The following is a 57,671-nucleotide window of genomic DNA, read 5'->3' as shown; positions in this document are numbered from 1 at the left end:
CAGTCGGCCAGCCACTGCGTCGCGGTCCGCTGCCCATCGACGACGTACTGGTCGTAGCCCTGATGCACTCCCGACCCGAAAAACGAAGCGGCGCTGAACCCTTCCGATGCCAGCTGCGCCAACGCATCCGCACCCTGCACGAGCTGCGTGTCCGTCAGCGACCGGGCCACCCCCGACAAGTCCTGCCCACCAGTCGCGAAGTCGCTCGACTTCGGTGCGCCCGTCAGAGTGTCGACCGCGATGGTGGCAAATCCCAACAGTGTCGGTATGAACGCTGTTGCGCGAGTAGCGATATCGACTGGATTCGCGCCTGCGGCAATGGCTTCGACGATCTGCCACAGGTTCTCCTGCAGATGCCCGATCTGCGCGGCTAGCGCCGCTACATCCAGGTTGGCCAGTAGCCCTACCAGCACGGAGATGATCTGCGCGGCCCCGCTGCTGTCCGGGATCAAACCGATCAACCCGGACACGGTGTGCAAGTCGACTCCCGCTGCCAACCGCACCATGGGCTCGAACGCGGTATTCACCTTCCCGAACAGCTCGTGCAAGCCGCGCACCTTCGTTGCCAGGTCCATCGCTGGGTCACCGATCAGGCCCACGATCCGGTTCAGCACCTCGAGCAGGCCGGGAAGGTTTCCGGCGAACCGCAGCCCGTTCACCGCCACGTTGGTGACCTGGTCCACCAGGACCGATGGCTTCAGCACCGACAACACCCGTGACGCGTCACTGAGCATGTCGGCTGGGGAGGTCGCCACCGATTCGGTCAGCGGCACCGTCGCAGACGCCACCCGATCAGCCGCAGCCGCCAGCTCTCCGTTGTCGGCGTGCCCCGCCCCGAGGGACGCGATCTGAGACCCGATGGATGCCAGCGCATCCAGCGCGCCAGTCAGATCCGATTGCGACGTAGCGCCCAAGATCTGCCCCGCGACGCGATCCGGTGAGCCCTCGGCGGCATCCGCCAGCCGCGCCTGAGCCCCGGGATTTCCTGCCGCCCACGCCGCGAGGTCCCCGAGCGGCCGTAGCGTCGCCGTCAGGGTCTCCACGCTGCGAGAGATCTGCCCCGGATCCGGATGCCCGGAACTCACCTGCGCCACCAGCGCCTCGATCGCCGACAGAACCTGGTCCAGATGCACCTCGCCGAAGTTCGACACCAGCGACCGCGTCAAATCCGTCAACGCCCCGTCGGTGCCGACCCCCTCCGCGCTCTGCCCACTCTGGCCGGCCGGTCCCGTCGGCTGCGACAGCACACGCCCCAGTCCCGACAGAATCGGATGCTGTGCGGCATCGGTGGAGCAATACAGGTCCTGGTCGGCACAGATCTCCGCAGTGACCCCCGACAACTGGCAAAAGCCTGACCGCGCACCGGCAATTCCCTGACCATCGACCTGCGGGCCGACCAGCCTGTCCCCCGCCGCACCACGACGCGGGTCCGCGATCAACCCGACCGCCAGCACACGATCAGCAGATACCGGCTCCCCCGAGCATCCGATCGACGTAACCACGTCGCCCACCGCGTCGGCGCCCTGGCTGTACCCAGCAACCACGAACTTCGTTGCCGGACAACGATTACCGAAGTCCGACACCACACGGCGCACCGCGGCCACGCCAGTGGCCTTGCTGTCACCGTAGGGTATCCGATCGAACGCCGCGGCAGCATAAGCCGGGAACCGGTAGGCGAACCGGTCACCGAACCGCTGCGCCAGCTCCGTCGCCACCGGCGCCAGCAGACCCACGGGTGCGCGCTCGTCTGCCTGCGCGCTCGTCTCCCATGTGCCCGGCACAAACACACCGGCCACTACAGGGCACTCCCGGTTCGGGTAATCGCTACCACTCTGAGCTTTCGCGACGCCTGGTACGACGCCGGCCACTACCGTCGCCCCGGTGATCGCACCGATCAGAAGGCACCGGAGGCGATAGGGCTTGGTTCCAGCCGATGGGTCCCCGCCCAAGACAATGTCTTTCACAGGCCGCTCCGGCGATCCGCGTTGCGCCGAGACGCAACCCAGGCGTCCACCTTCGACTGCTCCAGCCGCAGCGGTGCATTCGGCGCATCCCCACTCTTCCACGCCTTCGAATACAGCTCGTGTCCCACCACACGCAAATGACGAATCCGATCCGGGGAATCCCCAGTCCGGGCACTGATTTCGTGAATATTCAGAATGCGATCAGTTCCATCACGGGCACCGCATCGATCACACATGCCAGCCGTCACCGCGCACCTCCAATCACCCGCCTTCGCCAACGGGCGTAGGGGAGCCAGCCTCTGCCCTATTGCCTGGCGGCCTGACTGACGCACCAGCACATCCGGTACACCCACCAGTAAAAGATCGCGGAGAACCTAGCTCGCTCTTCGGACGGGTTCGTACAAACCAATCGAATGAATTTATGTCGCAACAGAATCCCGAGTAGCGACAACCAGAAAACTCTCTACGCCGAGCACTCGCGTGGGCGATGCTGACGCAAGCCAACATCACGCCACTCACGCATCGGCTGATCTCGCGTGCGGCGCTGCTGGCGCACCAACCTCCGCCGACGCAGGATCCCGTCGATCTCTTCGTCGTACAGCCGCTCGAGCCGTTCGCTCAGCGTTTCATCACACAGCACGCTGGTCCGTCTGCAACCTGGCGTTCGGAGATCGCTCCGGTTCGCTTGGTCGCCGAACATCTCATCATTGCTGCTGTGCAGAGACGGTGCACGCATCGTTACCTCCTCGAGCCAACCCACGATCCGCGAAAGCACTATCGTGCAGAGATTTTTCTTGGGATCGTGGCGACTGCACCGGCCGACGCCCGCGACACTGCAGCCACATGGCACGCAATGACATGCAGAGCGGGAAAAGAAAGGATGCCGGTCGGCCTTCATCCGGTTCCGCTTCTGCGGTTGCCGGGAGCCCCCGAAAGCCAGGGAGGAACACCAATGTAACTCACATCACACTCGGCCGCAACCTATGGGCAACCGACCATATGTCCCAGGCAGCTCTGGAGCGCAACATCCTCAATCCAGGTAGTCCTTCGGTCGGTGTCACGTACCCCTGGAAAGGATTACGGGCAGGGATTCAAGCCTGCGGAAGAAGATGCTGCGCCGCCATCGAAGCGATTCAGCGGGGATGGCGAGGCTGATGTGCGGATAACGCTCGACCAAGCGGGTAATTGCTGCAGTCGCCTCGACACGAGCCAGACGCGCACCGAGGCAGTGGTGGATTCCGGCGCCGAAGGACATGTGCTGAACAGAGCGACCGGCATCAAATGTGTCTGGGTCGCTGATAATTGCCGGGTCGTGGTTCGCCGCCAGCAGCGACACCATCAGTAGTTCCCCTCGGCTGACGTGAACTCCGGCGAGGTCGAGGTCCGTATGCGCCTGACGCAGTGTCGCGACCGGCAACGGGGGATCGGTGCGCAGGGTTTCATCGATGACAGCACCGAGCCGGACCGGGTCCGAGCGCACCCGGTCGAACTCTTCCGGGTCCCGCAACAGCGCAAGCATGGTCCCGAGGATCAGGTTCGATGTGGTTTCGTGCCCGGCGATCAACAGCAGCGCGACCGTCGACAAGGCTTCCTTCAGATTCAGCTCACCAGCACCCATATGGCGAGTCAGCGAGGTGATCAGGTCGTCGCGCGGACGCAGTCGACGGGACGCGAAGTACGGCAAGATCAAACGGGCGAAATCGATGCTGGCACGGCGTAATTCACCAGCGTCGGCAACGGTGACGTCGGACAGGACAGCCGAAGATCGTTCGATGCGGTGCCGGTGCCGGTCGGAGATGCCGGTGATTCGGCAGATCACGGCGACCGGCAGTGGGCACGCCAATGCCGACACCAAGTCCACCGGCCCCGGGAAGTCCATAGCGTCGACAAAGTCAGTGGCAAGAGCGTCGATACGTGGTGTCAACGCGGTGACAGCGCGAGGGCTGAAGTGGTCGGATACTGCTTTTCGTAACCGCGTGTGGTCGGGAGGATCGGCGCCGAGCATGTGCGTAACGACCCATTCGGTGGCGTATCGCAACAGCCGTTGCCGCATTCCGACGCGAGTCCCGTCGGCAGCCGAGACACCGAGCATGGTGTCACGGCCCTTGCCGATCCGCGGGTCCGTGAGCACGGTGCGTGCCAGAGGTTCAGCGGTTACCAGCCACCCGTGGACCCCGGACGGAGTGGTGAACCGGTGGATCGGCCCGCGCTGGTGCACCTGACGGTAGAACAGGTGTGGGTCACGGAAATAGGTGTCACCGAAGATCACAGTTTCTGTTGGCATCATTCCCCATTTTCGTGACCCTAGGACAGGAAAAGCGCATCATGACGGCATGGCCGACAAAATCCTACGACAGGAAGAACACTCACGGTCACCGCAGTGGCTGCTCATTGAAACGTTCGGTGAACTGGACGGTAACTACACCATCGTCGACTGGGGTGGCCGCCCGAAGGAATTCCTCCCACTAGAAAAGGCGGTGAAGGGAGCGGCAGCCAAGATCAAGCAGGCCATCGCTACGGTTGCCCACACCCACGAACCCCTGTCGGCAACCGGGGCCGGCCACCGAGTCGAGGCACATCCGCACTTCGTCGGCACACGGTTGCACGGCGTACAGGTGTGGTCGGGCACCGAGAACCAATCTCCACCGGAACGGCCGAAAGCCGGGTCGTGGGACATCAACCTCACAACCTTGACTGCCCTCGGCAGCCCGGAATGGGCCGAACTCGCCGACATCCCTGAGGACGAACGCGGCCAGGAACGGTCAGTGGCGAACATGTTCGCCCAGGTCAAGACCGATGCGAGGGAACTGCAGGCGATGAAGCGCATCATCGCAGCCGTCCCTGGCAGCACCCACCAGGGCATTTGGACGGTCTACCGTCGCGACGGCTCACGCTGCCGAGCGCATTTCTCCTGCCGCATCTACGAACAGCTCGTCAACGGTGAGATCCATCGTGTCGCGCGTGGCATCAGCCAAGAAGTCACCACAGGCTCCGACGGGCAGCCAGAACCCTTGGTGCTGCTCGAACACCGGCTACTCGAAGCCGACGTGCCCGTCGGCGAGTATCGCGCGCTGATTAACCTGCGCAATCTCCGCTTGATCCGATGGGTGCACGGCTCCCCGATCCCCGATCAGATCGCATGGCGCAATGTCAAAGGCGAGCCCACACCGGAAGTCCACCCCGACGACCGCCGCACCATGATCGACATGGCCAAGGGTCTCGCCAAGTCCAGCACCAGCGGCCACCTACGCGTCCGCGGCACCGACGGCAGTTGGATCCCCATTACCGCCAACGCCAGCCTCGTCGCCATCGACCAGGAAACCACTGCTGGTCTTGTGAAATTCACTATCGATCGCTGAGGATTTGCGAGTTACAATCGGACATTGCGCTCCCGCTGTCAGCGGGAATCCGGCTGTGGTCGGTTCCTCGTGGACCACGCCAGGCAGCGTTCGGCGGGACCCCCAAACCGCCGAAAGCGACTGACGCTTGCCTGGAAAGGAGCCGGACAAATGACCAATTCATATGCTCGGGACGCACTCACGCCTCACCACGCAACCGGACTTTCGGCAAGCCACGTGTGCGCAGGTGCACCGGACGGAGGCGTATCAACGCCAGAAACCCTGATGCACACGGGTCAGACCGAATTCCCCTCCGAGAACGGGGCCGGCTCGGACGTCCCCCATCCGGATCCACCATCCCCGGCCAACATGCCAAGACGGATCACTTCCTTCGCACACTGCCGCCAGCCGCGACGCTCACCTGACCGCTGGGTAGTGGTCGAAACACTCAGTGCAATACACACTCCGTCAGTGATCGTCGACGGTAGTTTCCGCCGCCGATTCGCCAACCTCAATCGAGTTAGCATCGCTACTAGCGCCGCAATCGCCCGACGCCTCGGTCCCCTCGTCGGACGCTGTCTGACTACCCGGCGAACCGAGTTCGACGAAACTCGCCTCCCATCCGGACCAATGCTACGCATCGTAGCTGTGCCAGTCTTCGGACCCACTGATCATGTTTTCGGTGTCGCCCTCTGGGCCGGTGCGCCCTCCGAACGCACTCCACCTCCTCCTCCGAGCGGAACCATCGAATGGAATGCCGACACCGGAACCTGTGTGGCATCAGCCGCACTCCGACGACTACTCGAGCTACCAGCAGGCGGAACACGCACTCACACAACGCTTTCCGTCCTGATGTCATGCTTCGACCGCTGGGACGATCGAGCCGGATTTCTCGCATTATTCGACCCGAACGAACCAGACCATTCCTGGGTCGGAACAGCCACAACCCGCTCACCTGAAGGCACCCGCCGAATCCTCCATATCGCCGCCAGGACCTCCCCGGCTGCCGATGCTATCCGCGCGATCGTCTGCGACATGTCCACTGTCGAAAGCGCACCCCCACCTGACTGTGCGGCGGCGGCCCTACGCCACATACCCCTCACTCCCGGACACGCAGTTGGCATTATCGATCTCAACACTCGCCTTATCCACGAATGGATCACCGCCGACCACGACCCCCTCGCCTGCTGGCGCCATCACCCCCCTCAAATCCACTCGGACGACGCGCGAGCAATCGAGGATGCTTGCGTACGCCTTCTGGCCGGAACTCCCAGGGCCACCGCGGTGTTCAGAGTCAGTCTCAACAACGACTGGATCACCGTACGAGCTCACTGGAGCCTCATCTGTCATGGCACCCAACCGCAAGCCCTAATCGAGGTCACCATATTGCCCGAATAGAACGATCGCGGACAGCCTTGGGGCGAACCGGTCTCGGATTCAGTGACGGTATGCCCGGTTGATGCGAGCATCGGGATGTCATGGGCTCTTCGTCAGAAGATTGCCGCCGGGTAGATTTCGGAGATACCCTGGTTTCATTTGTCAGCCGTGCGACGGCAATCAACCCGGCAACCGACAGACGGAGCCGGATGAAGATAATTGGCAGGCCCGCGCAGCAAGAGCAGAATGGGCAGGTACTCCTGCAGATTTCTCGTTGAACCGAGCGATAGGCCGGTCTGCCAGACCTTCCCACGGCGGGAGGTGCTCCTATGGTTGAGTTCGATGGCAACGATAATCCCGCACACAAGTCGGTGCGGGGAGAAAAGCCGAAGTCCCTGGAAAATCACATATCGTTCGGGTATCTCTTCAACACCACAGCACGAGAGTCGCGATTTCCCCCTATCGAGTTCGAGCGGCCTCCAGCAATGAGTGACTCGCGCATTGAACGATTCCGCTGCGCGACAACGCCGATCGACGCGCGCGGCCGTGCCGCGGACCGCTCCGTCATCAGGGAACTCGGGTGGCAACCCGGCCAGCCGATATCGATCAGCCTCGAGGGTCCCGAGGTCGTTGTCCGAGCCATGCTGACGTCCAAGCAGCGAATCAGCCCGTCCGGCTATCTCTACTTGCCTGCAGCAGCACGCCACGCCTGGGGCATTCGTGCAGGTGACCGGGTGCTCCTGGCAGGAGGATCGGACCGCGGAGTCCTGGTTGTCTATTCGATGGCCGCGGTCGCAGCGGCGTTGTCGAGGTTGTCGCCCGGCACCTGGCCCCCGTCATGAGTTCCGCCGATATCGAAACCGCCCTCCACCTCATCGGCCGTCTCGGCCTCCGACTCGAAGACCTCACAACCGCTCACGCCGGCACCAAGGCGCTACCCACCTTCCGGGAGTACCTCCAGCGACTACGAGTATCCGTTCCTGCCAGCACCCTCGAGGTTTATGGAAGCTACTGGCGGATTATCGAAATGCACTGGGGTGAGAGAACTCTCGACGAGCCGGACGCCCTCGAGATTGAACAGCTGGTCAACGAACACCGAACGCGGGCCGCTGTCAGGTGCAATTCACGCGGCGGCTATGCGGCTGCCCTCAACTTCATCTCGGCGTTCCGCTGTCTGTATCGACATGCCGAGCAGGATCGCTTGATCCACCCCTATGACAACCCCGCGAGCCACGTCGCCAAGCCGGCCCAACGTCCCAGCGCCCGCCACGCATTGAGTCGCGAGCAAGTATTGGAGCTCGCGCACGTCGCGTCAACGACCGGGAATGACTGCGAACTGGACTCATTACTGGTCCGCCTGCATATCGAAACCGCCTGCAGACGAAGCGGTGCACTCAACCTGCGTGTGAATGGACTCGACGCGGACGACTGTTTGGTGCAACTGGTCGAAAAGGGCGGGACGAGTCGCTGGCAACCAGTCTCACCGACACTAATGAGCCATCTGCAGTCACACATCCAACGACGCGGAGGCATTGCCACCACCGACCATGTCCTGCGATATCGCCGTGGTCGCGCGATGGGGCCGCGCCGCTACGACACGCTGACAGCTCGACTTCGCCAGCACCTCAGCTGGGCCGCATCACTCGGTGTCACTCCCCACTGGATCCGTCACACGACCCTCACCTTCGTAGAACGGGAGTGCGGCTACGCGGTCGCACGCGCATTCGCCGGCCACACCACTGCCAGCAATTGGATGGGGGCCACGCACACCTACGTTCGGGCCACGATTCACGAAGTCGCCGAGGCGGTGGAGCTGCTAACCGGCGAACCGCATCCCCTTGCCAGCGGCCGCCACGCCGACGTGCTACCAATCGAGTGCGACTTCAACGGACGAAAGTAGTACTGTGTAGGATATTAACCCGCATTTCTCGCGAATTCGCGTCGGGAAAGTGTTCATGTCGTAGTAGAAAAACTTTCCTTAGCGGATCGGCAGGCCGTCGGTGCCGCGGAGGACCTGTGTCCACCGGATGGTGGACGCGAGGTTCCATCGGTCGAGCCTGTCGATGGCACAGTCGTCGCGACGAGCATTCACGCTATGCGAAATCGTGGGATAGGTTTGGCGCGCTGGAGCATTCGGCACCCCTGGCGGGCGATCGGCGGGTGGTTGCTGTTTGTGCTGTTGTGCATCGGTGTGGGGGTGGGGATCGGTGGGAAGGATGCCGCCACCGAGGATTTCTGGATCGGAGAGGCGGGCCGTGGCGAGGCGATGGCCACGCAGGGCGGGCTGCAGCAGCGGCCGCTGGAACGGGTGCTGATCACCGCCCGGCCGGGCGATCGACTGGATCCGGCGGACGCGGCGGCCGCCGCACAGGAGATCACCGAACGGATGCGGGCGCTGCCGGAAGTGGAATCGGTTGCCGCACCTGTGTATTCGGATGATTCGTCGGCGTTGCGGGTCGATGTCACGATGCGCGGGCCGGAACTCGAGGGCGACGAGAAGGTGGGGGCGTTGCGTGCGCAGACCGCGCAGGTGCAGGACGCGCATCCCGGTCTTCGAGTCGAGGAGACCGGTGGGCCCTCCATCGGCAGCGGGGTCGACGAGTTACGCGGCCGGGATCTGGCTCGTACCGAGATGATCGCGGTGCCGATCACTCTGATCACCCTGTTGATGGTCTTCCGGTCGGTGGTGATGGCGTTGGTGCCGCTGCTGCTGGCGATCTCATCGATCGTCGCGGCCATCGGTCTGTCGCTGCCGGTGTCACATCTGGTGCCCGACAACGGCATCGGGACCAATATCATCCTGCTGATCGGGATGGCGGTCGGCGTCGACTACACGTTGTTCTATCTGAAACGAGAGCGAGAGGAGCGCGCGCGGGCAGCCGGTCGGCTCGACGCGCCGGCGGTGGTGAGTCTGGCGGCGGCTACGTCGGGCCGGGCGGTGGTGGTGTCGGGGCTGGCCGTCGCGGTGTCGAGCGCCACCATGTATCTCGCCGACGACGTCATATTCGCCTCGATCGGCACCTCGGCAATTCTGGTCACCTCGGTCGCCGTGCTCAGCTCGCTGACCGTGCTCCCCGCCCTGTTGACCGTCCTGGGGGCCCGGGCCGACCGCCGTAACGCACGCACACCGGCACACAGCAGTCGACCGAAGTCCGCGCCCGGGCGGATCTCCGCCGCGATACTGCGCCCCGCCGCCCGATACCCGAGGGCCACATTGCTTGTCGCGGTGCCGATGATGCTCGCCGCCGCGGCACCCCTGCTCGGCCTCGAGTTGACCGATATGGGCCAGGAGACCCATCCGCGCAGCATCCCGGCCATGCAGGCCTACGACCGGCTCAATCAGGCCTTCCCGCACCTGAAGTCGAGGCATCAGGTGGTGGTGGTCGCCGATCCCGCTCGCGCGGACGAGGTGACCGGCGCCCTGCAGGAGCTGGCCCGGCGCGCACAAGCTGATCCGGCGCTCGCGGGCGCGGCCGAGCTGCGCCGCTCGCCGAACGGGGTCGCGCTGCTCGAGCTGGCGGTGCCGCACTACGTGAGCGACAACGCGGCACGGGCGTCGCTGGAGCGGCTGCGCGGCGAGTACGTGCCGGAAACCGTCGGCGCGCTGCCCGATGTGGAATCGGCCGTGACCGGCGATGTCGCCCGCTACGCCGATTACCCCGCGCACCAGAGACAGCAGCTGCCCCTGATCATCGGTGCCCTGCTGCTGGTGACCTTCCTGCTGACGGTGTGGGCGTTCCGGTCGGTCGTCCTCGGCCTGGTCGGTGTCGTGCTCAACCTGCTCTCCGCCGCGGCCGCGCTCGGTCTGCTGACCCTGGTGTTCCAGTACACCTGGGCCGAGGGTCTGCTCGACTTCCATTCGACCGGCACCATCGGCTCCCGGGTTCCGTTGCTGCTGTTGGTGATCCTGTTCGGACTGTCGATGGATTACCAGGTATTCGTGCTCAGCCGGATCCGGGAGGCGGCGCGCAGCGGCGTGCCGACTCGCCGCGCGATACTCGACGGCGTCGGCGGTTCGGCGAGCGTGGTCACCAGCGCCGCGGTCGTCATGCTGACCGTGTTCGCCAGCTTCATCCCGCTGCACATCATCGAGATGAAACAGATGGGGTTCGCCCTCGCGGTGGCCGTGCTGCTCGACGCCTTCGTCATCAGGATCCTGATCCTGCCCGCGCTGCTGCTGGTGCTCGGTGACCGATGCTGGTGGCCGGTGCGCCCGCAGGCCGAGACAGCCGAATCGGCAGGTCGAGCCCCGGTGTACGTAGGCTGAGTGAAATGGATCAACTGCCGCAGCTCGCGGTGCGCGCGCTGCACCGCTGGTACCTCGCCATCTGGGTGCTGTTCGGGCTGATCCCGCCGATGATCGCGGTCCTGGATCGCAGCAGCACAACGAAGTTCGTGACGGTGACGTCGATGGCCGCGCTCGCCGCCGCCTACGTCACCGTGGTGCGGCGGCCCCGGCTGCTGCGTCCGAGTGCGTTCCTCGGCCTGCTCGTCGTGCTGCTCGGCGTCATGTCCTACGTGCTCGAGGGTGGGGCCGCATTCTTCATCGTGTCGCTCCCGATGTTCTGGATCCACACCTCGAGCCCGGGGCGGGCGGCCGCCTGGACCGGCATCGGCGCGGTGGCGAGCCTGGCCGGGGCCGTCATCCGGCGTGATTTCTTCACCGGCAACGTCGCTTTCACGTTGCTCGGTTGCGCGGGCGGCATCCTGATCGGGCTGTGGATGTACCGGGTCGTACGGCACAGCGACGAACGCGCCGGACGGTTGCGCGCCGAACTCGAACAGGCGCAGGCCCGGCTGGCCGAGGCGCATCAACGGCAGGGCGCCACCGAGGAGCGGGAACGGATCGCACGCGAGATCCACGACACCCTGGCCCAGGGTTTCGCCTCCATCGTCGTACTCTCCCAGGCCGCACGCGCCGCCCTGGACACCGCACCGGAGCGGGCGGCCGAGCAGTTGCTGTCGATCGAACGCACCGCACGCGACAACCTCGCCGAGGCACGCATTCTCGTCGGTGCGGACCCGCACGGCCGCGTCGCGTCGACGACGCTCGCGGACCTGTTGCGCCGCACGGTGGATCGATTCCGCGAGGACACCGGGCTCACCGTCACCGCCGATCTCCCGGACCTGGACTGCGACCAGCCGACCCGCGTCGCCCTGCTGCGCTGTACCCAGGAATCACTGGCGAATGTCCGCAAGCACGCCGCCGCGGGCACGGTCGGTGTCGTCCTCACCCGGTATTCGCACCGCATCGAGCTGGAAATCACCGACGACGGCCGCGGTTTCACCCCCGCCGAGGCCAGGGGCTTCGGCCTGCACGGCATGCGCAAGCGGCTGGCCGAACTCGGCGGCGCACTGACCGTCACCAGCTCACCCGGCGATGGCACCCGCGTGCTCGCCACCATTCCCGCGAACGGACAGCTCTGATATGACCGAAAAACCAACCCGGATAGTGATTGCCGACGACCATACGGTGATGCGCGCCGGTGTCGTCGCCCTGCTCGCCGGCGAGCCGAGCATCGACATCGTCGGCGAGGCCGACGACGGCCGCGGCGCCCTCGAACTCGTCGAACGCCTCGAACCCGATGTCGCACTGCTGGATCTGCGCATGCCGGTCCTCGACGGCGTCACAGCCACCGCCGAAATCACCGGACGCACCACAACGCACGTGCTGATCCTGACCACCTTCGACACCGACGCCGAGATCGAGCGGGCGGTCGAGGCGGGCGCCATCGGCTACCTGCTCAAAGACACCTCACGCGAGCAGTTGGTCGACGCGATCCACGCCGCCGCCCGCGGCGAAACCGTGCTCGCACCGCGCGTCGCCGAACGCCTGATGGCCCGCATGCGCCGACCTACCCTGCCCTCCCTCACCGCCCGCGAAATGGACGTGCTCAACGCGGTGGCCGATGGGCTGTCCAACGTCGAGATAGGCCGCAAACTCGTCATCGCGGAGGCCACCGTCAAAACCCACCTGCTCCGCGTCTTCGCCAAACTCGACGTCAGCGACCGCACCCACGCCGTCGTCACCGCCCTCGAACGCGGCCTACTGACACGCCCGAAGCCGAACTGACGAAAACCGTGCGGCGAGACCGATGTGCCCACCAGCCGCGCGGCTGACCAGGCGCATGCTGGCGGGCACGAGCAGATGCGAACCCCTCGCACTCGCACCTGCAGCGGTGCCGTCAAGGTTTCTCCCGAATGAGTGCATACAGCTGAAATTCGGCTGGAATGCCTGGTCATCGGCGGCTGAGTCCTTCCGGCGTGAACTGCTGCCCCTGGGATGAGGCGGCGGTGGAGGTCGGCGACGTGGTTAGACTCGGAGCTGGTAGACGGCGCGATCCTGGGGAGGGATTGCCGTGGGGCAGATACGGTACGGCGTTCTCGGCTCGATGACGGCGCGCCGGGACGGGCGAGACCTCGATCTGGGGCCGGCGAGGCAGCAGGCCGTGCTGGTTGTCCTCCTGTTGGAGATGAACCGGCCGGTGCCCATCGGCAGAATCATCGCTGCCGTATGGGGTGAGCACCCGCCGGACGAGGCGCGGAATACCGTGCAGAGCTACGTCAGCCGTCTGCGCAAATCGCTCGGCCTCGGCGCCATGTCGGAGGATTCGGACACGATCCCCGCGCTGGTGTGGTCGAAGGCCGGCTACACGTTGCGAGGCGATCCCGCAGAGCTGGACCTCGTAGCGTTCGAACGGCACTTGACCGACGCTGACGAGCGTTATCGGCGAGGCTGGCTCGACGAGGCCGTGGAGCACATCGATTCGGCGTTGGCGTTGTGGCGCGGTGAACCCTTCAGCGGGCTGGAGGGTTCGGTGATCGCCGCCCAGCGGCGACGGTTGCAGGAACGGCGCCTTGCCGCTCTGGAGCAACGGGCGGCGATCATGATGGATCGTGGCCTGACCGATGACGCAGTCACCGAGCTCGTTCATTTGGTGACCGCGCATCCGCTGCGGGAGCGGCTGCGCTCGGTGTTGATGCTCGCGCTCTACCGCTGTGGTCGGCGGGCAGAGGCGCTGTCGGTATTCCAGGATGCCCGGCGGCTCCTGAAAGATGAGCTGGGTATAGACCCCGGCCCAGAGTTGTGTCGGGTGCACGAACAGATTCTGCGCGACGACACCGCTCTCAATAGCGGCCCCTGGGCCGGTGCGCAGCGCAGCCGGAACACCCTTCCGGCCGATATCGCCGATTTCACCGGCCGTGACGAGGAGATGCGACGACTGCTCGCCGCGATCCCGGCAGACGACCGGTCCTCCGACCGGCCTCTCTTCACCATCGCGATCGACGGGATGGCTGGCGTCGGGAAGACCGCTTTTGCATTGCATGCCGCGCACCAGCTCGAAGAGCGATATCCCGACTTCCAGATCTTCATAGACCTGCACGGCTACGCGACCGATCGAGAAGCGCTGGAGCCAGGCGCGGCGCTGGATACGCTGCTGAGGTCGGTGGGCGTTCCGGGCGAGCAGATCCCCAACAGCGTCGACGCTCGGGCCGCGTTGTGGCGGGCACAGCTCGCGGGTCGTAAGGCTTTGGTCGTGTTGGACAACGCTGTCGACGCCGAGCAAGTGCGGCTGTTGCTTCCCGGTGCGTCCGGGTGCCTTGTGTTGATCACCAGCCGACGCCGGCTGGTGGCCCTGGACGGGTCCTTACCGCTGGCGCTGGACACCCTCGACCCCGCAAACGCTGCCGAGCTGTTCAGTCGTGTGGCACACCGCCTTCCGAGCGGCAGCGACACCGCCGCGGTGAGAACCATGCCACCGCAAGCGATCTCGCCGCCCCGCAATAAGAGAACTCAGCTGCAGCCGATCACCATCGGGCGGTTGTGCCACCGCATCGTTCGTGAACATGTGTACAACGGCTGGTCAGGTGCCCCAGCGGCCGGAGCGGGCCCAGCGTTCCAGGTACGTGGTGTACGGCGGCTGGGTGCGTTCGCGCAGCAGTTCGGCGGCCGGTGTGCCGGGCGGGGCCTTGTCCGGACGCGTGCGTGCTTGGTCGACGATGGTGTCGACGATGGTGGTGACCGCCGCATGCCGCGGGTATGCCCGGTGAATGATCGCGGCCTGCGCATCGGTGATGTAGTCGGCCGCGCGTCTGCCCACGTCGATCCCGATGCCGGATGCGGTGAGACGGCACAGCACATTGCGATGCTGGGGGATGTGCGGCGAGGTGTGCAGGGCGATGGCCTCCCAGACGGCGTCGACACCGGCCGCCGGAAGTCCCTGTGCGGTCAGGAATTCCGCGGCCGCGTTCGCGCCGTCGACCTCGAAACGCAGGTCGCCGTTGGCGAATTCGGACAGGCCGATGTCGTGCAGGACGCAGGCCAGGAACAGCAATTCGTCGTCGTAGTCGACTCCCGCCTTCGCCTGCAGATGGTCGGCGAACATCCGGGCGAACAGGTAGCTGCGGACACTGTGGTTGGCCACCGCGCTGGACTCCTCACGTTCCACGAGTTCGAGGCTCGTGCGGGCCACGGCGGTGCCGGGCAGGGCGAGCAGCGCCGATGCGTCCGGTGTCAATGCGGTCACCTCACTTCGCGATCGGGTCGGTGGTCTCGGGGGTGATCAGGCGCGGGTGAAGTATCGACGGGGGGTGTCGACCAGCATCCCGCTGATATCGGTGTCGCGCACTCCGGCTGCGCGCAGCGCGGGCAGGACCGTGTCGGAGAGGAACTCGTAATGGCAGTCCGGCCGGAGCCGGGCACTCACGGCCAGCGCATCGGGGCCGAACAAATCGTTGAAGCAGTCTGCGTCGTGGCTGAGTACCATGCGGTCGGCGTAGCCGCGCTCACACAGGGCCGCAATGGTGTGCACCTGAGCGTCCAGCCCGGCGGTATCGGGATCGGCGCCGAAGCGGTCCATGCCGAGTATCGCTCCGCTGTCGGCGATTTCGGTGAGGTAGTCCAGGTCACCGGTGCCGGTGCAATGGCCGATGACGACCTTGGTGAGATCGACTCCCTCGGCGCGGTACAGCTCGATCGCCGCCCGTCCCGACCGAGCTCGGGCGTTGGTGTGGGTGGTGATCGGCGCGCCGGTCTCCCGGTGCGCGCGGGCCACGGCTCGGCACACGCGCTCGACGCCGGGCGACATGGCTTCCTGCACTGCGCATTTCAGAAACGCGGCTTTGACACCGGTCTCGGCGATGCCCTCGGTGAGATCGCGCACGAAGTCGGTCACCATCGGATCGGTACCGTCCGGATCGACCTCCAGACCCGGCCCCCGGTAGTGGTACACCAGCGGCACATCGTGAAAGGTGTAGATCCCCGTCGCGACCACGATGTTCAGCTCGGGCACCCCGGCGGCGACCCGCTGGATGCGCGGAACGTCGCGGCCCAGACCCAGCACCGTCGGATCCACGATCGTCCGGATACCCTTGCCGACCAGCGACCGCAGCTTGTCGATCGCATCGGCGACCCGCTCGTCCTCGTCCCACGCGCCACGCCCGTAGTTCTGCATGTACTCCGGATGCAGGATGAAGATGTGGTCGTGCATCAGCGTAGGCCCGAGCCGGTCGACGTCGATCGCCCCCCTGACGGTCTCCACGGTCGCCACGAGGACCCCTTTCACGATCGGCGGACAGCGATCGGAACGCCACTCTCCCCACGATGTTAGCTGACCGATAACTGCCGCTACGTAGTACGACGAAACGGTGGGCGAGGGAAGGTCGCCTACTGCTGCCGCAACGGCAGCGGCTCGAACGTGACGCCCTCCCAGATGCGATCGGAATCCCGTTCCGGATAGCGGGCGGTCCGGGACCGGACATCGAAGATGCGGGTCTGCCGGGTCTGCGGAGTGTAGGTGGGCCAGCCGGGATCACCGGTCCGGATGAACGACAGCCACGCCGACCGCATTTGCTCACCGAGCGCCACCGCCGTGTCCGGCGGTGGACTGCCGTAGATCCACCTGCCGAAGTCCGAGTCGAAAGTGTCGAAGATCAACGGCATCTCGATGCAGTGCCCGGCACCCGCACGGGTTTCGTCGTAGCAGAGCTCGAACAGGTGAGTGGTCCCGCCACCGCCGGTGTGTGCCCGGGCGAGCCGCACGGTGGGTATGCGGATCATGGCGTCGGAGCACACGGCCGAGAACAGCTGTGCGTCACTGGCGCCGGGGTTGGCGCTGCGATAGACCCGCGGTCCGTCGGGGGCCGGCGACAGCTCTCGCAACGCCTGGTCGGCCTGCTCGGCGGTGATCGCGTCCGGTCCCCCGAACTCGGACATGATGAACATGTCGAACTCGTCCCGGCTGTGGCCGACGAGCAGCGCGACATCCTTACCGGCACCGCGGGCCAGCGCGCGCTCCGGCATTTCGGGAACAACGACGGGGTCGATCACGGGGCCGACGAGGGTCGGCGTCACGACGAGTTCGTACCCCCACCGATCCTGGTACCCGGCGGTGTCCTTCGCTACCGCCGCCGCGGCTTCGGCGAGCGTTTGCGGGTCGACGGTGACCAGGTCGCCGAGCGTCGGCCTTCTGCCGACCCGGTCGGCGACCACCGTCGCAATATCCGTGGCCAGTTCGAGCGAGGGCAACACGCCGGGGAAGCTCTGCACGATCGCACGATGAAAAAGCCCTCTGGCCGGTCGCGCCCCCAGCAGGATGGCGACGGAGCAAGCGCCGGCGGATTCGCCACCGACGGTGACGTTGGCAGGATCACCGCCGAAAGCGGCGATATTGTCCCGGACCCATTCGAGAGCGGCTATCTGATCGAGCAGTCCCCGGTTGTCGGGCGCCCCGTCGAATCGGCCGAACCCCTCTACGGAGACCCGGTAGTTGAACGAGACCACCACGATCCGGCCTTGGGCAGCCAGGTGAGATCCGTCGCGGGTCGGGCCCGCCGAGGAATTGCGCATGAACCCGCCACCGTAGATCCACACCAGCACCGGAAGGCCGGATGCCTGCGTGTCCGGCGACCACACATTGACCGTCAGCCACTCGCCCGGATCCCCCACCGCCGCGGTCGTGCGCAGCGGGCTTCCACTCCACGGAATAACCGGATTGCTCGCCTGGGGCGGCGGCGGACCGAACGCGAATGCCTCACGGACGCCGTGCCATTCGGCACACGGGACCGGCGCCTGCAACCGCAGCTTTCCCACTGGTGGCTGCGCGAAGGGAATTCCGCGGAACACCGCGAGCCCGTTCTCGGTCCTCCCCCGCACCCGGCCCGCAGTGGTGCGTACCTCGGGCATCACCGCCCGCTCCCGAGCTGTATCCAGTGGCAGCGTCGCCGGAGCTGCTTGCTTCCGAACATGGCCCTACCTTTCCGGTGGGTACCGGCACTACACCTCGAGCGAGAGCAATCAATTGGCAAATAATAGTGCTGATGCTAACCGTTGTGGTGCGCGCTCGTGAATGTCTCCAAGCCGGGTGGCATCGGCGCAGTGCTCGCCGCCCATGCGGGCATCGGTGAGATGTAGACCACCTTTGTGCTGGGTCTACTTGCCATTCGCCGCTCCGGGGAGAGTACGGTTCAATGGTGCTCGGCAATAGCTGAGCGTCGAGGTGCGGGCAGTGTCGCCCACCCGACCCCCCACGGTCCCTCGCCGACGAGTCGTGTGCTCGTGCTGTTCCCCTGCCTGGCGCGATCAATGAACGGAGTGCCCATCGTGACCGCCGAGCATCGATCCGGTAATGCCGACTGGTCCGTACTGGGCGCCCTGCGGAGTCCGACGCGGCTTCGGATCGAGGTGCTGGCCGGGCTGGTGACGGCGCTGGCGCTGATCCCCGAGGCGCTGTCGTTCTCCATTCTCGCGGGCGTGGACCCCAAGGTGGGGTTGTTCGCCGCGTTCACCATGGCGGTCACGATCGCGATCACCGGCGGCCGCCGCGCCATGATCTCCGGCGCGGCCGGGTCGACGGCGCTGGTCGTCGCGCCGGTGGTCCGCGACCACGGCATGGACTATCTGATCGCGACAGTACTTTTGGCCGGTGTGCTGCAGATCGCGTTGAGCGCGGCCGGAGTCACGAAACTGATGCGGTTCATCCCGCGTAGCGTCATGGTCGGATTCGTCAACGCGCTCGCGATCCTCATCTTCAGCGCCCAGCTGCCACACCTGATCGGCGTGCCCTGGCTGGTGTACCCGATGGTCGCGGCCGGACTGCTCATCATCGTATTCCTGCCGAAACTCACCACACTGGTCCCCTCGCCGCTGATAGCGATCATCGTGCTCACCGCGATCACCCTGTCGTTCGGGCTGCACCTACCAACCGTCGGCGACGAGGGCGCGCTACCGACCAGCCTGCCGTCACTGGTGATCCCCCACGTCCCGATCACGCTCGGCACCCTGGCGATCATCGCACCCTACGCACTGGCGATGGCGCTGGTCGGCCTGCTGGAGTCGCTGATGACCGCCAACCTGGTCGACGACATCACCGACACCGGCTCCAGCAAGTCCCGCGAAGCCTGGGGCCAAGGCGTGGCCAACATCGTCACCGGCTTCTTCGGCGGAATCGGCGGCTGCGCCATGATCGGCCAGACCATGGTCAACGTGAAGATCGCCGGCGCCCGCACCCGCATCTCCACCTTCCTCACCGGCATATTCCTGCTCATCCTGGTGGTCGCCCTCAGCGACCTCGTCGCACGCATCCCCATGGCCGCACTGGCCGCAGTCATGATCATGGTCTCGATCACCACCTTCGACTGGCACTCCATCACACCCAAAACCTTGCGGCGCATGCCCATCGCCGAAACAACCGTCATGGCAGTGACGGTCGTGGTGACCGTCGCGACCTCCGACCTCGCCATCGGTGTCATCGTCGGCGTCCTCACCGCCATGGTCGCCTTCGCCCACCGCGTCGCCCACTTCACCGAGGTCACCGCGGTGCCCGACGAATCGGCCGACACCAGGGTCTACAAGGTGCGCGGCGAATTGTTCTTCGCCTCCAGCAACGACCTGGTCTCCCAGTTCGACTACACCGGAGACCCACCCAAGATCATCATCGACATGAGCGAAACCCACATCTGGGACGCCTCCACCGTCGCCGCCCTCGACGCCATCACCACGAAATACCGCAGAAAAGGCAAGCAGGTGCAGATCGTCGGGCTCAACCCGGCCTCCCAGCAACGCCACCAGCGCCTCAGCGGGCACCTCACCGGCGCCACCTGACGTGGGCGTCCGCCCACGGCCACACCCCCGAGCTATCGCGTTCCCGCCCGGGTGAGGCTGCGGCGGATGCCGTAGACGAGCGCTCTGGACGATACTTCGCCCGAAGGCCTCACCCGGATCCCTGGGGCCACGGCCACTGTTCGGGACCGGTGCAGCCGCCCGCCACGGCGACGGCCGTTGCCAGCGTGGTGCGGTCGCACCCGGCGCTGAGCAGAGCAGCGGTCAGGATGCGGGCCTTCAACGGGTCGAGGTAACCGGCCGGGATCAGTCCTCGGGCGAGGAGGTCGCGTTCGGAACCGGGGAATCCGTAGGTGGTTTCGAGGACGGAACCGGAGCCGGTTCGCGAGGCCAGCACCACCGGGACCCTGCCTGCCAGGCGTGCGAGGGCCGGCACCAGCCCGGTCGGGACATGACCGGCACCGAGGGCGGCGACGACCAGTCCATCGAGGTGATCGGCGAGGAGGTCGACGACGGTGCCGTCGTCGCCGAGGGCGACAGTGTGGATCGCGACGCGCTGGTCGTCGTGGGGTGCGGCGGGCACGAGGGTGCGGTGGGTCAGGCGGTTGAGAAAGCGCGGTCGGCCCTCCACCAGGTAGCCGAGGGGCCCGCCGTCGCGTGATCGGAATGTGGCGGTGCTGGCCGTGTGGGTCTTGCGGACCCGGCGGGCGGCGTGGATCTCGTCGTCGAACACCACCAGACAGCCTTGATCTCGGGCCTCCGGGCTGGCGGCGGTGCTGATCGCGCCGAGCAGGTTGGCCGGTCCGTCGGCCCCGGCGAGGGTGGGATTGCGCATGGCGCCGGTAACGACGATCGGCTGCGACCCGGCGTGCAGCAGGTCCAGCAGGTACGCGGTCTCCTCGATCGTGTCGGTGCCTTGCGTGACGACGACACCGTCGACGTCGGCGATGCGCCCGCCGATCGCGTCGGCCAGGGCCGCGATATCGGAGAATGCCAACGATGCGCCCGGAAGCTGCCGGAAATCAACGGTTTCCACGGTGATCCCGGTGGCGGCGAGCCCGGGCACCGCGGCCAGCAGCTCGTCCGCGGACAAGGCCGGGACGACGCCGCCGGTGGGGCCGGTCGACATGGCGATGGTGCCGCCGAGGCCGAAAACGATGACGCGGCGGGCGATTCGAGCGTGCGACACCCTGGCAGCCTAACGAGCGCAGGCGCGGACGGACCCGTGCATCGAACCGGCCGTTCCGAAATTCGTCGACTTCGGTTAGTTTCGAGCGATGAAGCGGTTGATCGTCGCGGCCGTGCAGGCAACAAGCGAAAACGGCGCGGTCGAACGGAATCTGCGCAATGCGGCGTCGCTGGTGCGCGACGCGGTGCGTCAGGGCGCTCGGCTGGTGGTGTGCCCGGAATTCCTCGCCGCCGGCTACCAATACCGGGAAAGCATCTGGGACTGCGGGGAACCCCGCGGCGGGGCCACCGAATCCTGGCTGGCCGGTCTCGCCGCCGACCACGACATCTATATCGGCGCAACCTATCTCGAAGCCGCGGGCGATCAGTTCTACAACACCTTCGCCTTGTTCGGGCCGGGTGGGCAGCTGCTGGGCCGGGTGCGCAAGGGGTCGTTGCCCGCCTTCGAAGGCTGGTATTTCGCGCCGTCGGCGGAGCCGAAGGTGATCGACACCGACCTCGGCCGGCTCGGCATCGGGATCTGCAACGACAACCAGACCGCCGAGTTCTTCCGGCACATGGTCGATCAGGCGCCCGATCTGCTGCTGATGCCGCATTCCGCGCCGACACCGCAATTCCCGGTGCTGGCCGGGCAGTTCCGGCGGCAGTACAGCTCCATCGCCGGGTTCTACGCCCGCGAACTGGGCATCCCTGTCGTGTTCGCCAACAAGGTGTCGGCCCGCACCATTTGGACACCGGTGCCCATACTCCCCCTGGCCCGGGTGCCCTTCCGTTGCGAAGGCTTCTCGTCGATCCACCTCGCGGGCGGGCACCTCGTCGAGCAGAAAGCACGCACCGAAACAGTTGTCGTCGGCGAGGTCACCCTGGACCCCGCCCACAAGCGCACCCCTGGCCTGCGTCCCACCAGCTACTGGGCCCATCGCGGAATCCTGTCCCCCACCCTCAGCGGCCGCGCCTTCGAACTGCTCACCGTCCGAGGCCATCGCGCCTACACGACCAATCCCCGCCGCGCCGCCGCCGCCAAATCCCGCACGGCCTGACCGGATGGTAGCGGCGAAACGGAGGAACGCATGCCGAAAAGCCGACCCGCACTCCTGGATTCGGCCTTCGCCAGGACACTGCTCAAATACGGCTCCCGCGCACAGGCGTGGTTCTATCGCCGCAGTTCCGGCCGGATCGGCGGCACCTGGCGACTCGGCGCGGGTTTGCGCAAACCGGTGCCGACCCTGCTGCTCGAACACCGGGGCCGCAAGTCGGGCCGGATCTTCACCGCCCCGCTGCTCTACCTCATGTCGGGAAGCGACATCATCATCGTGGCGTCACAGGGCGGTATGGCCCGCCACCCCCAGTGGTATTTCAATCTGCTCGCCGACCCCGACACCCACGTCCAGATCCGCGCCGAGCGCCGCCCGGTCCGCGCCCGCGTCGCCACCGCGCAGGAACGCGATCGGCTGTGGCCGCGGCTGGTCGAGCTCTACGCCGACTTCGACAACTACCAGTCCTGGACACAGCGGCAGATCCCGGTGATCGTGCTGTCGCCGCGGTGACGGATTATCCGCGACCGGCGCGGGTAGGTCCCGGACATGATCACTGGACGACGATCCCTGGGCAGTTGCGCGATCGTGGCCGTGCTCGCCGCCGTGGCGCTGGGCGGATGCGAGAAGGCCCAAGAGGTGACCAACAAGGGCGGCGATACGCCGTGCAGCGAATTCGTCCAGCAGGACAACGGCAAACAGCACGTCACCGTCCGCAAGTACCTCGAGCAGGACAACAAGACGACCTCCGCGCCGAACGATCAGACCGTCGATCGGGCCGTCACCGCGATCGGACTCATGTGTAAGGCGCAGTCCAATCCCGACACCCCCATCCGCAACGCCGACCTGACCGGCATCCTGGTCCCCAGATAGCGGTTGCCTCGCGATAGCGGTGTATTAACGAGCGAGCCGGCCGAGAGCCGGTAGGAGCCGCAGCGCGGCCGCCCGGGCGCGGCCGTCGGAGTCGCAATGCGGGTCATAGGAGGTCAGGCTGACGCTGTTGGTGCGGCAGTGGCGGCCGATCTGATCGAAGCAGCGTTCCAGGGTGGCGAGGGCGGGACCGCCGCCCAGCGCATACGAGTTGGCGATGCCGTCGGAGGTATCGATGACATCCAGGTCGACATGGACATGGACGCTGGGCACCGATCGGGCCAACGCGGCCAGCGCGTCGGTGAACAGCGTGGAGTCAGCGAGCCGGTCGGCGGTGATGGTGGTGACCTGCGCGTCGTGCAGCAATGCCCGTTCGGCACGGTCGGGGGCGCGGACACCGGACAGCACGAGGCGATCGCCGGGCACGGGCCCGAAACCCGGGACCGTCGCGGTCATGTCGGTCCAGCAATAGCCGGTCAGCATCGCCACCGGCATCCCATCGATGTATCCGGTCTCCGACGTGTGCGGGGTGTGCGCGTCGGCGTGCGCATCGAACCACACCACTCCCGTCCCGGGTTCGTGCCGGTTGATACCGGCCACGGCACCGAGCACGGTGCCGCAGTCCCCCGCCAGGACAACCGGGAGTCGTCCCTCGCCCAGGGTGCGGTCCACCGCATCGGCCACCGCGGGTAGCACGGCGAAGTAGCCGTCGGCCTCCGCTTCGACCGAGACCGGGACATCGATGGTGTGCACGTCCGCGGCGGGCAGTACCGCCGCGGCACCCGCGGCGATCAGCCGGTCGGGCCCGCGACCCATGCCGTGGTCGCGGCGGCCCAGATGGTAGGGCAGCACGAGCAGTCGGATCGGTGTCACCGGTGCCCCCGAATCGTCATGTGCTCACCTCGCGGTTCCCGGGCGCACCCGGGGATGGTCCACCGCGCCCCGGCCCTCGGACCTGGGCGCGGTGTCGGCAGCGTGCGCGGAACTACTCGACGATGCGCAGGCTGCCGTGCGGCACCATGGTCACGCCGTTCGGGTCGACCTTGCCGACCACCGAGCCGGTGCAATTTCGGCCCGAGTAGACCTCGACCAGCTTGTCGGTGCTGTTGCCGACGATGGTCTGCAGTTGGACGCCGTTGACGGCGTTGCCGCCGGCGCTGGCCGGGTCGATGCAGCCCGTCGGGTTGTCGTAGTTGGTGCCGTTGATGCTGACGGTGCCCTGCGCGGCGTGCGCGGCGCCCGCCGAGAGCACACCCACCACACCGGCCGCGGCCACCGCGGCGACGAACCCAGCGGTACGAATCATGTAATCCTCCAGATGTTTTCGACGTCCCGACCGTGGACAGGCTACTAGCATCGCCGATCACGGCGGCGGCCCGGCGCGGTATTCGAGCGGCCGTGACGGATATGGCGGGGATTACGCGTTTCACGCCGGACTACGCCGGGTAGTCCTCTTCAGTGGCTCTCTTCGTCCGTGCCGTTGTGCGGGGGCCGAGTGGGTCGGGTTGTCGTGGGTCACTTGGTGGAGGCTAGGAGAAGAGGGTGGCGGTTGTACTCGTGCTGCGCGCACGCGGACTGGGCGATCTGCTCACCGCGGTCCCGGCTCTACGCGCGCTACGCCGGGCCAGGCCACACGATCACATCGCGCTCGCCGCGCCGCATCGGCTCAAGCCGATCGTGGATCTGATCGCATCCGTCGACGAGATGGTGCCGACCGCGGATCCGGAAAGTATGCGCTGGGACGGCGAACCGCCGGCACTGGCGGTGAATCTGCACAGCGGGGGCGCCGAGGGGATCGTGGAGCTGGCGAAGACCAATCCGGAACGCATTCTCACCTATCGCAATCCGGCGTTCCCGGATCTGGCCGGGCCCGACTGGCAGCACGACATGCACGACGTCGACCGCTGGTGTCATCTGCTCGAATCCGACGGGATCGCCGCCGATCGCCGCAATCTGGGGCTGGTGCCGCCGGTGGCGACCACCAGCCACCGCGACTGCGTGGTGGTGCACGTCGGTGCGGGCGCACCCGCGCGGCGCTGGCCGCCGGACCGGTTCGCGGCGGTGGTGCGGCATCTGCTGGTGCAGGGACGCGAGGTCGTGCTCACCGGTGACGAGTTCGAACGCGAACTCGCGCTGTCGATCGCCGCCCGCGCCGGGCTGGCGCATCGGAACGTGCTGGCCGGACAGCAGAACCTGATCGAACTGTCGGCCACCGTGGCCGAGGCTTCGCTGGTGGTGTGCGGCGACACCGGGGTGGCGCATCTGGCCACCGCCTTCGGCACGCGCACGGTGCTGTTGTTCGGGCCGACCCCGCCCAGCCGCGGCGGGCCGCCGCCGCATCTGCTGGGCCGCCACGTCGTGCTGTGGGCCGGACACCTGGGCGAGCACGATGGCGACATCACCGATCCGGGTCTGCTCGAGATCAGCGTCGAGCAGGTGATCGAGGCGATCGACAAACAGCTCAGTAAGCGGCCGTGGCCCGGCACCAATGTGGATCGCCGCCGGCCCGCCTACCGCCGCGTCGGCTGAACCGGCGCCGCACCGAATACGCTGCCCCGCAGGCACTGTCCGCGGGGCATTCGATCGTCGGGGCCTACGGCTGATCGACCTCCTGCTCCGCCTGCGACAGGGCGGCGGCGTAGGCGGCCAGCGCCGAGGGCCAGAACTGCTCGAGATAGTCGCGGGCGTCGGCCAGGCCGCGGGGGTCCAGCGAATACAGGCGGCGGTTGCCGTCCGGGCGCATCATCACCAGCCGGGCCGCGCGCAACACCGTCAGATGCTGCGAGACCGCCGAACTGCTCACCCCCACCGCCGCGGCCAGCTCGCCGACCGATCGCGGCGCCGCCGGTAACGCCTCGAAGATCGCCCGGCGGGTCGGATCCGCGAGGGCCGTCAACGCCCTCACTCCATTAGTCGCCACTGAAATAGAGTGCCGGGGTGCAGCGCGGGCGGTCAAGGCCGCGACGGGTCGCAATTGTCCCGGTCGACCCGGAATTACCTGCATGTTGTTCGTTCCGGTGAGCGCCGGGGCGCCCTCGTCGCACGGCTGTGACGGTCACGACAGGATTACGGAACGGGGTGGTTGCTGTCGTAAGTTGCCTGGCATGCCCGTGACCGTTTCGTTATCTTCGCGGCGTGCTCGGCGTGCCGCGCAGGCCGTGGCGATCACCGCAGTCGTCGGCGCCTCGCTGGGCACTCTCGGTGCCGCGGACCGGCACGGTGCCGGCGACGCACCCGGCCTGGCCGCGCTGCAGCAGACCTTGCCGCCCGCCCCCGCCGCGGCACCCGCCCCGGCCGCCGACGTGCACGCCGCACCGCCCGCCGACGCTCCGTGGCCGATGGCCAAGCCCGCCCGCGCCATCCACCCCACCGTGCGTCCCGTCGCAGGCGTGCTCACCTCCGGCTTCGGGATGCGCTGGGGCGCCCTGCACGCCGGTGTCGACTTCGGTGAGGCGCTGGGCACCCCGATCGCGTCGGTCACCGACGGCGTCGTGATCGAGGCCGGGCCCGCCTCCGGTTTCGGGCTGTGGGTGCGGGTGCGCCAGGACGACGGCACCATCGGCGTCTACGGCCACGTCAACGACATCCTGGTCAGCGTCGGCCAGCAGGTCCGCGCGGGCGACATCATCGCCACCGTCGGCAACCGCGGCTTCTCCACCGGCCCGCACCTGCACTACGAGGTGTGGACCAGCGACACCGGCGACAAGATCGACCCCCTCCCCTGGCTGGCCGCCCGCGGCATCGACTGCGGACAACCCCACGACTGAGCCGGCCGCCGTGCCGCCGGAGAATTCGCGAACCGAGATGAGGGGGTCCGCGAATCCCTCGGCGGCCGTCTCATGATCGAACGCTCTCGATATCCTGTGCGAATCAACCTATTTCGTGGATTGGCGGCCACCGGAGCCATCCTGGCCTCGGCGTGTGCGGCCGCGCCGACCGATGCCGGTCAGGGCGGCGTGATGTGCACCCGCGCGCACGTGAATGTGGTGAATAGTGGGCTGTCGGTGGTGAAGTCGGGGATGTCGATCAGCCGAGCCCTTCCTCGAAGCGGGCGAGAGTGGTCTCGAGCCAATGGATGTAGGAGGTCATCGAGGCGCGCCCGTGGTCGTGCGCGGTGCGCATGATGTGGGCGGCCCAGGCGGGGTCGATGTCGACGATGGGGTCGTTGTCGGCGACGAGTTCGTCGATGGTCATCGGGTCGCGGTCCTGCGCGCGGCGGTAGTCCAGTTCGGTGCGCAGCAGCCGCACGGCGATGCCGCGGCCGAGCACCCCCGCGAACAGGAAGCGAAGCATGAAGTCGGGATCCATCGGCCGCGGCGCGGGCTCGTACGGTGAATGCGCCCAGTCGAGCAGCACGCGGCGGCCGGTGTCGGTGAGCCGATAGACCTTGGCGGCGGGCGCGCCGTCGCGTGGATCGATGTCGAACTCCACCAGACCGCGATCGGCGAGTTTGGTCAAGGTGCGATAGATGTGCGGGCGGCCGACGCGGTAGCCGATGAACCGGCCCGGTCCGTCCATGCGTTTGCCGAGGTCGTAGCCGGACATCGGGCGCAGGGCCAATGTTCCGAGGACGACGTATTCGAGCATTCCCACCTCATTTCGTGCTTGCACGGCTGCCTCGGTCACCCTACACTCGCCGATGCCCAGGCACCTAGGTGTGTAGACATCTAGGTGCCGTTTCCGGGCAGAGAGAAAGGAACAGACAGTGGGTGACCTGGGTGTCGAGGTTCGTGGTCGTCGAAGAACTGCCGCGGCCCGCAGATCGGCGTGGGGCACGGTTCTTCAGGTGCTCGCGGTGTGGCTGACCGTGGCCACGGTGTGCGCCGGGGCCGTCGCCCCCGCCGCGTCGGCAGAGGCGGTGCGGGACAACTCCCCCGCGGTCGTCGGATTCTGGGCCGGTGAACGGTTTCTGGTCCCCGGCGGACCATCCGGCTATCCGAGCGATCCGGATCAGTACTGGGCCGAGCGCGATCCGAGCGTGTGGACCGCCGAGCTGTGGACACTGCTGCAGCGCCATCGGGTACCCATCTACTTCCACCTGCGCTACGGCCGCGACTTCGGCACCCCGCCGCCACATCGCCGCCTGCGCGACGACGCCCTGCCCATCCTGCGGCAGGCCGATCAGCGCGGCATCCCGGTATTCGCCTGGGTCACCGTGCCCTATGAGGACGGCTACTGGGCGACGCAGGACAACGCGCCGGTCCAGCTGGCCGCCACGGCCGCCCTCGACGACTGGGTCCGCCACAACGACCTACGGCTGGCGGGCGTCGCCTACGACATGGAGCCGCCGCTGGAGACCATCAACGCTCTGGTGGCGGGCCGATTCGATCCCGCCGCACAGGCACGCTTCATCGATCCGGCCGCCCAGTGCCGCACGATCCGGCAGTACGAGACGGTATTCGATGATGCGCGAGCGCATTTCGGCCAGGTCGTCGGCGCACCGGTGCCGTTCGCGCTCGACGACCTGGCCAACGGCGACCTCGCCCTGCAGAACGCCCTCGGCCTGTGGGGCCTGCCGCAAGGCCCGCGGGCGCTGTACTTCCAGGCATACCGCAGCACGGTCGCCGATGTGATCGGCGCCGACCCCGGCACCGGCTTCGTCGCGCACTACCTGCGCCGGGCTCAGCAGGTCCTCGGCCCCGAGCGTGGCCAGGTGACCCTCGGCGTGGCAGGCGAGGGCATCTACCGTGATCTGGGCACTCTGATCGGCGATATCCGGCTTGCCCGTGCCCTGGGCGCGGACACGATCCCGATCTACTCCCTGGAAACCGCGGTCACCGCCTATGGAGTCGACGGCGTCGAGCAACTGATCCGTGCAGGAGACGACCCACTCGACCACACCCGCGTGCGGGCGGCCGAACAATCTACACCGCAGCTCGAGCACTATCTCGCACTCATCACCGCTCTCGATGCGGGGGCGACACAATCCACCCCGGTGGTGACCGCCGCGCGGGGCGCCTCGCAGCAGCCCAACCGTTACCCCGGCTGCGCCGAGGCCGAATGAAGCCACCAGCCGCACCCCGCGTTCCCACACGCACCCCGTCCAGCGCCCCGGACGGGGTGCGTGTGCAGGCACAGGGTGCGGCTGGTGGGCGGGCGGGTCAGGAGGAGCGGTTCTTCAGGAAGGAGACGGCGTTGGCGGCGCCGGCCACGGCGATGTCGGTCTTGCCGTCGCGGTCGAAGTCGGCCAGGACCGGGGTTTGGGGCGCGGTGGTGACGGGGAATTCGCCGACCTTGTCGACCGAGCCGTCACCGGTGCCGCGCAACACCACCATGGTCGAGGACAGCACCGCCGACATCGCGGCGTCGTTCACGCCGTCACCGTCGAAATCCGCGACGGCGATGCTGGTGGGGCCCGCGCCCGACAGCGGCACCCGATGGGTGTCGCGGAAATCGCCGCGGCCGTCGGAGATCAGCACGGTGGTGCTGAAGGAGAACGAGTCGGCGGTGATCACATCGTCGATGCCGTCGCCGTCGAAATCGGCCGCCCGCACATCCTCGGTGATCAGACCGCTGGTGCTGGCGCCCTTGCGGGTGAAACCGCCGTCGCCGGTGCCCAGGAACACCTCCACCTGCTGCACGACATCGTTGTTGATCGCCAGATCCACCCGGTCGTCGCCGTCGAACCGGCCGGTGGTGAACGCCGCCGACGTCCCGGCGATCAGCGCCGACGGACCCGCGCGCAGCGTGCCGTCACCGCCGCCGAACCAGGTCTGCACCCCGGTCGGGATCATGCTCAGCACATCGGCCCTGCCGTCGGCGTTCACATCGATGATCGCGACCTGCTGCTGGGCGCCCTCCAGCGTCGGATACTTCTGTCCCACCCGGAAGGTGCCGTCGCCGTTGCCCAGGAACACCGCGATCTTCGTCCACGCCTGCGCCACCACATCCGCTGTGCCGTCACCGTCGAGATCACCCGTCGCGACCGCACCGAACCCGTTCCCCACCGCGCCCACCCGGGTACCGGAGCGGAACGTGCCATCACCATTGCCCGCCATCATGATCGGGCCGTCACCGCCGAAATCGGCGGCCACCAGATCGGTGATGCCATCGCCGGTGAAATCCGCGCCGACCGTCCCGACGGGCGACGGACCCGGCCCCCAGGACGGGAAGTTGCCGCCGGAGGGTGAATCGACCTTGGGCGCGAAGTCGATCCGCCCGGCGGCCACGGCCGGGGCGGCGGTGAGCACACCGAAGCCCAGGGCCGCGGCGGCGAGAAGGAAGCGGAGGGACGTGCGGCGAACGTACATGAGAAGTCCTGTGTCGAGCGGTGACCACTGCGAGGTGGTGCGCAGGAATCTAAGCCACGCCCGCGACGCGGCCCGCCCGGTTGACGGGAATTCGTCGGATTGCCGGACCGGCGATCCCTGCGCTGGGCAGGGTGCCCGACACGCCCTCAGCGCAGCCGCTCGGCGTCCTTGGTCAGGGTCACCACCGCCTCGGCCAGGCGGGCCAGTTCCGCCGAATCGGCACCCTCGGCGACCGCGGTGGCCACATCCTCGGCCGCGCAGCGCGCGGCGAACCAGCGATCGGCCAGATCGGCGGCCTCCTGCGCGCTGAGCACCACCGCATCCTCGGGAATCCCGGTGCCCTCCAGCCCTTTCCGATGTTCGTAGGCCCGTTGGCGGCACGATTGCCGGCAGTAGCGGCGGCGGCGCCCGAGCTCGGATTCGGCGATCTCGCGCCCACACCACAGACAGGACGACAGCACACGGCGCGGCATGACCCGACACCTTAACGGCCCCGCGCCGCGGCGTGGGCTGGGCGCGCCGAACGAACCGGCGGCCGGAGGCGGACACACACCCACCTCATCGTTCCGAGTAAAATGATGGGGTTGACCGTCGCCGGGAACTGTTATAGAGCATGGCGCGTTCACACACAGTAGAGCGTTGCCGACAGGCTAGAGAGGACCGCACACCATGGCAGATCGCGTACTCCGAGGCAGCCGGCTCGGAGCGGTGAGCTACGAGACCGACCGCGACCACGACCTGGCGCCGCGTCGGGTGGCGCGGTACCGGACCGAGAACGGCGAGGAATTCGATGTTCCCTTCGCCGACGACGCCGAGATCCCCGCGACCTGGCTGTGCCGCAACGGCCAGGAGGGCGTGCTGATCGAGGGCACCACCCAGGAGCCCAAGAAGACCAAGCCGCCGCGCACGCACTGGGACATGCTGCTCGAACGGCGCAGCAAGGACGAGCTCGAGGAGCTGCTGCAGGAGCGTCTGGAGCTGCTCAAGACCCGCCGCGGGCGCGCGTAGGGGCATCGGCCCCGGCGAAAAGCACGCCGGGGACAAGGTATCCGGGGACGCCGGGGACAAGGTAACCCGGGACGCCGGGGACAAGGTAACCCGGGACACCGGGGACACGATAAAGGGATGCCGCCTTCACCGGATCCGGTGAAGGCGGCATTTTCGTGCCGGTGAGACGCCCGCGGCCTCACAGCACCGACAGCGCCTCGGCGACCGCATCGCGCACGGCGGCCGGGGACGGCAATGGCAGGCCCTGTTCGTCGGCCAGCTCGCGCAGCGACACCATCGCCACATCCGGCAGCCCGCAGGCCACGAATTCGCGGAACGGCCGCATATCCGGATCGACGTTGAGTGCGAACCCGTGACTGGTCACCCCGCCGCGGATGCGCAACCCGATCGAGGCGATCTTGCGATGATCGGGCGTCCACACCCCCACCAGGCTCGCCGCCCCCGCCGGGGTCTCGCGGCGCACGGTCTCGAATCCCAGCGTCGCCAGCGCCCGCACCAGTCCGGTCTCCACCCAGTGCACGATGTCCACCGGACCACGCCCGTTCAAGCCCACGACGAGATAGCCGATGAGCTGGCCCGGCGCGTGATAGGTGGCCAGACCCCCGCGATCCACCGCGACCAGCGGAATATCTTCTCGCACAGGCAGATCCGCGAGTGGGGTCACCCGCCCGTAGGTGATCACCGGCGGATGCTCCAGCAGATACAGCCGATCCCCGACCTCCCCCGCGCGGCGTGCCAGCACCCACTGCGTCATCTCGTCGAGCGCCTGCTGATAGGGCACCAGCCCCAGATCGACGCGCTGCACCACCCGCGGCGGCGCCGTTGTCCCCGACTCCGAACCTCCGTTCACCGCATCATGTTACGCCGCCCACCGTCAGTGGCTGGCCACCTTGCGGTACTGCAGCAGCGCCAGCGGGACCGCCACCGCCAAGATCCCCAGCGAGCAGTAGACCGCATACTCCACGCAATGCTCGGCGGCCCAGCCGTGCGGCGGCGCGAACGTGGGCGGCGCGCCGTTGTCGAACAGTTTGCGTCCGGCCGCCGACACCGCGGTGATCGGATTCCATTCCGCGAACGTGCGCAGCGGCCCCGGCAGGGAGTCGGCGGAGATGAACGCCGAGGAGATGAACGTGAGCGGGAACATCCAGATCAGCCCGGCGCTCTGGGCCACCTCCACCGTCGGCGACAGCAGCCCGGTCAGCGCACCCACCCACGACATGGCGAAGGCGAACAGCAGGATCACCCCGAACGCCAGCGCGGCATCGGCCATCGTGCCGTTGATCTGCCAGCCCACCACATAGCCGCAGCCGACCATCACCGCCAATGCCAGCACGTTGACCACCAGATCCGACAGGGTGCGGCCCATCAGCACCGCCAACCGCGACATGGGCAGGGTGCGCATCCGGTCGATGATGCCCTTCTGCAGATCGTTGGCCAGCCCCACGGTGGTGAAGGCGGCGTTGAACGCCACGGTCTGGGTGAAGATCCCGGCCAGCAGGAACTCCCGATACTGCGCACCGCCCAGCGATTCGGCGAAGATGTAGGCGAAGACGAACACGAACATCAGCGGCTGGATCGTCGCGGTCACCAGCAGGGTCGGCACCCGCAGAATCGTCAGCAGATTGCGGTAGGCGACGATGGCGCTGTCGCGAAAAACCCGCACCGGCGCGGAGATTCGCGCGACCCGCGCGGCGGCATCTGGCGGGGTGGCCGGGCCGGGCTCGGCGACCGCCAGCTCTGCGGTACTCACGACATGATCTCCTCTGCAACGTCGTCGGTTTCGGGTTCGGCTGGTGTCCCGGCCCCCGCGCCGGTCAGGGCCAGGAAAACCTCGTCGAGGCTCGGGCGGTGCACAGTGGCATCCACCACGCACACCCCGGCGTCGTCGAGGCGGCGCAGGGCCTCGACCATGGTCCGCGAGCCGTCGCCCACCACGATCGACACCTCCTCGGTGCCGACCTCGTGGGCGGGTTCGCCCAGACCCACCTGCGCCAGCACCGCCATCGCCGGTGCCGGATCCTGTCCGGCCGCCAAGGTCACGGTGAGCCGGTCGCCACCGATGGCGGTCTTCAACTCGTCGGCCGATCCGCGCGCGATCACCCGGCCCCGGTCGATCACGGTGATCCGGTCGGCCAGTTGATCGGCCTCCTCCAGGTACTGGGTGGTCAGCAGCACGGTGGTGCCGTCGTCGACCAGTTCGCCGATCACCCGCCACATGTCCAGGCGGCCCCGCGGATCCAGGCCGGTGGTCGGTTCGTCGAGCACCACCACCGGCGGGCGCGCGACCAGGGCACCGGCCAGATCCAGTCGCCGTGCCATCCCACCGGAGTAGGTGCTCGCGCGACGATCGGCCGCGTGCTCGAGACCCAGGGCGGCCAGCAGTTCGGTGGCCCGGGCCGCGGCCTGCTTGTGGTTCATCCCGTACAGCCGCGCCACCATCCGCAGGTTCTCGAACCCGGACAGATTGGCATCCACCGCCGCGTACTGACCCGACAGGCCGATGCGGGTGCGGGCCCGCGCCGGATCGCGCAGGACGTCCACCCCCGTCACCCGCACCCGGCCCTTGGTCGGTTTGAGCAGTGTGGTGACGATCCGCACCGTGGTCGTCTTCCCGGCGCCGTTGGGGCCCAGCAGACCCATCACCGTGCCCGTCGGTATCTCCAGGTCGATCCCGTCGAGCACGCGGGCACGGCCGTAGCACTTCACCAGATCCGCGACCTCCACCGCCAAGCTCACTTCGTCTCCTTCGGGTCGTCGGCGCGGGAAGCGTTGCCGCCCAGGTGGTCTCGCAGCACCGGGCCGATGACGGCCAGCGCCTCCGGGGTGGTCATGCCGGAATGCCGGCACCGCACCTTCTGATCGTGGATCGCACCGGTCACATACGGCTCCCAGGCCTGCGCGCGGCGGGTGGGGTCGGCCCGATTGATCTCGTCGTCGGCGGCGGTGAAGAACAGCAGGTCGCCGTCGAAGACGCGGGGCCGGAAACCGTGTGCCAGCAACGCGCCGTTGGCGTAGCCGGTGTAGAGCCGCTGCAGATGTTCCACGGTCAGCGCCGCGAACGGGCCGGGCCGGTTGCGCAGCAGCTCAGCCGCGTCCTGCAGGGTCAGGCGCGGATCGACGGCATGGTCGCCGCCGAGCAGATCGCTGCCGAATTCGCCGATGATGTCGGCCACTCCGGGAATGGCGTGCTCGAGCCATTCGTCGGACAACCGGTAGCTGTCCATCATCGCCAGCAGCGCCACCCGCTCCCCCGCCGCCTGCAACTGCACCGCGATCTCGTGGGCGATCAACCCGCCCAGCGACCAGCCCAGCAGATGGTAGGGGCCCTGCGGCTGCACCGAACGAATATGGGCCACATAGTCTTCGGCGGCCGCCACGATCGAGCTGTGATCGTCGCCGCCGCCCACGTGCGGCGCCTGCAGCCCGTACACCGGCCGGTCGGCGGGCAGATGCGCCAGCAGACCCGAATAGCACCACGCCAGCCCGATCGCCGGATGCACGCAGAACAGCGGTGGCACAACGGGATCGATCCCCGAGCCGCCAGCATTAGTCCCCGAGCCACCGACATTATTCCCGGAGCCACCAACACTATTCCCGGAGCCACCAACACTATTCCCCGAGCCACCAACACTATTCCCCGAGCCGCTAGGCGAGGGGCGGATGGCCAGCACCGGCTGCACGGCGGCCGAGAGCAGATCGCCCGCCGAGGCCGCCAGCCGCCGCGCGATGGCCGCCGGGGTGGATTCGCCGAACATCGTCTGCACCGGCAGTTCGATCCCGGCCGCCCGCACGTGCGCGACCACCTTGGTCGCCAGCAGCGAATTGCCGCCCAGGTCGAAGAAGCCGTCGTCGGCGCCGACGGTCTGCACGCCCAGCACCTCGGCGAAGGCCGCGCACAGCGCCGCCTCCACCGGCGTCGACGGCGCCCGGTATGCGCGTTCGGCGCCGAACACCGGTTCGGGCAACGCTTTTCGATCCAGCTTGCCGACCGGGGTCAGCGGCACCGCATTCAGCAGCGTGATCGACTGGGGCACCATGTAATTGGGCACCAGCTCGGCGACGTGCGCGGTCAGCTCGGCCACCGTGGGGTCGGTGCCGCGGCGCGGTTTCACATACGACACCAGCGCCGTGGAACCGGCCGGGGTGCGGTAGCCCATGGTGGTCACGAACTCGACGGCGGGGTGACGTGCCAGCGCCGCATCGATCTCGCCGAGTTCGATGCGGAAACCACGGATCTTGACCTGGTGGTCGGTGCGCCCGACGTAGTCCAGCTCCCGGCGCCCGTCGTGTTCGACCCAGCGCACCAGATCGCCCGTGCGGTACATCCGTTCGCCCGGTTTGCCGAACGGGTTGGCGACGAACCGCTGCGCGGTCAGCCCCGGCCGGTGCAGGTAGCCGCGGGCCAGCGCCGGACCGGCCAGATACAGCTCACCGGTCACCCCGACCGGCGCCGGATGCAGCCGCGCGTCCAGCACCGTCGCGTGCACGCCGCGGATCGGGCCGCCGATGGTGATCGGCCCGCCGGGCACCATCGGCGGCGAGATCACCGTGACGATGGTCGTTTCCGTCGGCCCGTAGGCGTTGTACAGCTTGCGGTCGCTCGCGTCGGCGCCCCAGCGCGCGACCAGATCCGGCGGCAGCGCCTCACCGCCGACCAGCACGTGGCGCATCTCGGTGATGCCGCTGGGGTCCACCGTGCCCAGCGCGGAGGTGGTGATGAAGGCGTGGGTGACGCGCTCGGAGATCAGCACCTTCGCCAGCTCGGCGCCGCCGTACACCCCCGGCGGGGCGATCACCAGCGTCGCCGCCCCACCCAGCGCCAGCAGCAGATCCAGCATGGCCGCATCGAAACTCGGGGTGGCGAAGTGCAGGACGCGGCAGCCGGGCCGCACCTCGAACCGCTGGGCGGTCTCGGCGGCGAAATTCGACAGGCCGCCGTGGGTGACCACCACCCCCTTGGGCACACCGGTCGAGCCGGAGGTGTAGATCACGTACGCCGGGTTGTCCATCCGCAGCGGGACCGGTCGCTCCTCGGGGGTGATCGGCGCATCGGAGGTGCGCAGCACCCGGCGACGGAACGAGGGCGCGTCCAGCACCGTCCAATTGGCGCCGTCGGGCATGCGGTCGCGATGCGCCGACAACGTGATCCCCAGCGTCGCACCGGAATCGGTGAGCATATGCGCGATCCGATGCTCGGGATAGCCGGGATCGATCGGCACGAACGCCGCACCGGCCTTGGCGACCGCCAGCGTCACCGCCACCGATTCCGCCGATCGCGGAATGCCCAGGGCCACCAGCGTTTCCGGGCCGACGCCGAGCGAGATCAGCACCCGGGCCAGCCGGTTGGTCCACCGGTCCAGGGCGTCGTAGGTGATCTGGGTGCCGTCGCAGCGCAACGCCACCGCCTGCCGATCCACCGCCACGGCGGCCTCGAACACCTCCGGGAAAGTGAAGGGGCGATCGGCCGTCGCCCCGCGTACCGGGGCCAGACTCGACCATTCGGCGGCGTCGAGCAGCTCCAGATCCCCCACCGGCAGCGTCGGATTCGCCGCGGCGGCGGTCAGCAGCCGGGCCAGGCGGTTGCCGAGCCGGGCCGCGGTCGCCTCGTCGAACAGGTCGCGGGCGAAGGTGACCGACACGGTGAGCCCGTCCGGAGCCCGCTCGGTCACGGCCTCCGACCCACCCTGCGTCCAGGATTCGGTGACGGTGAATTGCAGATCGAATTTCGCGATGCCCGGATCGGCGTCGCGGGCCTCGATGCGCAGCTCCGGCAGCTCCAGCGCCCGCGCCGGCTGATTGCGCACCGACAGCATCACCTGGAACATCGGGTGATGCGACTGTGAGCGAACGGGATTGAGCACCTCCACCAGCCGCTCGAACGGGACGTCGGCGTGCGCGAATGCCTCCACATCGGTGTCGCGCACCGACTTCAGCAGCTCGGTGAACGGGGTGCTGCCGTCCAGGCGGGTGCGCAGCACCAGGGTGCCGACGAACATGCCGATCATCGGATCCAGTGCCGGATGCCCGCGCCCGGCGATCGGGGTGCCCACCGTGATGTCGTCACCGGCGGTGAGCCGATGCAGCAATGCCGCCAGCGCCGCATGCAGCACCATGAACATCGTGACGCCGTGGCGGCTCGCCAGGGCCTGCAGTTCCCGGTGGGTGAGCGCGTCGATCGTGCAGTCGACCGTGCCGCCGCGGTAGCTGGGGGTGGGTGGGCGCGGCCGGTCCGCGGGCACGGCCAGCAGTTCCGGAATCCCGTCCAGGGTGCGCCGCCAGTAGTCGAGCTGGCGGCTGACGGTGGAGTCGGGATCGTCCTCGCGCCCGAGGATTTCGCGCTGCCACAGCGTGTAGTCGGCGTACTGCACCGGCAGCTCCGCCCAGTCGGGCTCGGTCCCGGCCCGGTGCGCCCGGTAGGCGGCGGCCACGTCTGCGGCCAGCGGTTCCAGCGACCAGCCGTCCATCGCGATGTGATGCACCACCAGCACCAGCACGTGGTCGTCGGGGGCCAGCCGCAGCAGCCGCGCCCGCACCGGAACGGTTGTGCCCAAATCGAATCCGAGGGTGGCCAGGCGGGTCACCTCGGCCTCGACCTGCTCCTCGGCGATGTCGGTGACGGTCAGCTCGACGGCCGCCTCGGCCGGGTCGAGCACGCGCTGGAACGGTTCGCCCTCCAATTCCGGGAACACCGTGCGCAGCGTCTCGTGCCGCTCCTGCACCGCGTGCAGCGCGGCCTGCAGGGCCGCCACGTCCAGCTCGCCGCGCAGCCGCAGCGCGACCGGAACGTTGTAGACGCCCGCGGCCTCGCCGCGGGGCCGATTGAACCGTTCGAGGAACCACAGCCGGCGCTGGGCCGCCGACAGCGGCACCCGCTGCGGCCGCGCCCGCCTCCGCAGCTGCGGGCCGGCGTCGGTGCCGCCCCCGGCCTCGAGCAGGGTCGCCAGTTCGGCCACGGTCGGCGCGGCGAACACCGTCCGCACCTGCAGCCGCGTGCCGGTGGCCGCGCCCAGACGGGCCACCAATTGCGTTGCCAGCAGCGAATTCCCGCCGACGTCGAAGAAGCTGTCCTCGGCGCCGACCGATTCGGCACCCACCAGCTCGGCCATCACCGACGCCACCAGCCGCTCGGCGTCGGTCTCCGGTTTCCGCGCGACGGTGGCCACCGGTTGCGGTTGCGGCAGGGCCGCGCGGTCGAGCTTGCCGACCGGCGTGAGCGGAATCCGGTCCAGCACGGTGATACTGCCGGGCACCATGTGCGCGGGCAGCTGGGTGGCCACATGGGCGCGCAGCTGGTCGGTGTCGACACCGGCGCGCGCCTCGGCGGGCAGCACATACGACACCACCCGTTCGACACCGGCGATCTCCCGAACCTCGGTGTGGGCGAACCGGACCGCCGGATGCGTGGCCAGCACCTCGCTGATCTCACCCAGCTCGATCCGGAACCCGCGCACCTTCACCTGGTGATCGCTGCGGCCCAGATACACGATCTCGCCGCGATCGTTCCAGCGCACCACGTCGCCGGTGCGGTACATCCGCCCGCCCTCCGGGCCGTACGGGTCGGCGACGAACCGGGTTGCGGTGAGCCCGAACCGATCCAGATAGCCGCGGGCCACGCCCTGCCCGCCCAGATACAGTTCGCCCGGCACGCCGATCGGCACCGGCCGCAGCCGCTCGTCGAGCACCAGGGCCCGCGCGCCGCGCACGAGGGTGCCGATGGTGATCGGCCCGCCCACCACCAACTGCTCGGAAATCGTGACCACCACGGTGGTTTCGGTGGGACCGTAGCCGTTGAACATCATCCGGCCCGGCGCCCAGCGGGCCACCAGCTCCGGACCCAGCGCCTCACCGCCCACGACCAGCGACTTCAAATGAGGCAGCGGCCAGCGGCGATGATCGATGGTGGCCAGCGCGGCGGGGGTCATGAAGGTGTGGCTGACCCGCTCGCGGTCCATCAGCGCGGCCAGTTCGTCGCCGCCGTACACATCGGGCGGGCAGATGATCATGGTGGCGCCCGCCCCGACCGACAGCAGCAGATCGAACACCGCCGCATCGAAGCTCGGCGTCGCGAAATGCAAGGTGCGCGAATCGCGTTCGACCCGCATGCGGTCGCGGATCTCGTCGGCGAAGTTGGACAGCCCGCCGTGGGTGATCGCCACCCCCTTCGGCTTACCGGTGGAACCGGAGGTGTAGATGACATATGCCAGATCCGCCGTCCACACGGTGCGGACCCGGTCGGCGTCGGTGACGGTGGCGTCGTCGAGGCCCTCGATCTCGGCCATCAGCTCCGGATCGTCGAGCAGCAGCCACTCGGTGTCGCAGCCACCGGCGGCGGCCTCGCGCAGCCCGACGACATGCGCCGACATCGAAATACCCACGCGGCAGCCGGAATCGGTGAGCATGTGACGGACCCGGTCCGCGGGGTAGTTCGGGTCGACCGGCACGAACGCCGCCCCCGATTTGGCCACCGCCACCATCGTGACCACCGATTCCACCGACCGCGTCAGCCCGAGCGCCACCCGGTCTCCCGCACCCAGGCCGCGCCGGATCAGCGCCCGCGCCAACCGGTTCGAATACCGGTCCACCTCGCCGTAGCTGAGTTCGATCTCGCCGAAGCGCAGCGCGGTCCGCTCGGCGTGCAGATGCGCGGTGGCGGTGAAGTAGTTGGCCAGACTGCACTGCGGGGTGGGCACCGGACCGTAGGCCGGGGTGAGCAGGGCGCGCTCGGAGTCGGTGCGGGCGTCGATGTCGCGCACCCGCACCCGCGGATCGGTGGTGACCGCGCGCAGCACCATCAGCAGCCGCTGCGCCAGCGTCGCCACCGTGTCGTGGTCGAAAAGCTCTACGTCGTAGACGAATTCGAAGCCCCTCCGGACACGGGAGGGATCCTCGGACTCCGGTCCTCGGGGGAGCACCCGCAGCTCCAGGTCGAATTTCGCCAGCGCGATATCCAATTCGGCCGCCGACAACCGCAGCCCCGGCAATTCCAGCGCGGGCGCGGGACCGTCCTGCACGGTCAGCGCCACCTGCAGCAGCGGTCCCGCCGCGCCGCCGCGGCCCAGTTCCTCCACGATCCGGTCGAACGGCAGATCCACATGCGCCATCGCCGCCAGCTCGCCGTCGCGGTCGCGGTGCAGTTGTTCGGCGAAACTGCGGTCCGGGTCGACCTGCGAGCGCAGCACCAGGGTGTTGACAAACATCCCGACCAGCTCGTCGAGGCGGGCGTCGCCGCGCCCGGCGACCGGGGTGCCGACGAGCACGTCGCGGCCGCCGGTGACGATGCGCAGCAACACCGCCAGCGCCGATCGCATCACCATGAACAGGCTCACGCCCTGGGCGCGGGCGAGGTCGTCGAGCTGTCGCTGCAGCGTCTGCGGCACCTCGAAGCGCAGGGTTCCCGCGCGGTGGGTGGGCTGGGCGGGCCGCGGGCGATCGTAGGGCAGCGGCATCCGCTCCGGCAGCTCGGCCAGCGTCTCCCGCCAGAACCGCAGCTGGGCCGCGGCCGGGCTGTCCGGATCGGCGGCGTCGCCGACGTAATCGCGTTGCCACAGGCTGAAATCGGCGTACTGCACCGGCAGCGGCTGCCACGCGGGCGCGGCGCCGCCGTGGCGGGCGGCGTAGGCCAGAGCCAGATCCCGGGTCAGCGGGGCCAGCGACCACCCGTCGGCGGCGATGTGATGCAGCACCACGCCGAGCAGATGGCGCTCGGTGTCGGTGTGCAGCAACACCAGCCGCAGCGGCGTCTCCCGGGTCAGGTCGAAGCCGCCGCGGGCCAGCTCCCCCAGCAGCAGTTGCGCGCCGTCCTCGTCGGTGTCGACCGCCTCCACCTGCGGTGTGCAGCGGTCGGTGTCGAGGACCAGCTGATACGCGCCGGTGCCGCCGTCGGTGTCCTCCGGGAAGATCGTGCGCAGCGGCTCGTGCCGATCGATCAGATCGCCCACCGCCGCCTGCAGGGCCGCCACATCCAGATCGCCGTCGATCGTTATCACGAAAGCGATGTTGTAGGCGCTGGATTCGGGAGAATAGCGGTTGAGGAACCATACGCGCTGCTGCGGCAGCGACAGTGGGATGCGCTCCGGACGCGGGGTGTGCACCGCCAGCGCCACCCGCCGCGTCCGGGGCGCTTCCGCCAGCCGCGCGGCCACACCCGCCACCGTCGGTGCCTCGAAGATCGCGCGCACCGGCAGGTCCACCTCGAATTCGGTGTGCACGGCCACGGTGAGCCGGGTCGCCAGCAGCGAATTGCCGCCGATGTCGAAGAAGCTGTCCTCCGCACCGTTTACCGGATGCCCGAGCACCGCAGCGAAGACGTCGGCCACCCGCCGTTCCAGCTCCGTCTCCGGCGTCCGGGACGGGCCGCTCGCGCCGAACTCCGGTTCCGGCAAGGCTTTTCGATCCAGCTTGCCCGACGGGGTGATCGGCACCTCGTCCAGCACGGTGATCGCGGCGGGCACCATGTAGCCGGGCAGCCGCTGCCTGGCGGTGTCGAGTACCGCCGCCGGGTCCACGCTGTCCTCGGCGAGGATGTAGGAGGCCAGCCGGGAGCTGCCGCGGTCGCCGGTGTGCACGACGGTGAGGGCGAAGCGCACCCCCGGATGTTCGCGCAGCACGTGATCGATCTCGCGCAGCTCGATGCGGAAGCCGCGGATCTTCACCTGATCGTCGGCGCGGCCGAGGAACCGCAGCTGCCCGGCCGCGTCGGCGACCACCAGATCGCCGGTGCGGTACATGCGTTCCCCGCGGCGCCCGTGCGGATTGGCCGGGAATCGCCCCGCGGTCAGCCCGGCCCGGCCCAGATAGCCGCGGGCCAGGCCCGGTCCCGACAGATACAGCTCACCGGGTACACCCGGCGGCACCGGATGCAACCGCCCGTCCAGGACGAACAGCCGCATCCCGCGCACCGGCAGCCCGATCGGCACCGGCCGCCCCGCCGCCATCGGCCCGGTGGCGGTGGCCGCGACGGTCGCCTCCGACGGACCGTACATGTTGTGCATGCGGTGCCCGGCGGTCCAGGTCGCCACCAGTTCCTCCGGGCAGGCGTCGCCGCCGACGATGACCGCCTCGAGGTCGCCGAGTCCGTCCGGGGACACCGTGGCCAGCGCGGCCGGGGTGACGAAGGCATGGGTCACCCGTTCCTCGCGCAGCAGCTGCGCCAGTTCGGCGCCGCCGTACATCCCCGCCGGGGCCACCACGATGGTGGCGCCCGCGGCGAATCCGAGCAGCAGCTCCAGCACAGACGCGTCGAACGACGGCGATGAGAAGTGCAGGGTGCGTGCGGAATCGGTGACACCGAACAGATGCATCTGCTCGTGCGCCAGCGACGCCAGACCGGCGTGGGTGACCACGACCGCCTTCGGGGTGCCGGTGGAGCCGGAGGTGTAGATGAGGTAGGCGGGGTGCGCGATCCGCAGCGGATGGTGCCGGTCGGCGTCGGTGACCGGGGCATCGGAGAACCGGGCGAGTCCGGCGGCGAGGGCGTCCGAACCCATCAGCAGCCAGTCCACGTACTGCTTGCGATGGCGGCCGCGGCGCACCGGCCAGTCCGGCATCGCGGTGTGGCACTGCGCATTCGTCAGCCCGAGCATGGCCCCGGAATCCGACAGCATGTGCGCGATCCGCTCGGCCGGATAGTCCGGATCGATCGGCACGTAGGCGGCGCCGGTCTTGGCGACCGACCAGACGGCGAGGATCGAATCCAGCCCGCGCGGCAGCGCGATCGCCACCACCACCTCCGGTCCGGCACCGTGCTCGATCAGCACGCGCGCCAACCGGTTCGACATCTCGTCCAGTTCCCGGTAGGTGGTGTCGCGGCCGAGGTAACGCACCGCGACCGCGTCGGGCAGCCGTTCGGCGGTCTCGGTGAGCAGCCGCGCCAGGGTGACCTGCGGTTCGCCGGGCGCGCCCATGATCGGCACCAGCTTCCCGGTCTCGCGGGCATCGAGAATGCTCAGATCGCCGACGGGCACGCCGGGCGCGGCGACCGCGGCGGTCAGCAGCTGCACGAACCGGCGGGCGATCGCCTCCACCGACGCCTGATCGAAAACGTCCGTGGCGTACCCGAATTCGGCGCTCAGCGGGCCGTCCTCGGCCGGGGCGGCCGCGGATTCGGTACGACCGGGGTCGGATTCGTGCACCGTCAGCTGCAGATCGAATTTGGTGACCCCGATATCCAGCGGCAGCACCCGCGCCGAGACGCCGGGCAGGTCGATCTGCAGGTCGGGAGTGCCCTCGTAGGACAGCATCACCTGGAACAGCGGATGGCGCCCGGCGTCGCGGGCCGGGTTGACCACCTCCACCAGCCGTTCGAAGGGCACATCGGAGTTGGCGAACGCGTCCAGGTCGGTTTCGCGCACCCGGTCGAGCATCCGGTCGAATCCGGCGGCGAGATCGACCCGGGTGCGCAGCACCAAGGTGTTGACGAACATGCCGACCAGCTCGTCCAGCGCCGGATCCGAACGTCCGGCGATCGGGGTGCCGATGGTGATGTCGCTCGTATTGCACAGCCGCGCCAGCAGACTCGCCAGCGCCGCATGCAACACCATGAATGTCGACACCCCGCGGTCGGCGGCCAGGGCGGCGACCGCGCGGCGGGTGGCGGCGGGGATGGTGAATCGCACCCGCCCGCCCGCGGCGCTGCGCTGCAGCGGCCGCGGCCGGTCCAGCGGCAGGTCGAGTTGGTCGGGCAGATCGGCCAGCGCGGCCCGCCAGTAGGCGAGCTGGCGCGACAGGGCGCTGCCGGGATCGGTTTCGTCGCCGAGCAACTCGCGCTGCCACAGCGCGAAGTCGGCGTACTGCACCGGCAGCGGCGTCCACGCCGGGGCCTGCCCGCCCGCGCGGGCGGCCACCGCGGCCATCAGATCCCGCGCCAGCGGCGCCACCGACCAGCCGTCGCCGCAGATGTGGTGCAGCACAACGAGAAAGACGTACTGCTGCGGTCCGGCGGTATACAGCGCCACCCGGATCGGTGCCTGGCTGCGCAGATCGAAGCCGTACCCGGCGTATTCGGTGGCCAGCGCCAGCGCGTCGGCACCGGTCGCGTCGATCGGCTCGAGGGTCAGCGGGATCTCCGCGGCCGGATGCACGACCTGCGTCGGACCTTCCGGAGAGTCGGGGAAGGTGGTGCGCAGGCTCTCGTGCCGGTCCAGGACGTCGAGCAGACCCGCCCGCAACGCATCCAGATCCAGCGGGCCGGTGAGCTCCACCGCCAGCGGCATGTTGTAGGCCGAGGCGTGTTCGGCGAACCGGTTCAGGATCCACAACCGCTGCTGCGCCAGCGACAGCGGGATGTGCTCCGGGCGGGCGGCGGCCACCAGTCGCGGCGAGGAGGTGTCCGGGTTGTGGGTGTCGAGCCGGGCGGCCAACGCGGCGACCGTCGCCGACTCGAACAGGTCCCGGATGCTCAGCCCCGCCGCGAGGGTGGCGTTGATGCGCGCCACCGCCCGCGCCGCCGACAGCGAATTGCCGCCGAGTTCGAAGAAGCTGTCCTCGACATCGATGTCGTCGACGCCCAGGACCTCGGTGAACACGGCCGCCAGCCGCCGCTCCACCTCGGTGCGCGGACCGGCGGCGGCGCGGGCCGCCCGGCGCGGGCCGAGTTCCGGTGCGGGCAGGGCCTTGCGGTCGACCTTGCCGTTGGGATTGAGCGGTAGCTCGTCGAGCACGATCAGATGGGCGGGAATCATATAGCTCGGCAGGCGGCGGCGCAGGTCGCCGGTCAGCTCCCCGGTGTCCAGTGCGGCGCCGGGCGTGGCCACCACGTAGCCGACCAGTTCATCGCCGCCGGGACCGGCGTGCGCGACGCAGATCGCCCGCGCCACCCGGGCGTCGGCCAGCAGGGCAGCCTCGATATCGCCGAGTTCGATGCGCAGGCCGCGGATCTTGACCTGAAAGTCGGTACGACCCAGGTATTCCAGCACGCCGCCGGTCGAATCCACCCGCCAGCGCACCAGATCGCCGGTCCGGTACATGCGGGCCCCACCCGCATGTACCGCCTGATCGGGGCCCTCGCCCGCCTTGGTAACCCCGAAGGGGTTGGCCACGAACCGTTCCGCGGTCAGGCCCGGCCGTCCCAGATATCCGCGTGCCAACTGCACGCCCGCCAGATACAGCTCGCCCACCACACCCGGCGGCACCGGCCGCAACCGCTCGTCGAGCACATACACCTGCGTGTTCCAGATCGGTGCGCCGATCGGCACGCTGCCCTCGTCCGGCGTGCACGTCCAGGCGGTGACGTCGACCGCGGCCTCGGTCGGGCCGTACAGGTTGTGCAGCTGCGGGGTCGAATGCAGGCGGTCGGGGGTGGGCGGGTGGGAAGGCGATACAGCGGCATGGAAATCGCGCACGGTCGCCGCGGGCAGCGCCTCACCGCTGCAGAACACCCGGCGCAGTGCGGTGCAGCCGCTCAGGTCGGTGTCGGTGACGAACACCGACAGCATCGACGGCACGAAATGCGCTGTGGTGACCCCCTTCTCGGCGATCAGCCCGGCCAGGTAGGCGGGATCTCGGTGGCCGTCGGGGGCGGCGATCACCAGCCGCGCCCCGATCTGCAAGGGCCAGAAGAACTCCCACACCGACACATCGAAGGTGGCGGGTGTCTTCTGCAGCACCACATCGGTGGCGTCGAGGGGATATTCGTGCTGCATCCAGCGCAGCCGGTTGACGATGGCGGCATGCGAGACGCCGACGCCCTTGGGCTGTCCGGTCGACCCGGAGGTGAAGATCACATACGCCAGGTGGTCCGACCGCAGCCGGGCCCGGCGGTCACGATCGGTCACCGGGGCCGCGCCGAACCGGGACAGGTCCACGGTGTCGATATCGAGCCGCTCGACCGTTCCCGGCAGCGTGAGTCCATCACGCTCGACGCTCAGCACGCACAGCGGCCGCGCCTGCGCGAGGATGTGGCCGGTGCGTTCGGCCGGATGATCGGGATCCAGCGGCAGATACGCCGCCCCGGCCTGCACGATCGCATACATGCCGACCACCAGGTCGATGCTGCGCCGAATCGCCAGGCCCACCACCGTATCCGGGCCCGCGCCGCGCTCGATCAGCAGCCGCGCCAGCCGATTGGCCCGCTCGCTCAGCTCGGTGTAGGTCAGCGTCTCGTCACCGAATTCCAGCGCGACGGCGTGCCCGCAGGCCGCCGCCCGGTCGGCGAACAGCCCGGTCAGGGTGCCTTCCTGGCGCGCGACCGCCGTCGAATTCCACTGCCGCAGCACCAGATCCCGCTCGGCGTCGGTGATGACCGGGATCGACGCCACCGCCGTATCCGGGTCCGCCGCCAGGAACCGGTCCAGGAAATCCAGGAAGCGACCGTGATGGGCGGCCAGTTCGGCGGCGCCGTAGAGCTGCGGGTTGGCCTCGAAATCGAGGTGGATGCGGTTGCCCGCGCCGTTGTAGAGGTTGACCGACAGATCCTCGACCGGGCCGGTGGACAGCACGTTCAGCGATCCGGTGAGGCTGCCGAATTTCAGCTCGCTGTGGAACAGCATGATGTTGACCATCGGCCCGAAGAAACCCCGTGCGTCGCGGGAGTAGCCGCAGTCGCGGCGGATGTCGTCGTGGCGATAGCGCTGGTGCTGCAGCGCGCCGAGGAGCTGCAATCCCGTGGCGCCCACCACGTCGCGGATCGCCGTGCTCTCCTCGAAACGCAGCCGAATCGGCACTACATTCGACACCACGCCCGCCGAGCGGCGCAGCGCCGCCGTGGTACGCGCCGACATCGGCAGGCTCAGCACCACATCCGGATGACCGGTAGCCGCGCGCACGTAGCAGGCCAGCGCGGCCACGAACAGGGTCGCTCGATGGGTCTCGAATGCCCTCATCACATTCTCCAGCGCCGTCTCCACCGCGGGATCGAGCGTCGCGGCGGCGAGGCGACGACCCGAACTCATCGGCGAGGACCCGCTCCCCGAGGCGGACAGGCTCAACGGCGCGCCGACGCCCTCCAACTGCTCGCGCCAGTATTCGCGGTCGATGTGGAACTGGTCGGAGTCACGGTAGCGGGATTCCTCGGCGTAGATCTCGGCCAGCGGCACGGCGCGCGAGACGGTCGGTTCGGTGTGATTCTCCAGTGCGGTGTAGATCTCCGCGGTGCGCGTGACCGCCTTCATTGCCCCGTAGCCGTCGATGACGATGTGGTGTGCGCGCGCATACCAGATGTAGTCCGAATCCCCGGTTCGCAGAATGGCGCTGGTCATCAACGGGTCACGCTCGATATCGATGGGCGAGCTGGCATCGTGGTTCATCCACCGCAACGCGGCCGCGTGCGGGTCCGCCTCGTGCCGCAGATCGATGCGCGCCCAGCCGGGCCGCCGCGCCGGATCCACGACCTGATGCGGGACCCCATCGATCTCGAGCAGCCGGACGTAGCCGAACTGAGCCTCTGCGCAGGAGCGTTCGATGGCGTAGAGCAGCCGACCCGCGTCGAGGTTGCCGTGAATCTCCACGTACTGCGCGACGGTCAACGGGATGTCGGGGCGGATTCGCTGGGCATACCAGAGGGCGGTCTGCGCGGGCGACAGGGCGAAGGGTTGTGCTGAGAATTCGCCGGAGGAACATTGGTCGACACGATTGCTGGCCAATGAACTCATCAATCACTCCGTTCTGCCGCTGTTGACGCAACTCCCCGAGCACCGCCACGGCCGGTACGCACGCGCCGACCGTAGGACGTGATCCACGCCCTATGATTCGGAGCATCGACTCGGCCGGATCGGTAACGAGCCCGAGTTGTTTCATTTCGAACGACGTTGGCGGAGAGCGGTTTTAGGTAGCTACATCTGTGCAAACATCGCCTTCTTGGTCCAATGTGCAGCGAAGTATGCATCCACTAGGGAATTTACAAAACCGACCAAACAGTCAGCTACGTTGTAGCGAACAAGACATGGCTCCGCCGACCGACGCGGGCGTCCCGCACCGATTCGGGGGTGTCCGAAATGTTCGCTTACCGGGAAGATTTCGCATGCGGCTCGACCCGCACCCGGCCGCCGATGGCGCCCTCACTCGCCGGGTGGGTCGACGGCGATGTTCGCCGCCGGATAGCCGCAATCACAACAATGGCTGCGGCCACCATACACAACAGTCGTTCCGGCAGGGGTCCCCACCACGTCGCGAGTGTCGTCGTGTCGCGCAGCGGGAGTGTCGCTTCCAGGGCGGCGGGAACGAACTGTGCGGTCTGCTGCTGGACCGCGCCGTCGGCGGTGATGATCGCGCTGACGCCCGTGGTCGCCGACACCACCAGGGCGCGGCCGTGTTCGACGGCGCGGATGCGCGACATGGCCAGCTGCTGGAAGGTCATCTCGCTCTTGCCGAAGGTGGCGTTGTTCGTGGGCACGGTGAGCAGTTGCGCACCGGCGCGCAGCGCATCCTCGAAGGCACGGTCGAAGGCCACCTCGTAGCAGGTGGCCACGCCGATCGCCACCGGTGCGCCGCCGCGGGCGGGCCGCACATGGACCACGCCGTCGCCGTGTCCGGGGACGAAATAGCCTGCGCGGTCGGCATATTGCGAGAAATGCCGGAAGAATCCGCGAAAGGGCAGGTATTCGCCGAAGGGCTGGATGATCTTCTTGTCGTGCCGCTCCCCCACCTGCGTGCCGTCCCAGACCAGCACGGAGTTGGTGGTGGTGTCGTCGGCGTTGATCAGCACGGCGCCGACCAGGATCGGCGCGCGGATGTCGCGGGAGGCGGCGGTGATCTCGGCGGCGGCGTCGGTGTTGCGCAGCGGATCGATATCGGAGGAGTTCTCCGGCCAGATCACCACATCCGGCTGCGTCGCCTGCCCGGCGGCGACGGCGCGGGCCAGTTCCTCGGTGCGGCGCACATGATTGTCGAGCACGGCGCGGCGCTGGGCGTTGAAGTCCAGTCCCAGGCGCGGCACGCTGCCCTGGATCGCGGCGACCGTGATCGGCCGGTCACCGTCGTCCGGGGCGGGCAGCGCGGCCCGGAGGATCACTCCGGTACTCGGGATGATAACCACAAGTGTTGCGACAGTGATAATTCCGAGCCGCCCCCGGCCAAGAGCATGCCGGGGAATGAGAGGCATGGCACAACGCAGCCGGATCACCAAGGCGGCCAATAGGGTTGCGGTCAGCGCCACCGCGAAGCTCACCCCGGGCGCACCGGCGATCATCGCCAACGGCAGATACCAGCCGTCGGCCTGCCCGAATGCTACACGGCCCCACGGGAATCCGCCGAACGGAAAACTGGAGCGCCCCCACTCGGTGAGCGTCCACACCGCCGCGACCCACAGCGGCCATCCGGGCAGCGCACCCACCAACCGGGCCAGCATCCCGAACAACCCGACATACACCGCACACGCCGCCGACAACGCCAGCCACGGCACGGCTCCCACATAGATCCCCGTCCACGGCAGCAACGGCACGAAAAACGCCAGCCCCGCCAGCAACCCGTACCCGAACCCACCCCGCAGTCGTCCCGGCCCGCGGACCACGAGGGTCAACAGCGCCAGCCCCACCGGCGCGAGATACCAGCATGTCCGCGGTGGAAAGCTGGCGAACAACAGCAGACCCGCCGCTACTGCGCCCAGAGTCCGCACCACCACAGGGTGACCCAGCACTGCGACGAGACGCGACCTGCGCGGCCTCGTCGTGGCGTCACCCCGATCGGTACCCGAGTCCCCCGACGCGTCGAGACCCACCGATTGCTTCTGCCCGTCCGTCATGGCCGCCTCACCGCAGCCCCACCGGACGCGTCCGCGGCGAATCTCGTTCGACACCCGCGACGCGGTTCGGCCGCAGCGACCATCTCTGCACCCGCCCACGGCGTCGAACTCAACACGGGCACGATGCTACGGATCGCGTCCGTCTCGGCGACGACAGGGGGCTCACGGTTCACCGGATACCACCGCCGACGCATCAGTGCTCGCCGATGGGCTGCGACCGGCGCACGGTCAATCGATAGCGCACGTGAGTGGGGAACTCTGCCACCGGCCGGAATCCGAGACGGTCGAGGACCGCCACGCTCTTGTGGTTGCCGTGGGTGACACCGGCGTAGATCTCGGTCGCGCCGAGCGTGCGCGCATGGTCGATCACGGCGGCGCAGGCGGCCATGGCGTATCCGCGTCCGGTGTGCTGCTCGTCCAGCCAATACCCGATCCCGTAGCGCGGCGGGTCGACGGGATTGAGATCGACTCGACCGACGAGTTGCTCACCGTATCGGATCCCGTACCGGATATTGCCGTCCGGAGGATCGCTGAAGTACCCGACCACCCACTCGGGCGTCGCGGCCTTCTCCTGCTGGTAGTCCCCGAACCGGCTCAGATGCTCCCGATTACGGTCCAGCACGGCGTAGTACTCGCTCGCGTCGGCCACCGTCAACTCCCGCAACACCAGACCGGCCACGCAGGTCCCCAACCGCGGAGGCGAATCGCTCACCCCGCCAACTCCTTTCGCAGCGACCCGAATGCCTATGGTGCGTGGTCGCGCAGGCTCAGGCTTCGTAGATGGTTCTACCGTGGTGGACGGTGCGCAGGCAGGTGGGGAGTTTGGCGTCGGGGTCGAGGGGCGGAAGGCCCGGGACGCGGGAGCGGGGGTCGGTGGACCAGCGCTGGACCGAGTCGGAGGCGGCGGCGACGACCAGGTCGGTCGCGTCCCAGACGGCGTAGGAGGCGGGGGCGCCGGGAACGAGGGTGCCGGTGATGCCGTCGCGGACGCCGCCCGCGCGCCAGGCGCCGCGGGTGGCGGCGGCGAAGGCGGCGCGTGGGGAGATCCGGTGGCCGGGGGTGCGGTGGTGGGCGGCGGCGCGGACCGCCTCCCAGGGGCTGAGCGGGGTGACGGGGGCGTCCGAGCCGATGGCCAGGGCCACACCCGCGGAGGCCAAGGCGGAGAACGGGTTCAGGGCCGCGGCGCGGTCGGCGCCGAGCCGGGCCGCATACATGCCGTCGGGGCCGCCCCAGGCCGCGTCGAAGCCCGGTTGCACGCTGGCGATGACGCCGTATTCGGCGAGTTTCGCGATCTGGTCGGCGTCGACGAATTCGGCGTGCTCGATGCGGTGGCCGCGGGCGGCGAGCGCGGGGCCGCCCACGTCGGCGGCCACCTGCGAAAATCCTTGGACCACAGCCTCGATGGCCGCATCGCCGATGGCGTGGAATCCGGCCTGCACACCCGCCTCGGTGCAGGCGCGCACATGGGCGGAGATCGCGTCGGCATCGAGGTAGGCGACGCCGGTGCCGTCGCCGTCGGCGTAGGGCGCGCGCAGCCAGGCGGTGTGCGAGCCGAGCGAGCCGTCGACGAACAGGTCGCCCGCCAGCCCGGCGACGCCCAACTGCCCCACCAGTTCCCGCGCCTCGTCGGCGCCGCGCACGGCCTCGCCCCAGTAGGCGCGCACCTCGACACCGTGCGAGAAGTCCAGCAACTCCGTCAGATCGGCGCGCCCCGAGATCTGCGGACCCGCGCATTCGTGCACCGCCACGACACCGTTGGCGGCGGCGAGGTCGAGCGCGGCACGGCGGGCCCGGTCCCGCTGCGCCCGGTCGAGCCGGTCCAGCGCCGCCGCCCGCACCAGATGGTGGGCCTCGGCACGCACGGGTTCACCGGCCACATAGCCGCTCGCCGCCCGCACCTGCGGCACCGCATCCAGCAGAGCCGAGGACGCGACGGCCGAATGCGCGTCCACCCGAACCAGATACACCAGCCGCCCGGCCCCCGCCGCGGCATCGATCTCGGCCACCGTCGGCGGCCTCCCCTCCGGCCAGCGCGTCTCATCCCACCCCTCCCCGGTCAGCACGGCACCCGGATGCGCCGCCGCATACTCCCGCACCGCCGTGAGGCATTCGGCCAGCGACCCCACCCGCGACAGATCCAGCCCGGTCAACTGCAACCCCAGCGAGGTGACGTGCACATGCGGATCCACGAACGCCGGCGCCACGAACGCCCCGTCCAGCTCGACTATCTCGGCATCCGCATACAGCGCCCGCCCCGGCCGATCGGCCCCCAGCCACACCACCATCCCATCGGTCACGGCCATCGCCGTAGCGTCGGGAGAACTGGAACTGTAGATACGACCGCCGACCAGCAACTGGGTACTCACGACCCCCAAGTCTGCCGCACCGGGCCCTCTGCCCAACGGCCGCCCTTGCCCGCTGTTCGCGGGGTCACGACATGATCGGCGAGAAGTTCGAGCCCCTCACCGGACCGTGTCAGCGGTCGTCGAGCATGCGGCGGGCGGGGCCCTGGCCGTCGTCGTAGTACTGGTGCACCACGACGCCGTCGACCACGTCCCCGCTGGGGTCGACCACGACGCCGTGGTAGCCGGTGGCCATGGACAGACGGTCGATGCGGCGGGCGGCCAGGGTGGTGAGCAGGGGGCGCAGCAGTGCGCGGGTGGGGAGCAGTAGGAGCAGGCCGAGCAGGGAGGTGACCAGGCCGGGGACGAACATCAGGACCGCGCCCATGCCGACCAGGGCGCCGTCGGCCAGGGCGGTGCCCGGCGCGATCTCCCCGCGGCCGGCGCGGCGGAACTGGTCGAACACGCGGCGGCCCTGCGACCGGACCAGGATCAGGCCCAGGCCGGAACCGGCGATGAGCAGCAGGATCGTCGCCAAGGCACCGATCAGATGGCCGACCACCACCAGCGCGGTGATCTCGACGACCAGGTAGAGGGCGAACAGCAGGGCGGGCATGGCGGTCCTTTCGGCGACTCTCTACCCTTCCAACGTCGCGAACCCCCGCTCAGGTTCCCGGCCGCACCAGCCCCGTCTCGTAGGCCAGCACCACCGCCTGCACGCGGTCACGCAGCCCCAGCTTGGTCAGCACCCGGCCCACATGCGTTTTCACCGTCGCCTCCGACAGATACAGCTCCGCGGCGATCTCGGCATTGGATCGCCCGGCCGCGATCTGCTCGAGCACCTCGCGTTCGCGCGCGGTCAGTACCTCCAGCACCTCCGGATCCCGCATCCCGCCCGGATCGTCGGCGATCAACCGATCCAGCAGCCGCTTGGTCACCTTCGGCGACACCACCGCATCCCCCGCGGCGACGCTGCGAATGGCCGAGATCAGATCCTCCGGCGGGGTGTCCTTGAGCAGGAATCCGCTGGCACCGGCCCGCAGCGCACCGAGCGCGTGCTCGTCCAGATCGAAGGTGGTCATCACCAGAACTCGGCTGCCGCAGCCGGATTCGAGGATCTGCCCGGTCGCGGTGACGCCGTCGACCACCGGCATCCGCACATCCATCAGCACCACGTCGGGCCGCAGTTCGCGGGCCCGCTGCACCGCCGCGGCGCCGTTGTCGGCCTCGCCGAGGACCTCCATATCGGGGTGGGCACCGAGCACCATCTTCAGCCCGGCCCGCATCAATTCCTGATCGTCGACGACGAGAACGGTGATCGGCACGCCCCTCAATCTAATGGGCGGCCGCGGCCGCTCGCGTGCCCCGGGTTCACTCGGCGCCGTCGCGGGCCAGCGGAATCGTGGCCCGCACTCGCCAGCCGCCCTCGGGGCGACGTCCCGCCTCCAGCGTCCCGCCGAGCACGGCGACGCGCTCGCGCATACCGACCAGGCCCAGGCCGCTGCCGGTGATGCCGTTGCGGGTCGGGGTGGCGGTGGACGGCGCTCCGGCCCAGCCGGAGTCGATCACCTCCACCAGCACGTCGCTGTCGCGGCGGCGCACCCGCACCCACGCCTTCGGATCGGGCCCGGCATGGCGGAAGGTGTTGGTCAGCGACTCCTGCACGATGCGGTGCACACCCAGGCTGACCTCGGGAGCCACGTCGTCGAGTTCGCCGGTCAACTCCAGTTCGACGGCCAGCCCGGCGTTGCGCATCATCTCCACCACCTTCGCCAGGCCCGCGGTGCCGTGCTGGGGCAGCTGTTCGGGTGCGTGTTCGGTGCGCAGCAGCGCCACCGTGCGGCGCAGTTCGCGCAGTGCTTCGCGGCCGGTCGCGGCGATGGTGGCCAGGGCCTGCTCGGCGGTGTCCGGATCGCGGCGCAGCGCATATTTGGCGCCGTCGGCCTGCACGATGATCACGCTCACCGCATGGGCGACCACATCGTGCAGTTCGCGCGCGATGCGGGTGCGTTCGGTCGACACCGCCTCGTGCGCGCTGCGTTCGCGGTCGTAGTCGGCGACCGCGAGCCGGGCGGCGACCTCGCGGTCGTAGGCGTGGCGGGCGCCGAGGAATTCCGCCAGCGTCCAGCACAGGGCATAGAACAGGGTGAGGAAGGTGACGGTCGCGGCGAAGGACTGACCCAGCAGCGCGATCGACAGCACGCCGTCGGCGACCAGTCCGACCATGTAGACGAGCCCGTCGCGGCGGCCGACATAGGCGACCAGCGTGTAGAGCATGATGCCCAGCGCCAGCAGCCCCGGGTATTCGGTCTCCCTGCCGACGACGGAGCCGACCAGGGTCGCCGTCAGCGACAGCGCCATCAGCCCCGCCGCACTCGCGCGCGGATACACCCGCCGGAACACCAGCGGCAGCGGGATCAGCACGCCCATCAGCAGAGTGACGATCAGGTGGTCTTCGTTCTCCACCGACAGCACGTCGAGCATCACCAGTACGCCCGCCAGTATCGAGTCGGCGACCAGAGGTTTGCCGCGGAGCCAGAGACTGAATCGACGCACCTGCCCAGCCTATTCGCCCGGGCCCGTCCGCCCCGGCACCGACGATTTGCCGGATTCGTCGGATGTCTGGTTGTCTCGGCCGGTGGAGTTCGCAGACTGGGCGGTGCTGATACCGGCGGCCACCGCGGCCGGGTGGGTGGATGCGGTGGTCGGCGGCGGCGGACTGATCATTCTGCCGACCCTGTTTCTGGTCGCGCCGACGATCGCGCCGCAGACCGCCCTGGGCACCAACAAGATCGCCGCATTCTGCGGAACCAGCGCCGCGACGGTGACCTTCGCGCGCAAGGTGCCGATGCGGTGGCGGCTGCTGCTCCCGGCGGCGCTCATCGCCGCGGTCGCCGCCGGACTCGGTTCGGCCGCGGTCGGCCTGATCGACCGCCGCTACTTCATCCCGATCGTGATGGTGGTGCTGGTCGGTGTCGCGATCTTCGTGACCGCGCGGCCCTCGATCGGGATCACGATGGCCACCCATCCGCCGACCCGCCGCAAAACCATCCTGGTGGTGGCGCTGGCGGCGGGGCTGATCGGCACCTACGACGGGCTGCTCGGACCCGGCACCGGCACCTTCCTCATCATCAGCTTCGCCACCCTGCTGGGCACCGAATTCGTGCGTGCGGCGGCGATGGCGAAGGTGATCAACTGCGGGTCGAATCTGGGCTCGCTGATCTTCCTCGGCGCCACCGGCCACGTCATCTGGTCGCTCGGTCTGGCGATGGCCGCGGCCAATATCGTCGGCGCGATCGTCGGCTCGCGGATGGCGCTGGCCCGCGGCGCGGGATTCGTGCGCGTGGTGTTGCTGGTGGTCGTGGTCGGCATGGTGATCCGGCTGGGCTGGCAGCAGTTCGGCTGACCGGTACGCCCGGCGGCCTCGGAACCGGCCGGGCGATCGGCACCCTCAGCAGCGGACCTCGGCGGTCATGTGGCGGATCGGGCGGGTCGAGTGGGTCGCATGCCCAGCCAGCCACGGCGCCAACACCCGGGAGGTGGTCTCGCGAATCTTCAGGTGCAGCCGTTCGCCGTCCTCGATGGCGTGGCGGCCGGAGAACAGCACGGTCAGCGCTCCGGACACGGCTCCGACGACGGCACCGACCAGGGCGGCCGCGCCGACGTCGTCGAGTTCGTCGGGGAAGGCGGCCCGCAGTTGCCGGGCGATCTCCTGCTGGGCGACGAGCTGGGCGTGGGCGGCGCGGCCGCTCACCGCGGGCACCGTCCGCGACACCTGCGCGCGCAGGACCGCGATCCGGGCGGCCAGATCGTCGCCGATGTGGTCGCCGGGATTGTCACCGGCGGCACGCAGCGCGCGCAGCAGCACCTCGACAGGACGTTCGTCCGGGCGGCGGGTCGCGATGGCGTGCACGGCGGCCTGCACCCGGTCGTCGGGCTCGGGGAAGAGCAACTCCTCTTTGCTCTCGAAGTAGTTGAAGAACGTCCGCGTGCCCACCTCGGCCGCCGCGGCGATATCGGCGACGGTGGTCGCCTCGTAGCCACGGGTTTCGAACAGTTCGACGGCGGCCTCGAGCAGGGCTCGGCGGGTACGTTCCCGCTTGCGATCACGAAGAGCGGATGGCGGCACGCGGGCAGACAGTACGGCATAGATCGGCCGAGGTGCGGCAAGCTGCGTGTCGCGCGCGCGTTTCACCCTGTGCCACCCCGCATGTCGTGCATGTTTGCATTCGATGCAGGTTTGCACGGCGTGTCGTTTCCGGCCGGAATCATGCCGGAACGACGAGTGGCCAGGCATCTCCGATTTCCGGTGCAGAGGCATACCCCCGATTCGTGTTGTAGGAGGGGTTCACCGGCAATTAGCGTGTGCGGGGTGACTATCGCAACCCGGGTCGTGGACGAGCAGTTCCGCGCGCTACCGCTGGCCGCGCTGGCCGACGCCGCGCTCACCGCGGCGCGGGCCGCCGGCGCCCAACACGCCGATCTGCGCGTGCATCGGCTGGTGACCCAGTCGATCCGGCTGCGCGACGGGCGGGTCGAAGCCATCAGTGACGCCACCGATCTCGGCTTCGCCGTGCGCGTGATCGTCGATGGCACCTGGGGTTTCGCCTCGCACGCCGACCTGTCCCCCGCGACGGCCACCGAGGTCGCACGCCGCGCGGTGACGGTCGCGACCACGCTGCGCGCACTCAACCGGGAGCGGGTGGAGCTGGCCGACGAGCCGGTCTACCAGGGCGTGCAGTGGGTCTCGTCGTATGCGATCGATCCGTTCACCGTCCCGACGCCGGAGAAAGTGGCCCTGCTGCAGGAGTATTCGGAGCGCCTCGCCGCCGCGGACGGGGTCGACCACGTCACCGCGTCGGTGCTGCAGGTCAAGGAGCAGGTCTTCTACGCCGACACCGCCGGATCCTCGATCACCCAGCAGCGGGTGCGGCTGCATCCGCAACTCGAGGCCATCGCCGTCGATCCGGCGGCCGGAGCGTTCGAGACGATGCGCACCGTCGCCGCCCCGGCCGGGCGCGGCTGGGAGTACGTCACCGGCGCCGACGGAGTGTGGGACTGGTCCGGCGAACTCGCGCAGATCCCCGAATGGCTGGCCGAGAAGGTGAAGGCGCCCACGGTCGAGCCCGGCCCCACCGATCTGGTGATCGACCCGACCAACCTGTGGCTGACCATCCACGAATCCATCGGCCATGCCACCGAATACGACCGCGCGATCGGCTACGAATCCGCCTACGCCGGAACCTCCTTCGCGACCCCCGACAAGCTGGGCACGCTGCGCTACGGCACCGAGATCATGCATGTCACCGGCGACCGCACCCAGGAGTACGGGCTGGCGACCGTCGGCTACGACGACGAGGGCGTGGCGGGGCAGCGATGGGATCTGGTGCGCGACGGCATTCTGGTCGGCTACCAACTCGACCGGGTGTTCGCGCCGCGGCTGGGCCTGGACCGCTCCAACGGCTGCTCCTATGCCGATTCGGCCCACCACGTGCCGATCCAGCGGATGGCCAATGTGTCGCTGCAGCCGGATCCGCAGCGCGACACCACCACCGAGGAGCTGATCT

The 57,671-nt window shown here is 68.6% G+C and carries 41 protein-coding genes and 1 pseudogene (2 of these 42 only partly in view); 18 read left to right on the top strand and 24 right to left on the bottom strand.

All coding sequences use genetic code 11. From position 1 onward, the window contains the following. From IU452_RS23405 to IU452_RS38345, 3 genes are all read right to left on the bottom strand, one after another. On the bottom strand, positions 1-1,796 hold the 5' portion of the coding sequence (locus IU452_RS23405) for a cutinase family protein (RefSeq protein ID WP_195111243.1). 37 nt of this gene lie to the left of the window's left edge; only the first 1,796 of its 1,833 coding nucleotides appear in the window; its start codon is at positions 1,794-1,796; the stop codon falls past the left edge of the window. A gap of 631 nt (positions 1,797-2,427) precedes the next feature. Further along, positions 2,428-2,700 (bottom strand): hypothetical protein, encoded by a 273-nt coding sequence (locus IU452_RS23400; protein WP_195111242.1) that lies wholly within the window; start codon positions 2,698-2,700, stop codon positions 2,428-2,430. A 321-nt stretch (positions 2,701-3,021) separates the two neighbouring features. Then, positions 3,022-4,233: a cytochrome P450 gene (locus IU452_RS38345; protein WP_195111241.1), complete on the bottom strand. Its 1,212-nt coding sequence runs from the start codon at positions 4,231-4,233 to the stop codon at positions 3,022-3,024. 64 nt (positions 4,234-4,297) lie between these two features. Here IU452_RS38345 and IU452_RS23390 point away from each other — a divergent pair, with 64 nt between their 5' ends. From IU452_RS23390 to IU452_RS39590, 8 genes and pseudogenes are all read left to right on the top strand, one after another. Continuing rightward, the gene (locus tag IU452_RS23390) at positions 4,298-5,323 is read left to right on the top strand and encodes a GAF domain-containing protein (RefSeq protein ID WP_195111240.1); all 1,026 of its coding nucleotides are present in this window, start codon (positions 4,298-4,300) and stop codon (positions 5,321-5,323) included. Between the two features lie 150 nt (positions 5,324-5,473). Beyond that, positions 5,474-6,700 carry a GAF domain-containing protein gene (locus IU452_RS39595; protein WP_416382353.1) on the top strand — a complete coding sequence of 409 codons (1,227 nt, stop codon included), beginning with the start codon at positions 5,474-5,476 and terminating at the stop codon, positions 6,698-6,700. A gap of 308 nt (positions 6,701-7,008) precedes the next feature. After that, positions 7,009-7,521 (top strand): hypothetical protein, encoded by a 513-nt coding sequence (locus tag IU452_RS23380; RefSeq protein WP_195111238.1) that lies wholly within the window; start codon positions 7,009-7,011, stop codon positions 7,519-7,521. Next, positions 7,518-8,579: a tyrosine-type recombinase/integrase gene (locus IU452_RS23375; protein ID WP_195111237.1), complete on the top strand. Its 1,062-nt coding sequence runs from the start codon at positions 7,518-7,520 to the stop codon at positions 8,577-8,579. The genes IU452_RS23380 and IU452_RS23375 overlap by 4 nt, the downstream gene beginning before the upstream one ends. 195 nt (positions 8,580-8,774) lie before the next feature. Beyond that, on the top strand, positions 8,775-10,946 hold the full coding sequence (locus IU452_RS23370) for an MMPL family transporter (protein ID WP_195111236.1): 2,172 nt from the start codon (positions 8,775-8,777) through the stop codon (positions 10,944-10,946). A 5-nt stretch (positions 10,947-10,951) separates the two neighbouring features. Continuing rightward, on the top strand, positions 10,952-12,106 hold the full coding sequence (locus IU452_RS23365) for a sensor histidine kinase (protein ID WP_195111235.1): 1,155 nt from the start codon (positions 10,952-10,954) through the stop codon (positions 12,104-12,106). A gap of 1 nt (position 12,107) precedes the next feature. Beyond that, on the top strand, positions 12,108-12,752 hold the full coding sequence (locus IU452_RS23360) for a response regulator (RefSeq protein WP_195111234.1): 645 nt from the start codon (positions 12,108-12,110) through the stop codon (positions 12,750-12,752). Positions 12,753-13,071: 319 nt separating this feature from the next. Continuing rightward, positions 13,072-14,361 (top strand): annotated as a pseudogene (locus IU452_RS39590) (BTAD domain-containing putative transcriptional regulator); the annotation flags it as partial. A 183-nt stretch (positions 14,362-14,544) separates the two neighbouring features. Here the strand turns inward: IU452_RS39590 and IU452_RS23345 are convergent. From IU452_RS23345 to IU452_RS23335, 3 genes are all read right to left on the bottom strand, one after another. After that, positions 14,545-15,198, bottom strand: coding sequence for an HD domain-containing protein (locus IU452_RS23345; protein ID WP_228818537.1), 654 nt, complete (start codon positions 15,196-15,198; stop codon positions 14,545-14,547). A gap of 45 nt (positions 15,199-15,243) precedes the next feature. Continuing rightward, positions 15,244-16,230, bottom strand: coding sequence for a phosphotriesterase family protein (locus tag IU452_RS23340; protein ID WP_195111232.1), 987 nt, complete (start codon positions 16,228-16,230; stop codon positions 15,244-15,246). Positions 16,231-16,346: 116 nt separating this feature from the next. Then, entirely contained in the window at positions 16,347-17,864 is a 1,518-nt protein-coding gene (locus tag IU452_RS23335; RefSeq protein ID WP_195111231.1) for a carboxylesterase/lipase family protein, read from the bottom strand. A gap of 399 nt (positions 17,865-18,263) precedes the next feature. On the opposite strand from IU452_RS23335, the gene IU452_RS23330 reads away from it, so the two are divergent. Then, entirely contained in the window at positions 18,264-19,781 is a 1,518-nt protein-coding gene (locus tag IU452_RS23330; RefSeq protein WP_195111230.1) for a SulP family inorganic anion transporter, read from the top strand. A gap of 109 nt (positions 19,782-19,890) precedes the next feature. On the opposite strand, the gene IU452_RS39255 is transcribed toward IU452_RS23330, so the two are convergent. Then, entirely contained in the window at positions 19,891-20,928 is a 1,038-nt protein-coding gene (locus tag IU452_RS39255; protein ID WP_324192775.1) for an asparaginase, read from the bottom strand. Between the two features lie 88 nt (positions 20,929-21,016). Between IU452_RS39255 and IU452_RS23320 the strand changes: the two genes are divergently transcribed. From IU452_RS23320 to IU452_RS23310, 3 genes are read left to right on the top strand one after another with little or no spacing between them, the layout of a single operon-like run. Continuing rightward, positions 21,017-21,967: a carbon-nitrogen hydrolase family protein gene (locus tag IU452_RS23320; protein ID WP_195111229.1), complete on the top strand. Its 951-nt coding sequence runs from the start codon at positions 21,017-21,019 to the stop codon at positions 21,965-21,967. Between the two features lie 30 nt (positions 21,968-21,997). Next, positions 21,998-22,474, top strand: coding sequence for a nitroreductase family deazaflavin-dependent oxidoreductase (locus IU452_RS23315; protein ID WP_195111228.1), 477 nt, complete (start codon positions 21,998-22,000; stop codon positions 22,472-22,474). Between the two features lie 36 nt (positions 22,475-22,510). Next, positions 22,511-22,834: a hypothetical protein gene (locus IU452_RS23310; RefSeq protein WP_195111227.1), complete on the top strand. Its 324-nt coding sequence runs from the start codon at positions 22,511-22,513 to the stop codon at positions 22,832-22,834. A 24-nt stretch (positions 22,835-22,858) separates the two neighbouring features. On the opposite strand, the gene IU452_RS23305 is transcribed toward IU452_RS23310, so the two are convergent. Together IU452_RS23305 and IU452_RS23300 are read right to left on the bottom strand one after the other, a co-directional pair. Then, a complete protein-coding gene (locus IU452_RS23305) occupies positions 22,859-23,704 on the bottom strand; it encodes an arginase family protein (RefSeq protein WP_195111226.1) in 846 nt (281 codons plus the stop codon). A gap of 112 nt (positions 23,705-23,816) precedes the next feature. Beyond that, positions 23,817-24,137, bottom strand: a complete 321-nt coding sequence (locus IU452_RS23300) for a hypothetical protein (RefSeq protein WP_195111225.1) — start codon at positions 24,135-24,137, stop codon at positions 23,817-23,819. 236 nt (positions 24,138-24,373) lie between these two features. On the opposite strand from IU452_RS23300, the gene IU452_RS23295 reads away from it, so the two are divergent. Continuing rightward, entirely contained in the window at positions 24,374-25,360 is a 987-nt protein-coding gene (locus IU452_RS23295; RefSeq protein WP_195111224.1) for a glycosyltransferase family 9 protein, read from the top strand. A 64-nt stretch (positions 25,361-25,424) separates the two neighbouring features. Here IU452_RS23295 and IU452_RS23290 read toward each other — a convergent pair whose 3' ends face one another. Next, a complete protein-coding gene (locus IU452_RS23290; RefSeq protein ID WP_324192774.1) occupies positions 25,425-25,751 on the bottom strand; it encodes a metalloregulator ArsR/SmtB family transcription factor in 327 nt (108 codons plus the stop codon). 184 nt (positions 25,752-25,935) lie between these two features. On the opposite strand from IU452_RS23290, the gene IU452_RS39585 reads away from it, so the two are divergent. Further along, entirely contained in the window at positions 25,936-26,598 is a 663-nt protein-coding gene (locus IU452_RS39585; protein ID WP_195111222.1) for a M23 family metallopeptidase, read from the top strand. 259 nt (positions 26,599-26,857) lie between these two features. Here the strand turns inward: IU452_RS39585 and IU452_RS23280 are convergent, their stop codons facing one another. After that, positions 26,858-27,418, bottom strand: a complete 561-nt coding sequence (locus IU452_RS23280; protein ID WP_195111221.1) for a PadR family transcriptional regulator — start codon at positions 27,416-27,418, stop codon at positions 26,858-26,860. 118 nt (positions 27,419-27,536) lie between these two features. Here IU452_RS23280 and IU452_RS23275 point away from each other — a divergent pair, with 118 nt between their 5' ends. Beyond that, positions 27,537-28,835, top strand: a complete 1,299-nt coding sequence (locus IU452_RS23275) for a hypothetical protein (protein WP_195111220.1) — start codon at positions 27,537-27,539, stop codon at positions 28,833-28,835. A 97-nt stretch (positions 28,836-28,932) separates the two neighbouring features. Here IU452_RS23275 and IU452_RS23270 read toward each other — a convergent pair whose 3' ends face one another. Beyond that, positions 28,933-30,081 (bottom strand): FG-GAP repeat domain-containing protein, encoded by a 1,149-nt coding sequence (locus tag IU452_RS23270; RefSeq protein WP_195111219.1) that lies wholly within the window; start codon positions 30,079-30,081, stop codon positions 28,933-28,935. 146 nt (positions 30,082-30,227) lie between these two features. Beyond that, positions 30,228-30,554 (bottom strand): hypothetical protein, encoded by a 327-nt coding sequence (locus IU452_RS23265; protein ID WP_195111218.1) that lies wholly within the window; start codon positions 30,552-30,554, stop codon positions 30,228-30,230. A gap of 196 nt (positions 30,555-30,750) precedes the next feature. On the opposite strand from IU452_RS23265, the gene IU452_RS23260 reads away from it, so the two are divergent. Beyond that, positions 30,751-31,089, top strand: coding sequence for an RNA polymerase-binding protein RbpA (locus IU452_RS23260; protein ID WP_195111217.1), 339 nt, complete (start codon positions 30,751-30,753; stop codon positions 31,087-31,089). Positions 31,090-31,267: 178 nt separating this feature from the next. Here IU452_RS23260 and lipB read toward each other — a convergent pair whose 3' ends face one another. The 10 genes from lipB to IU452_RS23210 form a co-directional block, all read right to left on the bottom strand. After that, positions 31,268-31,939, bottom strand: coding sequence for a lipoyl(octanoyl) transferase LipB (gene lipB, locus IU452_RS23255; protein ID WP_324192773.1), 672 nt, complete (start codon positions 31,937-31,939; stop codon positions 31,268-31,270). 24 nt (positions 31,940-31,963) lie between these two features. Further along, positions 31,964-32,752: an ABC transporter permease gene (locus tag IU452_RS23250; protein WP_324192786.1), complete on the bottom strand. Its 789-nt coding sequence runs from the start codon at positions 32,750-32,752 to the stop codon at positions 31,964-31,966. 83 nt (positions 32,753-32,835) lie between these two features. Further along, the gene (locus IU452_RS23245) at positions 32,836-33,825 is read right to left on the bottom strand and encodes an ATP-binding cassette domain-containing protein (protein WP_195111216.1); all 990 of its coding nucleotides are present in this window, start codon (positions 33,823-33,825) and stop codon (positions 32,836-32,838) included. Beyond that, on the bottom strand, positions 33,822-47,675 hold the full coding sequence (locus IU452_RS23240) for a non-ribosomal peptide synthetase (RefSeq protein ID WP_195111215.1): 13,854 nt from the start codon (positions 47,673-47,675) through the stop codon (positions 33,822-33,824). Before IU452_RS23240 ends, IU452_RS23245 begins: the two co-directional genes overlap by 4 nt. A gap of 350 nt (positions 47,676-48,025) precedes the next feature. Next, entirely contained in the window at positions 48,026-49,762 is a 1,737-nt protein-coding gene (gene lnt, locus IU452_RS23235; protein WP_195111214.1) for an apolipoprotein N-acyltransferase, read from the bottom strand. Positions 49,763-49,955: 193 nt separating this feature from the next. Continuing rightward, positions 49,956-50,474, bottom strand: a complete 519-nt coding sequence (locus IU452_RS23230; protein ID WP_195111213.1) for a GNAT family N-acetyltransferase — start codon at positions 50,472-50,474, stop codon at positions 49,956-49,958. 55 nt (positions 50,475-50,529) lie between these two features. After that, on the bottom strand, positions 50,530-52,128 hold the full coding sequence (locus IU452_RS23225) for an amidohydrolase (protein ID WP_195111212.1): 1,599 nt from the start codon (positions 52,126-52,128) through the stop codon (positions 50,530-50,532). A 109-nt stretch (positions 52,129-52,237) separates the two neighbouring features. Continuing rightward, positions 52,238-52,720, bottom strand: a complete 483-nt coding sequence (locus IU452_RS23220) for an FxsA family protein (RefSeq protein ID WP_195111211.1) — start codon at positions 52,718-52,720, stop codon at positions 52,238-52,240. 49 nt (positions 52,721-52,769) lie between these two features. Next, positions 52,770-53,429: a response regulator gene (locus IU452_RS23215; RefSeq protein ID WP_195111210.1), complete on the bottom strand. Its 660-nt coding sequence runs from the start codon at positions 53,427-53,429 to the stop codon at positions 52,770-52,772. Between the two features lie 46 nt (positions 53,430-53,475). Next, on the bottom strand, positions 53,476-54,660 hold the full coding sequence (locus IU452_RS23210) for a sensor histidine kinase (protein WP_195111209.1): 1,185 nt from the start codon (positions 54,658-54,660) through the stop codon (positions 53,476-53,478). Positions 54,661-54,742: 82 nt separating this feature from the next. Between IU452_RS23210 and IU452_RS23205 the strand changes: the two genes are divergently transcribed. Further along, positions 54,743-55,510 (top strand): TSUP family transporter, encoded by a 768-nt coding sequence (locus tag IU452_RS23205; RefSeq protein ID WP_195111208.1) that lies wholly within the window; start codon positions 54,743-54,745, stop codon positions 55,508-55,510. Between the two features lie 45 nt (positions 55,511-55,555). Here IU452_RS23205 and IU452_RS23200 read toward each other — a convergent pair whose 3' ends face one another. Then, the gene (locus tag IU452_RS23200) at positions 55,556-56,233 is read right to left on the bottom strand and encodes a helix-turn-helix domain-containing protein (protein WP_324192772.1); all 678 of its coding nucleotides are present in this window, start codon (positions 56,231-56,233) and stop codon (positions 55,556-55,558) included. A gap of 243 nt (positions 56,234-56,476) precedes the next feature. Here IU452_RS23200 and IU452_RS23195 point away from each other — a divergent pair, with 243 nt between their 5' ends. Continuing rightward, positions 56,477-57,671 carry the 5' portion of a TldD/PmbA family protein gene (locus tag IU452_RS23195; RefSeq protein ID WP_416382352.1) on the top strand. It continues 332 nt past the right edge of the window, so 1,195 of the gene's 1,527 nt are visible here — the first part of the coding sequence; its start codon is at positions 56,477-56,479; its stop codon lies off the right edge, out of view.

The sequence above is a fragment of the Nocardia transvalensis genome, assembly GCF_015477765.1.
Taxonomy (GTDB): Bacteria; Actinomycetota; Actinomycetes; order Mycobacteriales; family Mycobacteriaceae; genus Nocardia; species Nocardia transvalensis_A.
Note: the sequence above shows the minus strand (reverse complement) of the source record. Positions and strands in the feature narration are given on the sequence as shown.

Excerpts from the sequence above, each read along its gene's own strand:
- IU452_RS23370 (WP_195111236.1), top strand. The coding sequence starts at position 8,775 with ATGCGAAATCGTGGGATAGGTTTGGCGCGCTGGAGCATTCGGCACCCC.
- IU452_RS23400 (WP_195111242.1), bottom strand. The coding sequence starts at position 2,700 with ATGCGTGCACCGTCTCTGCACAGCAGCAATGATGAGATGTTCGGCGAC.
- IU452_RS23360 (WP_195111234.1), top strand. The coding sequence starts at position 12,108 with ATGACCGAAAAACCAACCCGGATAGTGATTGCCGACGACCATACGGTG.
- lnt (WP_195111214.1), bottom strand. The coding sequence starts at position 49,762 with ATGACGGACGGGCAGAAGCAATCGGTGGGTCTCGACGCGTCGGGGGAC.
- IU452_RS23300 (WP_195111225.1), bottom strand. The coding sequence starts at position 24,137 with ATGATTCGTACCGCTGGGTTCGTCGCCGCGGTGGCCGCGGCCGGTGTG.
- IU452_RS23365 (WP_195111235.1), top strand. The coding sequence starts at position 10,952 with ATGGATCAACTGCCGCAGCTCGCGGTGCGCGCGCTGCACCGCTGGTAC.
- IU452_RS23280 (WP_195111221.1), bottom strand. The coding sequence starts at position 27,418 with ATGCTCGAATACGTCGTCCTCGGAACATTGGCCCTGCGCCCGATGTCC.
- IU452_RS23390 (WP_195111240.1), top strand. The coding sequence starts at position 4,298 with ATGGCCGACAAAATCCTACGACAGGAAGAACACTCACGGTCACCGCAG.
- IU452_RS39585 (WP_195111222.1), top strand. The coding sequence starts at position 25,936 with ATGCCCGTGACCGTTTCGTTATCTTCGCGGCGTGCTCGGCGTGCCGCG.
- IU452_RS23380 (WP_195111238.1), top strand. The coding sequence starts at position 7,009 with ATGGTTGAGTTCGATGGCAACGATAATCCCGCACACAAGTCGGTGCGG.
- IU452_RS23315 (WP_195111228.1), top strand. The coding sequence starts at position 21,998 with ATGCCGAAAAGCCGACCCGCACTCCTGGATTCGGCCTTCGCCAGGACA.
- IU452_RS23335 (WP_195111231.1), bottom strand. The coding sequence starts at position 17,864 with ATGCCCGAGGTACGCACCACTGCGGGCCGGGTGCGGGGGAGGACCGAG.
- IU452_RS23320 (WP_195111229.1), top strand. The coding sequence starts at position 21,017 with ATGAAGCGGTTGATCGTCGCGGCCGTGCAGGCAACAAGCGAAAACGGC.
- IU452_RS23240 (WP_195111215.1), bottom strand. The coding sequence starts at position 47,675 with ATGAGTTCATTGGCCAGCAATCGTGTCGACCAATGTTCCTCCGGCGAA.
- IU452_RS23375 (WP_195111237.1), top strand. The coding sequence starts at position 7,518 with ATGAGTTCCGCCGATATCGAAACCGCCCTCCACCTCATCGGCCGTCTC.
- IU452_RS23260 (WP_195111217.1), top strand. The coding sequence starts at position 30,751 with ATGGCAGATCGCGTACTCCGAGGCAGCCGGCTCGGAGCGGTGAGCTAC.
- IU452_RS23330 (WP_195111230.1), top strand. The coding sequence starts at position 18,264 with ATGAACGGAGTGCCCATCGTGACCGCCGAGCATCGATCCGGTAATGCC.
- IU452_RS23270 (WP_195111219.1), bottom strand. The coding sequence starts at position 30,081 with ATGTACGTTCGCCGCACGTCCCTCCGCTTCCTTCTCGCCGCCGCGGCC.
- IU452_RS23310 (WP_195111227.1), top strand. The coding sequence starts at position 22,511 with ATGATCACTGGACGACGATCCCTGGGCAGTTGCGCGATCGTGGCCGTG.
- IU452_RS39595 (WP_416382353.1), top strand. The coding sequence starts at position 5,474 with ATGACCAATTCATATGCTCGGGACGCACTCACGCCTCACCACGCAACC.
- IU452_RS23220 (WP_195111211.1), bottom strand. The coding sequence starts at position 52,720 with ATGCCCGCCCTGCTGTTCGCCCTCTACCTGGTCGTCGAGATCACCGCG.
- IU452_RS23265 (WP_195111218.1), bottom strand. The coding sequence starts at position 30,554 with ATGCCGCGCCGTGTGCTGTCGTCCTGTCTGTGGTGTGGGCGCGAGATC.